General features: G+C 41.6%; 38 protein-coding genes and 1 other RNA gene (1 of these 39 running past the window's edge). 16 read left to right on the forward strand and 23 right to left on the reverse strand.

Going from position 1 to position 57671, the window contains the following annotated elements; all coding sequences use genetic code 11:
- Window positions 1-517: 517 nt before the first annotated feature.
- The 6 genes from G4D82_RS10545 to G4D82_RS10570 all read left to right on the forward strand — a co-directional run bounded on the left by G4D82_RS10545 (window position 518) and on the right by G4D82_RS10570 (window position 31216).
- Complete coding sequence (locus tag G4D82_RS10545; protein WP_166337251.1) at window positions 518-5218, forward strand: T9SS sorting signal type C domain-containing protein; 4701 nt, start codon at window positions 518-520, stop codon at window positions 5216-5218.
- Window positions 5219-5618: 400 nt separating this feature from the next.
- On the forward strand, window positions 5619-11339 hold the full coding sequence (locus G4D82_RS10550) for a T9SS type A sorting domain-containing protein (RefSeq protein ID WP_166337252.1): 5721 nt from the start codon (window positions 5619-5621) through the stop codon (window positions 11337-11339).
- 244 nt (window positions 11340-11583) lie between these two features.
- Entirely contained in the window at window positions 11584-11898 is a 315-nt protein-coding gene (locus G4D82_RS10555; protein ID WP_166337253.1) for a hypothetical protein, read from the forward strand.
- Between the two features lie 646 nt (window positions 11899-12544).
- A complete protein-coding gene (locus G4D82_RS10560; RefSeq protein ID WP_235924338.1) occupies window positions 12545-17761 on the forward strand; it encodes a GEVED domain-containing protein in 5217 nt (1738 codons plus the stop codon).
- A 177-nt stretch (window positions 17762-17938) separates the two neighbouring features.
- Window positions 17939-27946: a GEVED domain-containing protein gene (locus G4D82_RS10565; protein WP_166337255.1), complete on the forward strand. Its 10008-nt coding sequence runs from the start codon at window positions 17939-17941 to the stop codon at window positions 27944-27946.
- Window positions 27947-28054: 108 nt separating this feature from the next.
- Complete coding sequence (locus G4D82_RS10570) at window positions 28055-31216, forward strand: T9SS type A sorting domain-containing protein (RefSeq protein ID WP_166337256.1); 3162 nt, start codon at window positions 28055-28057, stop codon at window positions 31214-31216.
- 554 nt (window positions 31217-31770) lie between these two features.
- On the opposite strand, the gene ssrA is transcribed toward G4D82_RS10570, so the two are convergent.
- Both ssrA and G4D82_RS10580 read right to left on the reverse strand, forming a co-directional pair.
- Window positions 31771-32167, reverse strand: a transfer-messenger RNA (tmRNA) gene (ssrA, locus tag G4D82_RS10575).
- A 407-nt stretch (window positions 32168-32574) separates the two neighbouring features.
- On the reverse strand, window positions 32575-33777 hold the full coding sequence (locus G4D82_RS10580; protein ID WP_166337257.1) for a serine hydrolase domain-containing protein: 1203 nt from the start codon (window positions 33775-33777) through the stop codon (window positions 32575-32577).
- 195 nt (window positions 33778-33972) lie between these two features.
- On the opposite strand from G4D82_RS10580, the gene G4D82_RS10585 reads away from it, so the two are divergent.
- The 6 genes from G4D82_RS10585 to G4D82_RS10610 all read left to right on the forward strand — a co-directional run bounded on the left by G4D82_RS10585 (window position 33973) and on the right by G4D82_RS10610 (window position 41573).
- The gene (locus tag G4D82_RS10585; protein ID WP_166337258.1) at window positions 33973-35172 is read left to right on the forward strand and encodes an NAD(P)-dependent oxidoreductase; all 1200 of its coding nucleotides are present in this window, start codon (window positions 33973-33975) and stop codon (window positions 35170-35172) included.
- A 113-nt stretch (window positions 35173-35285) separates the two neighbouring features.
- On the forward strand, window positions 35286-36644 hold the full coding sequence (locus tag G4D82_RS10590) for an Omp28-related outer membrane protein (RefSeq protein ID WP_166337259.1): 1359 nt from the start codon (window positions 35286-35288) through the stop codon (window positions 36642-36644).
- A 125-nt stretch (window positions 36645-36769) separates the two neighbouring features.
- Window positions 36770-38869: a glycoside hydrolase family 97 protein gene (locus G4D82_RS10595; RefSeq protein WP_166337260.1), complete on the forward strand. Its 2100-nt coding sequence runs from the start codon at window positions 36770-36772 to the stop codon at window positions 38867-38869.
- 173 nt (window positions 38870-39042) lie between these two features.
- Window positions 39043-39597 carry a DUF2975 domain-containing protein gene (locus G4D82_RS10600; protein ID WP_166337261.1) on the forward strand — a complete coding sequence of 185 codons (555 nt, stop codon included), beginning with the start codon at window positions 39043-39045 and terminating at the stop codon, window positions 39595-39597.
- 3 nt (window positions 39598-39600) lie between these two features.
- Complete coding sequence (locus G4D82_RS10605; RefSeq protein ID WP_166337262.1) at window positions 39601-39807, forward strand: helix-turn-helix domain-containing protein; 207 nt, start codon at window positions 39601-39603, stop codon at window positions 39805-39807.
- Window positions 39808-39911: 104 nt separating this feature from the next.
- Window positions 39912-41573: a sugar MFS transporter gene (locus G4D82_RS10610; protein WP_166337263.1), complete on the forward strand. Its 1662-nt coding sequence runs from the start codon at window positions 39912-39914 to the stop codon at window positions 41571-41573.
- Between the two features lie 46 nt (window positions 41574-41619).
- Here G4D82_RS10610 and G4D82_RS10615 read toward each other — a convergent pair whose 3' ends face one another.
- The 4 genes from G4D82_RS10615 to G4D82_RS10630 form a co-directional block, all read right to left on the reverse strand.
- Window positions 41620-42009 carry a hypothetical protein gene (locus tag G4D82_RS10615; protein WP_166337264.1) on the reverse strand — a complete coding sequence of 130 codons (390 nt, stop codon included), beginning with the start codon at window positions 42007-42009 and terminating at the stop codon, window positions 41620-41622.
- A 39-nt stretch (window positions 42010-42048) separates the two neighbouring features.
- Window positions 42049-43395 carry a cell envelope integrity protein CreD gene (creD, locus tag G4D82_RS10620; RefSeq protein ID WP_166337265.1) on the reverse strand — a complete coding sequence of 449 codons (1347 nt, stop codon included), beginning with the start codon at window positions 43393-43395 and terminating at the stop codon, window positions 42049-42051.
- A gap of 69 nt (window positions 43396-43464) precedes the next feature.
- Window positions 43465-43761: a winged helix-turn-helix domain-containing protein gene (locus G4D82_RS10625; protein WP_166337266.1), complete on the reverse strand. Its 297-nt coding sequence runs from the start codon at window positions 43759-43761 to the stop codon at window positions 43465-43467.
- 4 nt (window positions 43762-43765) lie between these two features.
- The gene (locus tag G4D82_RS10630) at window positions 43766-44380 is read right to left on the reverse strand and encodes a hypothetical protein (RefSeq protein ID WP_166337267.1); all 615 of its coding nucleotides are present in this window, start codon (window positions 44378-44380) and stop codon (window positions 43766-43768) included.
- 108 nt (window positions 44381-44488) lie between these two features.
- On the opposite strand from G4D82_RS10630, the gene G4D82_RS10635 reads away from it, so the two are divergent.
- On the forward strand, window positions 44489-45847 hold the full coding sequence (locus tag G4D82_RS10635; protein ID WP_166337268.1) for a M20/M25/M40 family metallo-hydrolase: 1359 nt from the start codon (window positions 44489-44491) through the stop codon (window positions 45845-45847).
- A gap of 43 nt (window positions 45848-45890) precedes the next feature.
- Here G4D82_RS10635 and G4D82_RS10640 read toward each other — a convergent pair whose 3' ends face one another.
- The 5 genes from G4D82_RS10640 to G4D82_RS10660 all read right to left on the reverse strand — a co-directional run bounded on the left by G4D82_RS10640 (window position 45891) and on the right by G4D82_RS10660 (window position 49054).
- Window positions 45891-46157, reverse strand: coding sequence for a hypothetical protein (locus G4D82_RS10640; RefSeq protein WP_166337269.1), 267 nt, complete (start codon window positions 46155-46157; stop codon window positions 45891-45893).
- Between the two features lie 67 nt (window positions 46158-46224).
- Window positions 46225-47070: a hypothetical protein gene (locus tag G4D82_RS10645; RefSeq protein WP_394352291.1), complete on the reverse strand. Its 846-nt coding sequence runs from the start codon at window positions 47068-47070 to the stop codon at window positions 46225-46227.
- Between the two features lie 8 nt (window positions 47071-47078).
- A complete protein-coding gene (gene kdsA / locus G4D82_RS10650) occupies window positions 47079-47897 on the reverse strand; it encodes a 3-deoxy-8-phosphooctulonate synthase (protein WP_166337271.1) in 819 nt (272 codons plus the stop codon).
- A 222-nt stretch (window positions 47898-48119) separates the two neighbouring features.
- Window positions 48120-48569, reverse strand: a complete 450-nt coding sequence (locus G4D82_RS10655) for a 2-dehydro-3-deoxyphosphooctonate aldolase (RefSeq protein ID WP_166337272.1) — start codon at window positions 48567-48569, stop codon at window positions 48120-48122.
- Window positions 48570-48571: 2 nt separating this feature from the next.
- Window positions 48572-49054: a DUF4199 domain-containing protein gene (locus G4D82_RS10660; protein WP_166337273.1), complete on the reverse strand. Its 483-nt coding sequence runs from the start codon at window positions 49052-49054 to the stop codon at window positions 48572-48574.
- A 93-nt stretch (window positions 49055-49147) separates the two neighbouring features.
- On the opposite strand from G4D82_RS10660, the gene G4D82_RS10665 reads away from it, so the two are divergent.
- Together G4D82_RS10665 and G4D82_RS10670 are read left to right on the forward strand one after the other, a co-directional pair.
- Window positions 49148-49705, forward strand: coding sequence for a YeeE/YedE family protein (locus G4D82_RS10665; RefSeq protein ID WP_166337274.1), 558 nt, complete (start codon window positions 49148-49150; stop codon window positions 49703-49705).
- Between the two features lie 3 nt (window positions 49706-49708).
- Entirely contained in the window at window positions 49709-50122 is a 414-nt protein-coding gene (locus tag G4D82_RS10670) for a DUF6691 family protein (RefSeq protein WP_166337275.1), read from the forward strand.
- A 4-nt stretch (window positions 50123-50126) separates the two neighbouring features.
- Here G4D82_RS10670 and G4D82_RS10675 read toward each other — a convergent pair whose 3' ends face one another.
- From G4D82_RS10675 to G4D82_RS10705, 7 genes are read right to left on the reverse strand one after another with little or no spacing between them, the layout of a single operon-like run.
- Window positions 50127-50402 carry an ATP-dependent Clp protease adaptor ClpS gene (locus G4D82_RS10675; protein ID WP_166337276.1) on the reverse strand — a complete coding sequence of 92 codons (276 nt, stop codon included), beginning with the start codon at window positions 50400-50402 and terminating at the stop codon, window positions 50127-50129.
- A 7-nt stretch (window positions 50403-50409) separates the two neighbouring features.
- Entirely contained in the window at window positions 50410-51246 is an 837-nt protein-coding gene (gene prmA / locus G4D82_RS10680) for a 50S ribosomal protein L11 methyltransferase (RefSeq protein WP_166337364.1), read from the reverse strand.
- 2 nt (window positions 51247-51248) lie between these two features.
- On the reverse strand, window positions 51249-52001 hold the full coding sequence (gene tpiA, locus G4D82_RS10685; protein ID WP_166337277.1) for a triose-phosphate isomerase: 753 nt from the start codon (window positions 51999-52001) through the stop codon (window positions 51249-51251).
- Entirely contained in the window at window positions 52001-52495 is a 495-nt protein-coding gene (locus G4D82_RS10690) for a TlpA family protein disulfide reductase (protein WP_166337278.1), read from the reverse strand. The genes tpiA and G4D82_RS10690 overlap by 1 nt, the downstream gene beginning before the upstream one ends.
- A 60-nt stretch (window positions 52496-52555) precedes the next feature.
- The gene (locus G4D82_RS10695) at window positions 52556-52915 is read right to left on the reverse strand and encodes a hypothetical protein (protein WP_166337279.1); all 360 of its coding nucleotides are present in this window, start codon (window positions 52913-52915) and stop codon (window positions 52556-52558) included.
- Between the two features lie 9 nt (window positions 52916-52924).
- A complete protein-coding gene (locus G4D82_RS10700; RefSeq protein ID WP_166337280.1) occupies window positions 52925-54025 on the reverse strand; it encodes a BT_3928 family protein in 1101 nt (366 codons plus the stop codon).
- 35 nt (window positions 54026-54060) lie between these two features.
- Window positions 54061-54615: a DUF1599 domain-containing protein gene (locus G4D82_RS10705; RefSeq protein ID WP_166337281.1), complete on the reverse strand. Its 555-nt coding sequence runs from the start codon at window positions 54613-54615 to the stop codon at window positions 54061-54063.
- 99 nt (window positions 54616-54714) lie between these two features.
- Between G4D82_RS10705 and folP the strand changes: the two genes are divergently transcribed.
- On the forward strand, window positions 54715-55539 hold the full coding sequence (gene folP / locus G4D82_RS10710; protein WP_166337282.1) for a dihydropteroate synthase: 825 nt from the start codon (window positions 54715-54717) through the stop codon (window positions 55537-55539).
- A gap of 40 nt (window positions 55540-55579) precedes the next feature.
- Here folP and rlmH read toward each other — a convergent pair whose 3' ends face one another.
- The 5 genes from rlmH to G4D82_RS10735 all read right to left on the reverse strand — a co-directional run.
- Window positions 55580-56053: a 23S rRNA (pseudouridine(1915)-N(3))-methyltransferase RlmH gene (gene rlmH / locus G4D82_RS10715; protein ID WP_166337283.1), complete on the reverse strand. Its 474-nt coding sequence runs from the start codon at window positions 56051-56053 to the stop codon at window positions 55580-55582.
- On the reverse strand, window positions 56050-56232 hold the full coding sequence (locus G4D82_RS10720; protein WP_166337284.1) for a hypothetical protein: 183 nt from the start codon (window positions 56230-56232) through the stop codon (window positions 56050-56052). The genes rlmH and G4D82_RS10720 overlap by 4 nt, the downstream gene beginning before the upstream one ends.
- A gap of 1 nt (window position 56233) precedes the next feature.
- Window positions 56234-56416: a hypothetical protein gene (locus G4D82_RS10725; protein WP_166337285.1), complete on the reverse strand. Its 183-nt coding sequence runs from the start codon at window positions 56414-56416 to the stop codon at window positions 56234-56236.
- A 224-nt stretch (window positions 56417-56640) separates the two neighbouring features.
- Window positions 56641-57171, reverse strand: coding sequence for a hypothetical protein (locus G4D82_RS10730; RefSeq protein WP_166337286.1), 531 nt, complete (start codon window positions 57169-57171; stop codon window positions 56641-56643).
- 13 nt (window positions 57172-57184) lie between these two features.
- Window positions 57185-57671, reverse strand: the 3' portion of a protein-coding gene (locus G4D82_RS10735; RefSeq protein WP_166337287.1) for a hypothetical protein. It continues 32 nt past the right edge of the window; 487 of the gene's 519 nt are visible here — the last part of the coding sequence; the start codon falls outside the window, past its right edge — the gene reads right to left on this strand; it ends in the stop codon at window positions 57185-57187.

Genomic DNA, 57671 nt, shown 5'->3' on the forward strand with positions numbered 1-57671 from the left:
AGATTGCTTATCAAAACGTTTTTGAAAAAAGCGTCACAATACGCTTCAAACATCGCATAGTTTTATTTTAACATAGTTAGGTTAACTCAAGAGAAGCCTCCTTCGTCAAGGGAGGTTTTTCGTTTTTTATACCTATAATATATATACTCTTAGAAAGTTCTTAGGATAACTCAAATCTTCGGCATCTTGTAGCAATTTTGATAAAGGGGCGCATTTTGCTACAGATTTGTTGCAATTTTTAATGTGTTATTGATTTTGCAACATCTTATTCAATCCATAAGGATTCTGGGTGTTTTTTTAAAACATTTGATAGTTACCGACGAACGGCAACTGCTTTTGGCTAATAGGCAGCAAATCACTGTTTTTTTTCAAATAATGCCTCGACAAATTAAATTTGAATTAATAATTCACATTTTTTTAGGATGTGTTTTGAGGTGTCTATTATTTGTATAACTTTGTCAGTTCATATTGGGTAAGTCTGCTCGTGTGAATTTGCTGTATTTTAAATACTTAATTTATGAAAACATTATTACAAAAATCTTCAGTTGTTTGTTTGATTATGCTGATTTGTTTGGTTTCAAATCAACAAGTCTTAGGGCAAACCAATAATTATTTTGGTACTTCCGGAACTTTGTCTGGAAGTGTGTGGAGTACGAATCCTGCGGGGCCTTATACTTCTGCATTAGTCACTACAGGAGGCGCAATTATCAATTTTGAAAATGCGACTACTTCGATTACTGGAGGTGCGATTACTGTTGCGGGCATTAATGCAACTGCCAATGCGACAATAACTTCAATTGGAGGTACTATTTCAAACTTTAGTAATGGTAATGTTCCAGTCAATGTGTCTAGTGGTGTTACACTTGATTTTGCTGGAAATGCAATGACTACATCAGCAACTGCAAGTTATACGAAGAATGGTTCGGGTGCATGGGCTCTAGGAGGGGCAACTTGGGGAGGCGGTTTCACTCTAAATGGTGGGACTATTGTTGCAAGAGGTGTAAACTGCATGGGATCAGGAGGCGTTCTAACAATTAATGGAGGAACTATTGGAGCAAATGCCAACAGGGATTTATCTGGAAAATATTCTAACATAGTTGTGGGTGGTGATTTCACTTTAGGTTCTCCTACTTCACCTGCAGTTACAACGGCAAATCTTACCTTTTCAAATACCATGGCTCTTGGAACTAGTACTTCAAGAACCATCACCATTGGTGGTACAGGAACCTATACACTAGGAGGTGTTATTAGTGGTTCAGGTTCTAATCTTACAGTTGCCAGTACTGCAGCAGGAACCATTGTTTTAACCGGAGCCAATACATATAATGGCACTACTACTGTTTCAGGCGGAACACTTCGTTTGAATAGAACTGGTGGTACAACTTTACCAACAGGAAACAGTGTGGTGGTCAATAGTGGTGCAACACTTACGATTTCTACCGCACAACAATTGAACAATCTTACCGTTGATGCCGGGGGTACTGTAATTCTAAATGCTACATTGACGATTTCAGGTACTGCCACCATCAACGGAACTTTACAAATTGGTCAAGGAGGTTTTGCTACAACAACCGGGGGCGGATCATATACATATGGTTCTAACGGAACTTTAGCTTATAATCTAACTTCTGGATCTTATGGGCCTATTGATGCAGGACACGTTTACTGGCCAGCAAGTAACGGACCGGCAAATGTTAGAGTAACTTGTACTGGTACAGCAGCTATTAATTTAGGTGTTGCTCGCACGGTACCTTCATCAGGAACCACCGGAACTTTCTTATTGGTTTCAGGGACCAATGCAATTCAAGGAACGGCTTTAACCCTGAACGGTGATGTGCAAATCAACGGAGGAAACTTTCAAACTACTCCAACTTACGGAGCATCTTCTACCTTAATATATAATACTACATACGGAACTTCCAACGAATGGACGGGTGGAGCTTCTAGTTCGGTTAGTGCTGGATCGGGTGTTCCTGCCAATGTTCAAGTGCTTACCGGTACGGTTACTTTAGCAGGAGGGCGCGGTGTTCCAGGCAATGTCACTATCACTGGTGGCGGAATGACACTCAATGCTACTTCCGGTGATTTGTACATAGGAGGAAATTTAACTAATAATGGAACTTGGACCAACAATAGCCGTGCGGTTCGTTTTGTAGGAACAGGAACTTCTGTTGTTACTGCCTCGAGTGGAACTCAATTCTTTGATTATTTACTGATAGAGAAAACTTCGGGTTCAGTTCAAATTGCAAGTGCTACCAACGTAACAATTAATACAACTGCTGGAAGCGTTTTACAATTCTTGAATGCTGGAACTCTTGACCTCAATGGAAGAACACTTACGTTAAATAATAGTGGAGGAAATATTCTTGCCGACGGAACTACTGGAGGCACGACCAAGTCAATCGTGTCTACTTCAGGAACAGGAACCATCGCCATCACCAATAATAAAACAGCTAGTGGGTCGGCTTCAGGTACGCTCTCGACATCTTCATCTGTAAACTGGGTTTTAACCAGCGGTATGAATTTCGGAGGAGTAACCACAATCAATGGCGCGCTTCAACTTAATTCGGGTGGTTTTGTTTCTACAAATGCACCCACTTACGGAACAGGTTCTACCTTAATATATAATACAGGTGGAACTTATGGACGTAACCTAGAGTGGAGCACCACAGCCGGAAGCGGATATCCTTATAATGTTCAAGTACAAAATGGCACTACGGTAGACTTATCTGCAAATGGTTTTGCCGATCGCGCGATTGCCGGAAACTTGAACTTAGGTCTAGACGGAGCTGCAAGTGCCGGTTCTTTGTCGATGGGAGCATCCACTAACAAATTAACCGTTGGTGGAAATGTAGTTATTGGAGGCAATACTTCTGGTACCAGTGTTTTGACTTTGTCATCAGCTATTGGTGGCGATATCTATTTAACCGGTAACTGGGACACGAAAACCAATGGTTCTTATATTTCAAATACCAGAGCCGTTTTCTTCGAGGGCGCTGGAACGTCTACCGTGACCACGATCGGTGCCGCTACGTTTGATTATTTGTTTGTTAACAAAACCAGTGGCGGAACAGTGAGTTTGGCCAACGACATGACCGTAAACAATAACTTGACTTTGAATGCGCAGTTGGTGACCAATGCCTACAAAGTAATTATTCCGTCAGGAAACAATGTTACAGCCAATACAAACGGATGGGTAAGAGGTAACTTGCAAAAAAATATTCCAACTGGAACCAACTCTAGAACTTTTGAAGTGGGTGATGCCACAGTATATGCTCCGGTAACTACGGCTTATTCAGGTGTTACAGGTGCTGGAGATATTACGGTGTCTACCACAGATAACGATCATCCACAGGTTTCAGGTTCTACTATTGATGCAGCCAAATCGGTGAATCGCTTTTACACCATTGCCAATAGCGGTGTTACTGGTGGTAGCTATGATGCTACTTTTACCTTTGATGCAGCAGATGTTGATGGCGGAGCCAATACCAATAATTTTATCATCAGCAGTTATGTGAATCCTACTTGGACACCCGTTACGGTAGGTACTAAAACCAGTACGAGTACACAAGCAACTGGCTTAACCGGTTACGGAGATTTTCAAATTGGTGAACTCGGAAGTGTTACTACAACCTGGACAGCTGGTGCTTCAACCACTACATGGACTACTTCAGGGAACTGGTCTAATGGTGTTCCTACATCATCAACCGATGTTGTGATTTCAACAGCCAGTTTTTATCCTGAGATTTCGACCACAGAAACCGTTAAATCGCTTACTTTGGATTCGGGTACATCATTGACGATTTTGTCTGGGAACAATCTTACAGTAGATAATCTTATTGATAACGATGGTACTTTGACCGTCGAGAACAATGCGAACTTAAAGCAAAACAATACCGGAACAAATACCGGAAGCGGAACTGCAGTTGTAAAAAGAAATACTGCCACTTTGATGCGTCAAGATTACGTGATGTGGTCTTCGCCAGTAGATGGCCAGCAGTTGCAGGCTTTCTCGCCACAAACGCTTTCTACTCGTTTTTATACCTTTGATGGATCGGCTGGATCGGCTGGACAATATGTAGCCACTAGTGCGACGGGTAATTTCAGCACTGGTGTCGGATATCTGATTCGTTTGCCCAATAACCACCCTGCAACGCCAACCATCTGGAACGGCACTTTCACAGGAACGGGTATCCACAATGGTACATACACGCAAAGCAGTTTGACCAGCGGTTTGTACTACGCTATCGGTAACCCTTATCCATCAACTATTGATGCCGATTTGTTTATTGCCGGAAATAGCCTGACCGATGCGCTTTATTTCTGGAGAAAAACCAATAACAGCGCCAATCCATCTTACGCCACATATACCTTAGCCGGTGGAACGGGAACTCCTAACGGATCGGATCCGCTAGGGTTAACTCCGAATGGAGTCATCAATGTAGGCCAAGGATTTATCGTGAAAACCGCTTCTACCTCGTTGCAATTTACCAATGGAATGCGAATCACTAATAACGGAAACTTGTTCTTCAGAAGAAACGAAGTGGAGCGTCATAGAATTTGGTTAGACATGTCAAACTCTGCCGGAATTTTCTGCCAGACTTTAGTGGCATACATGGAAAATGCAACAGGCGGTTACGACAACATGATTGATGGCCGTTTCTTGAACGACAGCGATAACGCCTTGACATCCTTAATCAATAACGAAGAGTTTGCTATTCAAGGTAAAGGCTTGCCGTTTGATGCGACTGATGTTGTTCCACTAGGATTCAAAGTAAGCACGGCAGGTGATTATAGTATTGCTATTAATCATGTCGATGGTCTTTTTGAAGACGCTGCCGAAGGTATTTACCTCAAAGACAATTTGACCAATACATTCCACGATTTGAGAACCGCTCCTTACACTTTTGCGTCTGAAGCAGGTGTGTTTAATGACCGTTTCGAATTGCGTTACCAGAACCTTCTGTCAGTTGACAATCCTGCTTTCAGCAATGGTAGTGTTGTGGTCTACAAACAAAATCGGGAGTTGGTAATTAGTGCAGCAAAACAACTGATTTCAAAAGTTGAAATATTTGATATTAGCGGCAGATTATTGGCCGAGAAATCGGGTATCAAGGCTACTGAGGTTCGCATGAATCCGGGTGTGGCCAGCCAAGTTTTGCTCGTGAAGGTTACCGCTACAAACAACGAAGTTATTACCAAAAAAGTAATGAATTAAATTTGAATTGCTCCCCTTGATATAGTACCGAGCAGTATACAATAATACTAGTGAAACCCTTTCAAACGAGAGGGTTTTTTTTGTGCTCTCTTTTAACGTGTTTTATCGATTAAATCTATTCACGGAATTTGTTTGTTGTTTTCTAACGTACTTCAATTTTTTGTTTTCGTAGGAACCAGATTGTTAATAACATAGAAGATAACTAATGTTTTGCGAGAAAAGTAAGTATAGGACTATCAATTAATTTTGAAGGCAGAATACACACATACTTTAACACACTTCATCGGAAATCATGCAAGAAATCATTCTTAAGCGTAAGCATCGCTTGGTGTCATCGAGTTTTCATCGCTTATCGGCTCCCACTGCAACAAGTCAAATACAAAGCATAAAAAAAGCATTGATGATTGTAATGCTTTTGTTTGCATATGCTAATGATCTCCATTCGCAATGCGCTTATACAGGAACCCCGCTCACTCAAGTGGGAAGTACTTATACTTTTTGTGTTGATAATCTTACTACCATTACAACTGGAACGGTAAATGCAGGTCAATATGTAGTTGTTGATGTTGTCAAAGGATTTGATTATACTTTTTCGGTAGGAAATGTTTTTAATGGAGGGAGAAATGAAAACCTTACTGTTCTCAACGCCACAACTAATGCTAGTGTGACTCCAGTAGCTACAGCATCAGGCACTAGTGGCGCTACCTTAAACTGGACAGCGAGTATTTCGGGTCAGATCAAATTGCTTTTGTCTCACAGTGCTTGTACCAACGATAACCGAACTGGAGGTGCTCTCACGCTCACTTTAACCGGCATAGGTAATACTCAAGATTCAGAAACCGCTTACGGTACCGACCAATGGATAGGTCATGTATACAATTGGGCCGGAGCACCAGCGCCAGGAGGGGCATCGCCTTCCTCACCAACAGCTTCCTATCCTTTTACAACAGATAATTATGTAGGTTATTATCCGGTCACCACTGAGACTCTCTCTGAAGGTTTTGGCGGAAATAATAGTTGTCTTCCTATTTATTCCAACGGAGCAATACGCACTAATATGTATACGGAAACTTTTGCTATTCGTTACCGCATGCGTTCTACCAAAGTAGGCTGTTATGAAGCGGCATTCTCTGGTGATGATGGTATTCGAATCTATGTGGATGGAGTGAAGGTTTTCGATGAATGGAAAGAACAAGTTCCTACTAATTATGATAACGTCTTGCTGTACCTCAATGGGAATAGTGAGATTATTTTCGACTTTTATGAAAATGGAGGTCAAAATGTGGCGGGTTTCAGTTTAACGCCATTCGATCCTGCTTCCAATGCGGTGACCCCGTCGCTGACTACGGTGTGTAGTGGCGCTGCGCCTACTTTGGATGGATCGGTCTATGCCTATAACGGCACTACGGTCAACCCATCACTTTCATTTCAATGGCAATCCTCCTCAGACAATATTACCTTTACCAATATTAGTGGTGCGACAACCGAAGACTACACACCACCAGCTATTACGACTACAACAGGAAATATCACTCGATATTATCGACGGATTGTAACGGCCTCTGCGGCCACAGCATCCGGATGCACTTTTACTAGTAATACCGCAACTGTAGTGACCAGTCAGGGTATTGCAGCTGTTCCCGGAGCTATTACCGGGACAGTAACCCAATGTGCGGCACTAACTGGACAAACCTATAGTGTAGCACCAGTAAATAACGCAACTTCTTACAATTGGACCGTTCCGACAGGATGGACCATTACCGCTGGAGCTGGAACCAATGCAATCACGGTAACTACTGGCGCTGTTGGTCAGAACGGGAACATTACTGTGGTATCTGTAAATGGCTGTGGGTCTAGTGCGGCCAGAAGCCTAGCGGTTACTGTGAATACTTCAGTGGCAGGCACAGTGTCGGCGAATCAAACAATTTGTTCAGGAACTTCACCAGGGAATATCATCCTAACAGGCAATACAGGAACCATCCAATGGCAATCTTCACCAGATAATATTACTTTCACGAATATCGCCGGAGCGACAGGAGCTACTTTGACGAGTGTACAGATGGGAGCAATCAACGCGACTACTTATTATAGAGCAGTAGTGACTAATGGCGGATGTGCTTCGGTAAACACTGCTTCGGTTACCGTAACCACCAATGCGGTTTCAGTAGCAGGCACAGTTTCGGCCAATCAATCGATTTGCACGGGTACACAACCTGGGAATATTACCTTGACAGGCAACACCGGAACGATTCAATGGCAGTCATCAACAAACAATACTACTTTCACGAATATCGCCGGAGCTACGGCAGCCACTTTGACTAGCGGACAAATGGGTACTTTAACAGCCACGCGTTATTATCGTGCGGTAGTAACCAGTGGAGTATGTGCCTCGGCTGTATCTTCATCGGTTACAGTAACCGTAAGTACTGCTTCAGTAGCAGGTACAGTGTCGGCTAATCAAACGATTTGTTCAGGAACCCAACCTGGGAATATTGCTTTAACAGGTAATACAGGAACCATTCAATGGCAATCATCGACCAATAATACTACTTTCACGAATATTGCCGGAGCTACAGGAGCTACTTTGACCAGTGCGCAGATGGGAACTATCAGCGCGACGACTTATTATAGGGCAGTGGTGACTAATGGCGGATGTGCTTCGGTAAACACGGCTTCGGTTACCGTAACCACCAATGCTGTTTCAGTAGCAGGCACAGTTTCGGCCAATCAAACGATTTGTTCAGGAACTTCACCTGGAAATATTACCTTGACAGGCAACACCGGAACGATTCAATGGCAGTCTTCAACAAACAATACTACTTTCACGAATATCGCTGGAGCTACAGCAGCCACTTTGACTAGCGGACAAATGGGTACTTTAACAGCCACGCGTTATTATCGTGCGGTAGTAACCAGTGGAGTATGTGCCTCGGTTACATCGTCGTCGGTAACGGTAACAGTGAGTACTACTTCGGTGGCAGGCACTGTGTCGGCTAATCAAACGATTTGTTCTGGAACCCAACCGGGGAATATTTCCTTAACGGGTAATACAGGAACCATCCAATGGCAATCATCGACCAATAATACTACTTTCACGAATATTGCCGGAGCTACAGGAGCTACTTTGACTAGTGCGCAGATGGGTACTTTAACAGCCACACGCTATTATCGTGCGGTAGTAACTAACAGCCCATGTGCTGCGGTGAATTCAGCTTCGGTTACAGTAACCGTAAGTACGGCTTCAGTAGCAGGCACAGTATCGGCGAACCAAACGATTTGTTCAGGAACTTCACCTGGAAATATTACCTTGACAGGCAATACAGGAACCATCCAATGGCAATCTTCATCAGATAATATTACTTTCACGAATATTACAGGAGCTACAGCGGCTACTTTGACTAGTGCACAGATGGGAACTTTAACCACCACGCGTTATTATCGTGCGGTAGTAACCAGTGGAGTATGTGCCTCGGTTACTTCATCTTCGGTGACGGTTAATGTGGTTACTTCAGTAGCAGGTACTGTTTCGGCGAATCAAATAATTTGTACAGGGACACAGCCTGGGAATATTACCCTGACAGGTAATACGGGAAACATCCAATGGCAATCTTCAACTAATAATACTACTTTCACAAATATTGCTGGAGCTACTTCAGCTACTTTGACTAGCGCACAGATGGGAACTTTAACCGCTACGCGCTATTATCGTGCGGTAGTAACTAACAGCCCATGTGCTGCGGTGAATTCAGCTTCAGTTACAGTAACCGTAAGTACGGCTTCGATAGCAGGCACAGTGTCGGCCAATCAAACGATTTGTTCAGGAACTTCACCAGGGAATATCACCCTAACAGGCAATACAGGAACCATCCATTGGCAATCTTCACCAGATAATATTACTTTCACGAATATCGCCGGAGCGACAGGAGCTACTTTGACGAGTGTACAGATGGGAGCAATCAACGCGACTACTTATTATAGAGCAGTAGTGACTAATGGCGGATGTGCTTCGGTAAACACTGCTTCGGTTACCGTAACCACCAATGCGGTTTCAGTAGCAGGCACAGTTTCGGCCAATCAATCGATTTGCACGGGTACACAACCTGGGAATATTACCTTGACAGGCAACACCGGAACGATTCAATGGCAGTCATCAACAAACAATACTACTTTCACGAATATCGCCGGAGCTACGGCAGCCACTTTGACTAGCGGACAAATGGGTACTTTAACAGCCACGCGTTATTATCGTGCGGTAGTAACCAGTGGAGTATGTGCCTCGGCTGTATCTTCATCGGTTACAGTAACCGTAAGTACTGCTTCAGTAGCAGGTACAGTGTCGGCTAATCAAACGATTTGTTCAGGAACCCAACCTGGGAATATTGCTTTAACAGGTAATACAGGAACCATTCAATGGCAATCATCGACCAATAATACTACTTTCACGAATATTGCCGGAGCTACAGGAGCTACTTTGACCAGTGCGCAGATGGGAACTATCAGCGCGACGACTTATTATAGAGCAGTGGTGACTAATGGCGGATGTGCCTCTGTGAATACATCAGTAGTAACTATCTCTACCGGTGCCACCACCACTTGGAATGGTAGCGCATGGAGCAACGGAACGCCTAGTTCAACCTCGGCGGTTGTTTTTACTGCAAATTATACCACAACCACTAATTTGGAGGCTTGTACCATTAATGTGACCAATAATGCATCAGTGATTATATCTAGTGGCAATAATGTAACGATTAATGGAGTCTTGACTGTTGATGCGGGAAGTAATTTTACCCTGAAAAGTAATGCTAATTTGTTGCAGAATACAAATGTGGTTAATTCTGGGAATATTATTGTAGAGCGCACTTCGGCTCCATTGATGCGCCAAGATTATGTTATGTGGTCTTCACCGGTTGACAATCAATTTTTACAGCCTTTCTCGCCAGAAACTCTGCCTAATCGTTTCTACACTTATGACCCAAATACAAATTTATATGTTGCTGTAGCAACTCCTTCCGCTGCAACCTTTGAAACCGCAAAAGGCTATCTTATCCGAATGCCTAACAATCACCCAGCAACACCCACTAATTGGACGGGTGCTTTCATAGGGAATCCTCACAACGGCGATGTCAATGTAGCTGTTACTAACGGAGGTTACAATGCGATTGGTAATCCGTATCCATCTGCTATTGATGCCGATACATTTATTGCCGCCAATGGATTAACTGAGGCATTGTATTTTTGGAGAAAAACCAATAACACTGTAACTACTTCTTATGCTACTTATACTTTGGCTGGTGGAACTTCTAATTCAGGAAGTGATCCGTTGTCTTTAGTGCCCAATGGGATTATTCAGCCTTGTCAGGGTTTTATTGCCAAAGCAACTTCCTCTACTATTTCTTTTACCAATTCAATGCGTATAGGGAACTCTAATGCCCCGTTTCTAAGAATGACCAATGAACGAAGCAGGATATGGCTGAATTTAACCTCTACGGAAGGTTTCTTTGGACAAACACTCGTGGCTTACATGCCCAATGCAACAGCAGGGATTGATCCAGCTATAGATGGCCGTTTTTTTAATGATAGCCCTACGGCGCTGACTTCGCTTATTGATAATCAAGAGTATGCTATTCAAGGTCGGGGAACTTTCACGTCAAACGACATTGTTCCGTTAGGATTCAAATCACAATTAGGAGGAACTTACACGATTGCTATTAATAATATTGACGGATTGTTTGCGAGTGCTGGGCAAAATATATATCTGAATGATAACTTTACCAATACCCTTCATGATTTGACCGCTGCACCATATGTTTTTGCGTCAGAAGCTGGAGTTTTTAATTCTCGTTTCGAATTGCGCTATGAAAATCTGCTCACGGTAAAAGAAGGTTCATTCACCAATAATTCGGTTGTCGTATACAAGCAAGATAATGAAGCAGTTGTTCATTCAAGCAATGTCTTGATTGATAAGATAGAAATTTACGATGTTAATGGAAGGCTTTTGTTAGTGAAAGAAGCAGTCAATGCAGGAGAAGTTCGTTTTAGTTTGCCAACGGTTAAAGGAGTATTGATGGTAAAAGTAACTTCTGAGCAGAATCAAGTTGTTGTCAAGAAGATTGTCAACTAATCTTTGAACTATACCTTAATATTTAGTAAGCCTATTTTAATTAGCAAGGTTTTGTGTCTAAAAGGTTCATTCGCCGCCTAGCAGCAGCAAAATGCTCCACGAAATGCACTTTTTTTAGCCGAAATACTTCAGATTTGAAAAAAGTGTAAGTTCAACGAGTTTTGGTGTTAGTTACCGAAGCAATTTCAGTAGGCGTGGGTGTTGCCCTAGATTTGTCATGTACAAACAAAGTAACACACACGATATGAACACAACAGCAAACACTACTTCAAACGCAATCAAAATGATGGTTGTTTTGGTAATGATGATGTTGTCTTCGGTGAGCTTTGCCCAAACAGCGATTGAAACTCCAGTAGCAGCTACATCAACTACAGTAGAGTCAAATGCTTCAATCAACACGATTTCTTGGTTCATGGGTACAAAACAAACTACCAACGAGAACATCACCAAAGAAACTTCTTCAAAAAAGCAAATGATGACTTCTGGTATCGCACCGAACAGATTGCTTATCAAAACGTTTTTGAAAAAAGCGTCACAATACGCTTCAAACATCGCATAGTTTTATTTTAACATAGTTAGGTTAACTCAAGAGAAGCCTCCTTCGTCAAGGGAGGTTTTTCGTTTTTATAAAAGTATAATTAGGTAGCATTTTTAAAGTGTATATATATTAAGGTATAAAATGTAGTAAAGTTGCTAAGGGAAATTATTTGCTCATAAGAATAATGATTTCTTATTTATCTGAATGACTTGGTTTTATATATTCCTTTAATGTTGCAGAAGCATGAATAATCTATGTTGAATTTTGTAAGTATTTTTGATTATATTTTTTAAGAAAAGCGCACTTTGTCGGTGTTAAAATGTATTTCAACGGAGCTTAATGAATTTTAAGACGATTAATTTTGTAGTACAATTGATTTCTTCTAAATTTATTTCCAAAAATTTAACCTAAAATTTAGATTTACCCTTATTTAATTGCTAAGAAAAAACCAAACAGCCTCATTTCATTAAATTATAACATTATGACAAAAAAATTACTTCTTAACTCAAGCGCCTACTTCTCAGTCGGCAAAGCAAAAGTGAATTCATTTTTTTATTCCTTCTTGTTTATCTCGGCTTTGTTCTTATTGAGTGGATCAATTCATGCTCAAGGTAATTTTGCTAATGACTATACTTTTGCTCAATCAACGGGTCCTGCTTATGTGGACATGGTTGGTGGAACTTCGGTGTCTGGAGCAGCAGGAGTAAGTTTTGGAGGTGCTGCACAGATTAATGCAACTGGTATTTCGATTGGATTTAACTTTGCATTCAACAATGCGCTATATAGCACGGTAACAATTTCAGACAATGGTTACATCACTTTTGGTTCAACCTCGCCAGCAGGAGCAACTACTCCTATAAGTAGTGGTACCGCATATAGTGGAGCCATTTCAGGTTTTGGTGCTAACTTAGCTGGAAATATTCAACTCGGAGCAAGTACTGCTTATTTAAATGACGGAGCAGATATCAAATATTTGACAACTGGCTCGGCAGGAAGTCAGGTTTTTACTGTCGAGTACAAAAACATGAAGCGTCGAAACCTTACCACAAACTTGGATGGGTTTGTTAATTTTCAAATTCGTTTGTATGAGGCGGATATGAGGATTGAGATTCAATATAAGTCGTGGACCACTGCTTCAGCAACTTCTACAACCGGTCAAGTAGGGTTGAGGGGTTTGACTAATACAAGTTTTAGTAATAGAATTGGCCCTTGGTCAGCGACAGCTCCGGGTGTTGCTAATAACAATACCATTGCCTTGAATAATACTGTTGGTGGAGGACCGGCTGCAAATACCATGTTTACTTGGACACCTTCTTGTTTCAATACGACTAACTTGGTCACTAATTTACAAGTTGATAATACCACGGTAAATTTCAGTTGGACGGCCCCAGCTTTTGAAACAGCCTCTTTTGTAGATTATATTTGGGAAGTGCGCGAAACTGTATCGGGAACAACAATTGGTGGGCCAACCAATACCTCTTTAACTAGTGCCTCGATAACTGGTTTGGTTGCTGGTACATCTTATACTTTTTTCGTTCGATCAAGTTGTAAACCTTTTGCTCAATGCATAACGGGATCATTAACGCCTTTATGTTCAACGCCAGTTTATCCTTATTCTGAAAATTTTGAAGGGGTTACGGTTCCAGCCATCCCCAATTGTACTAGTACAGTCGTTACAACAGGTGCTGCTATGATTACGGTAAACAATGTAGTGCCTTATTATGGTTTTACAAATAAAAATCTTAAAACGGCTAGTGTCGCTGCTACTGACACTTGGTTCTTTACCAGATTGATTTCATTAACAGCTGGTAATACCTATAGAGTGTCATATAAGTATGGAGGCTCGCGCGAGTTGGCTCAGTTCAACCAGAGAATGCAGGTTAAAATAGGCACTGTTAATACAGCTGCTGGTATGACTACTTTGCTAGCCAACCATGATGCGATTAAATCCTCTCCAAATACATTTACATTCCACTTTGTTGCTCCGGGCACCGGGAATTATTATCTAGGCTTCAATGGATATGCGGCATTTAACCAAGGGTATTTGCAGATTGATGAAATTTCACTTGGAGATCCAACCTGTTCTCCGCCAACATCATTAACACCAGCTTCGGTTACTTATAACTCTGCCATTGTAGGTTGGACTGCTCCATCACCAGCTCCATCTGCAGGTTATGAGTATTATGTATCTACTTCTGCAACTGCACCTATAGCTACTAGTTCAATATCTGGGGTAATCGCTGGAACGGTAACGACCTTAACTGGTTTAACATCTTCTACTACCTATTATATTTGGGTTAGATCTAATTGCGCTGGAGTATATAGTGCTTGGTCAACATTGGCATCATTTACTACTTTGGCTCCTCCTCCCTCACCTTGTACTCCAGGACCAACGAGTGTTGACAGTCAAGGAATTATTAATGTGACTATTGGTTCTATTAATAATACTACTGGTGCTGAGACTGGTAATTATGGAAATTATACCAACTTGTCAACAAATATTTCTCAGAACACAACAGTAAATATGTCAATCAGGTTCTCAATTGCAGGCTTTGTTGGGTCAGGATATTATACAAGAATCTGGATTGATTACAACGACGATGGCGATTTTTTTGATGCTGGCGAAACTGTATTTGATAATGGCGGTGCTGAATTGCCTAATGGATTAAATAATATCAGTTTTAATGTTCCTCTCACTGCTGCTCTAGGTCCTCATAGAATGCGTATTGGAGCTTCAGATGCCAATAATTTGTCTCAGGTTGTGGCACCTGCAACTACCAATGGTCCATGTTATACAGGTACATGGGGCACATTTGAAGATTATTCAGTTTTTGTAACTTCACCGCCACCCCCTTTAACTATCTCGGGTTCATTCACTTCTTATTGTAATGGAGGATCGTCTCCTTTAATTACTTTAACCGCAGGAGCCGGTAGCTATGATAATTTTGTTTGGAATCCTAGTGTTGGTGTAACTGGCGATGCAATCTCAGGGTGGGTTTTCAATCCGACTAACTCAGGAGTAAATACCTATACGCTTACAGCTACACAAGCTAGTGGATTGTTTTTGTCAAATACGGTTACTTATACTGTAACTGTATACGATGTTCCTACTCCAATTGTTTTCACTCCGTCAACGATTCCAGTATGCGCTGGTATTACGACTCCTATAGTAGCTACAGGAGGTATTGTTAATGGTGCTGTCGTGATTGAGGAAGACTTCAATAGTCCAACCAATTCTTTTGTGTCGTTCAATACATCAACTGGTGGAACTAGACTTGGGCCAGCAGGTTCTACATGGACTTTGAGACCAAGCCCATATTTAGAGCCTTTCAATAGTTTTACTTTTTCAAGTAACGATTCTAGTCAGTTTTTTATGACCAATAGTGATGCTCAAGGTTCAGGAGGTAACACTAATACTGAAATTGTGTCTCCTGATTTTGACTTGTCTACTTTTACTAATGTTTCGATGAGTTTTTGGCATCATTATGATGATTTAGGAGGTACAGCAGAAGTTCAGATTATGATTGATACTAATGGTACACTTGATTTAAACGCTTCTGAGGTATGGACAACTTTACGGGTTTACAATTCTGATCAGGGAGGAAGAACTTCATTTGTAAATGAAATTATTGATTTGTCTGCTTATGCAATTCCTGCAAACACTCATGTTCGTATCAAATTCAAATACATTGATGCTCCATATGCTTGGTGGTGGTGTATTGATAATTTTAAAATCACAGGAAGTACACCTGCTCTTTTAACATGGGCGCCAACAACTGGTTTGTGGCTTGATGCTGGGGCTACAGTACCATATGCGGGTACTGCTACAGGTGTAGTTTATGCTAAGTTAAACGCTGATCAAACCTACGTTGCTACTGCAGCAGCATTAACGCCTCCTTTCTGTGATACTAGTACGCCAGTAACTGTCACAGTAACTCAAGCTGGTGCTGCAACGGGTAATCAAACTTTATCATGTGGCGATACTGCTATTTCTTCTAATATTACGCTAACAGGTTATGTTCCTAGTGTTCCTGCAACTATTGTAGGTTGGCAAATGGCTGATAATCCCGGATTTACCGGAGCTACCACAATTCCGGGTTCTGCTGGTAAAGACATCTTAACTCCGGCAGATGTAACGGGTCTTTCTAGTACCACCTACATTAGAGCAATGATTCAAGGTTGTCCGACACTTTTTTCGAACACTATTACAATTACTTATCCAACTGTTACTTGGAATGGTGCGTGGAATCCTGGTCCTCCAACTCCAACGGATAATGTAACGGTTACTTCAGGTACTTTAACACTATCGGCAGATTTGTCAATTTGTTCACTAAAAGTTAACAACGGCGCGACGGTGAATGTAAACCCGGGAGTAACGCTTACCGTCAATGGAATAGTTAATGTTGCTGCAACCGGAGCCTTGAATTTCTTGGATGATACGACATATCCTTTCTCCGGAGCGGCTAGTTTAATGCAGAATCCTTTAGCAACGACGAACACCAATATTTCTTCTGCTACCAATGTTAGTTATCAAAGAACCATTTATACTCGAAAATTTGACTATACTTATTGGTCTTCTCCGCTATCGAATACCGTATTGAATGTGTTTGCTCCAGGAACTTTAGCTGATAAGTATATTAGGTTTGATTCAAATGCCTATGTATGGACATACCCTTCTATTATTTCTACAATGACCCCTGGGGTGGGTTATGGTATTCGTGGACCTCAAGGGCATCCAGTTAATACTTACCAAGAATCTATTCATATTTTTAAGGGTACACCTAACAATGGGAATTATAGTGTAACAGTATACAACAACTCTGCGGGCAACGATCTTAATTTTATTGGTAATCCTTACCCAAGCCCATTAAGTGCCGATCTTTTAATGGATGGAAACCCAGGAGTTTTAGGTACCCTAGGTACAGGTACAACATTTTATTTCTGGACCCACAACACTTTGTTTAATGGAAGTAATTATGTGTCTAGTGATTTCGCAACCTATAATAGAACAGGAGGAACTTTAGGGGCAATCCCTACCGCAGGTGCGCCAGGTCTGAACAACGCTGTTCCAACAGGGATTATATCTTCAGGTCAAGGTTTTATGGCCAGAGTTGTAACTGCTGGAACTAGTACAGTTACGTTCAGAAATTCGATGCGTGTAGCTGGTTCGAATACACAGTTTTTCCGTATGTCTGCAACACAAGAGAAGCATAGGTTGTGGCTAGATTTAACGGACTCCGCTGGAGATAAGTTCAAACAATTGTTGGTTGGTTATGTAGAAAATGCTACCAATGAATATGAAAACGGTTTTGATGGAGAAGTTCTTGAGGCAGGTAATCCAATTAGTTTTTATTCGGTAGTCGATTCTAAAAATCTTACTATTCAAGGAAGATCCTTGCCTTTTGATTCAAATGATCAAGTGCCTCTGGGTTATAGAACTGATGCTGCTGGCAGCTTTACTATTGCGCTTTCTAATACAGATGGATTGCTTTCGGAAGTTACTACTCCTATATATATTGAAGACACAGTATTAAATACTTATCACGATCTTAAATCAGGCTCATACACTTTTGTTACCGAAGCGGGGACTTTCAATAATCGCTTTGTGCTTCGCTACACTAATTTGCTTAATGTTAGTCCGGTTGACTTTCAAGAAAATGACGTGATTGTATTCAAACAACTAGACGATATTCGCATTGAAACTTCAAAAATTAATATACAATCAGTTAAGGTGTATGACGTTCAAGGACGTTTAATTATTTCAAGAAATAATGTGAATAGCAAGTCAATATTGTTGCCTAATCTTGGTTTGGCAAGTCAAGTTTTGATGGTTCAAATTGCCACTGTCAATGGTGATGTTGTCAATAAAAAAATAATTTTCTAATAGATTTATTAAGGAATTAACAGAAAAGTAGTAAGTTTTAATTTTTTAAGGCTTACTTCTTTTTTGTATTTAATCGGTATTTCAGTGCTTTTCGTCGATTATAGTGTGATTTGCATTAACCTTTTATTAACTCTTTATATATTAACAGCTTTATTTATTTAACCCAATTTTTTAATTATGAATGTAAACTACAATTCTTTAAGTTCAGGTAGGGATACTTGGCTTAGAAGCGGAATTGGGGATACGGTCGGTTCTCCGCCTACATCCAGTTCCAAAAACACGAGAAAATCGTGGTTGGTTTTACTTCTGATGTTTTTGTTTTTGGCCACAGGCCAATGGGCAAATGCGCAGAACATAACCAATTACGTTTATTCAACCGGTACTAACGGCACGCTTGAAGACTTGTCTTCTGGTAGTACAACTATCATGACAGGGGTCAATGATGACACCGCAGGTACTATTACCGCAATCGGGTTTGACTTCTACTTTATGGGTGGAAAGTACACGCATTTCAGTGCAAACTCGAACGGCCAGATGGTGCTCCATGCATCTGCTTCTGCTACAGCTGCTGCTTCGCAAGAATCTTCGCTGACGGCAAACAGAGCTATTTTGGCGCCGATGACTGGGGATAACGAGGTTGGAAATGGAATTCGTATCAAGGTGATTGGTACTGCTCCAAACAGAAAATTGGTTGTTGAATGGAATCAATTTTATGTCAACTTCGTAAACATTACCAACGCTGGTAATATGCAAGTTTGGATAGAAGAAACAACAGGTATTGTGACTTACATGTATGGTGAGCTATACAATTCGGCTTCTACTTCTCAAACAAGATCAATATTTATTGCATCGAGCAATACTGCTACAACTGCTGGCTCCATCACTATCAGTGCTACGCCAACTTTCGCTGCATCTGCTACATTAGCATCTAACACAATTGCGGCTGGGTCGGGAGCTACAACTGGTTCTCCTCTTGTTGCCAACATGGGGTCATCTTCTCAAGGATCGAGAAGATTTTTTCAATTTACACCGGGTCAAACGGCGCCAACAGGCGACGCAAGTAGTTTGACGTTTACGGCTGTTACTTTGTCAACAATTACACCTAACTGGGTTGATAATGCAGTTGGGGAGAGCTTCTTTGTAGTAACTAGAGCGTTAGACGCTGGTTTTACTACTGGTGTTGTTACATCGGTAGTTGCTTCGACTACTTCGGCTGGAACAGGTACGGCTTATTCCTTGGCACAAACTGGTCTTAGTCCGGGTACAACTTATTACTATAAGATACAAGCTGGTACTGAAGCATTATTTACAACCGGAATCACAGGTTCTCAAGCTACTACAGCAGGTACAACCTATTATTGGGTAGGAGCTTCTGGGTCTACATGGGGGCTTGCTTCTAACTGGAACACCAACCCTGCTGGTGGTGGAAGCAATAGAACTACGCCAGCAAGTAGTGACATTTTAATTGTTGATGGTGCTGGTACAACTTCTGGCGGTTCGTTAATCATTAGTCATGATGTAGCTGCTCAAACGATTGGTCAGTTCAAAGTAACTAGCAACACGAACTTAACTCTTCAATCAAGTATTACAACTACCAGAACAACCACAATTAGTGGTGGTGGTGGTGATGATTTAGTAGTTGAAGCTGGTAGTACTTTAAATTTAAGTAATGCTGCGAATGCTGCTGCATTTGCTTTTTCAGGAACTGGAAATACAGGTCTCATTGCGGGTACTTACAATGCTGCTGGAAGTACTTCCAACTTAATTAACACAACAGGAGGTACAGGTACTTTAGTAACTGTTACTGGTTCTGTTAACAATAACATTGCTGGATCTTCTGGTTGTATGACTGGTTCTACAGCCACTTTAGCTTTTGCTTCAGGATCTAACTACTCACACGGTTCATTTACAACAACCAATGGTTTTATCCCATTGGCAACTTGGGATACCACATCTACAGTTACTATTACAGGGGGTACTACTTCAACAGGTATTACTAACCCAACACAAAGTTTTGGAAATTTTGTATACAACTCAACTACTTCTACAGGTACTCAGAGTGTATGGACTTCTGGTACAACAGCTGTTATTAAAGGAAACCTTACAGTTACTGCTACCGGAACAGGTATTTTCAGAGCAGTTACTTCAGGTACTGTAACAGTGAATGGAAACGTGAATATCAATGGCGGTACTTTCCAATCAGGAAATGGTACAACTTCAACTAACGGTGTTGTTGTATTAGGTAACACTAACATTGGTGCTGCAGGTACTTTGAATATTAACTCTGCTTTCTATTCGCAAAGAGGTACTACATTTACAAATGATGGAACACTTACCGGTACGGCTAGTCCTTCAACATTACAGTTCTTCTCACCTACAAACGTCGCGCAAACTTTTGCTGGTTCAGGAACAGTACTAACTAATATTGGTACTATGTCTGTCCAAAACACAAGTGGTTTGACTATTACCCATACCAACCAGATTCCTTTGTTAAGAGTGAACTTGTTCAATGGTGCTGTAACCAATAGTAACAAAATTACTTTTGGTACTGGTGCTGCTTTGAACACAACAGTTCAAATTGGTTATGCAGGTAACGTTTTAGCAGGAGGTTCATTTGATGCTGCTCCTACCTTTAATTTAGGTACAGGAACACATGGTGTAATTTATGCTCAGGAATTAGCTGCTAGAACAACTGGCTTTGAAATTCCTACCTCACGTGCTTTAGGCTTCTTAACTCAGACAAACTCTAATGGTTTAACAATTGCAGGTGGTAATCTTTCTGCAACAACTTTGACTTTCAATGCTTTGTCTGGAGGAAACATTAATACAGATAGTTCAAACGTTTTAACGGTTACAGGTACAACTACAGGTAGCATTGTTAGAACTTTAGCTACTGCATATGTTAACGGTCCTTTGGCTCTTACCTTGCCAGCTAGTTTAGTAACTGGTTCAACTTACACTTTTCCAATTGGTAAGAGTGCGTTGAATACTTTCTCATTGGTGAATCCAACAACCAATGCAGGAGGAACGGTTACGGTTCAAGCTGAAGCATTTGATGGAAACGCTGGAGGTACTCCAGGTTTGAATATTAGTGCCATTAGTTCTACTAAATACTGGGCGGCTAGCATCACAAACGGATCTGCAAACTTCACTGATACTTTAATCAGATTGAATGATGATCCAACAGGAAGAGATGCAATTGCTGCAAGTACTACTGTAAACGGAGCCTATGACATTCAAGGTGGTGTTACAGTAACTACTACTTCAAACACCATGGAAACTACTGCACCTAAAAATACTACCTTGCCAGGTTTCTTCTTGATGGGTAATAAAGCGGCGGCTAGTTTAGCTAACTTGACAATTTCTCCATCAGGTAATCAGTGTGCAAATGCTGCTAGAACAGTAACTGTTGAAGTAACTCCTGGAGGAGCTGCTGTAACAGGTGTAGTAATTAACTACTCTGTTAATGGTACTGCACAAACTGCAATTACTATGACTAACACTACTGGTAATGGTTTCCCATCGATGGATGTTTGGTCTGGAGTTATCCCAACTGTTAGCCCAGTGAACGCAACCGTTGCTTGGTCTGTCACTGCTACAGATGGAAATGGCTTGGTTAAAACACAATCAGGAGTTACTTATAAAGATGAGCCATTATTTGGTATGGCTTCAGCTACAGCGAGTTCAACAACCGTTTGTGCTAGTAATACAGCTACCACTTTGACTGCTACGCTTAGCGCTCCGGGTTCTGCAACCATAGGTACACAAACTACTACTGAGTTCTCAGGAAGTGTTTACAGACATGGTTTTGGTAGTGGTGATTTTAGACACCAACTTATTTACACTGCCGCAGAATTAACTGCTGCTGGTGTTACAGCTGGTAACTTGACATCTATTGGTTTCAATGTTACTAGTGTTGGTAGCGGTGCTTACACCAACTATACTATTAGTTTAGGAGCCGCAACTTCAACAACTGCTGTTGCTGCTTTCCAAACACCTTCGTTAACTCAAGTATATACTCAAGCATCATTTACCCCGGTATCTGGTGTGAATACACATACATTCCAAACACCTTATGCTTGGGATGGAGTTTCAGACGTCTTAGTGAATATCTGTTATACAGTCGCTTCTGCTAGCGGATCTTCTACTGTGGCAGCTACTACGCCTGCAACTGTAAGAAATTCACAATTGTTAGCTACGGCTGGCGCATGTACTGCTGCCTCTGGAACTACATTTACCAACAGACCATTAGCAACTTTTGGTTATAATGCCGCTCCAGCGATTACTTCGGTTTCTTGGAATGACGGAACCAATACTTTCTCAGGTAACAATGTTGTAGTTAACCCAACAACAACTACAACGTATACTCCTACTATTACTGCGGCCGGATGTACTATTACACCAAGCGGTGTGACAGTTACAGTTAACCCTGTTCCATCAGCTCCAGTTCAAGGTGTTACAGATGCAACTTGTGGGACTGCTGTTCCATTAGTTTCTGTTACAGATCCTAATGCATTTACCACTCCTACATTTAAGTGGTATGCAGACAACGTTACTACAACAGCTTTACAAAGCAGTACTTCTGCAACTTATACTACAGCTATTAGTGCTACTACTAATTTCTACGTATCAGTTGTTGATCCTGCTACAGGTTGTGAAAGTGCAAGAACTTTAATTACAGCTACTGTAAATGCTCCTGACAGCATCGATACTATTGCTAATCAGAGTGTTTGTATTGGAAGTGGTTTTACAGTAACAGCTTCTAGCTTAAATGCTAGCTACACTTATACATGGACTTCTACAACAGGAAGTGGTATCACTACGCCATTAACAGGTGCTAGCCAAACCATCACTCCAACTGCTGCAGGAACATACACTTACACGGTAACTGCTACTGATGGTTTCTGTACTACTTCAACAACATTCACAGCTACAGTAACGGCTTACCCAGTTTTAACATCGACTACAGCTACACCAGCTGCAGTTTGTGCTAACGGAATAAGTACTTTGACTGCTACAGTTCCTAGTGTATTGTCGTTCTCTACAAGTACAGGCGCATCACTTGATCCTATGACGGGTGCTACTACTGTTCTTACCACTAGTAATGATGATGATGTGACTGTTTCACCATTGAACATCGGTTTCAACTTTGTATTTAACGGAGTAACATATTCTCAGTACTCAGTATCTCCTGACGGATGGATTAAGTTAGGATCAACTGCAGCAACTAATGAATTCACTAATAGTGTTACAAGTACGTCTAATATTCCTAGATTATATCCTTACTGGGATGACTTGGCTACTGGTTCTGATGGAAGTGTGAAAACTTTAGTTACAGGTACTGCGCCTAACAGAATTTTCATTGTTCAGTGGAATGTAACTATTCCACGTGCTGTGTCAGGTGCTGCGAATTCTACATTCCAAGCTTGGTTGTATGAAACTACCAATGTAATTGAATACCGTTATGGAACTTTTGGTGCTCAAACTGCAGGTTCAGCCTCTGTTGGTTATTCGATCAATGGAACTAACTTCAGTAGTGTAACTTTAACTTCTAATACGACTAGTACTACTACTGCGAATAATTCGAATGCTGGTGTTCCAGCTTCAGGCAGAATGTTTACTTTCACTCCGCCTTCACCAGTGATTACTTGGGCTCCAACGACTGATTTGTATACAGATGCTGCCGCTACTATTCCTTACACAGGAGGCAGTGCTGCTACAGTTTACTCTAAACCAACAGCAAACAGAACTTACAACGCTACATTAGAAGGTACTAATGGTTGTAATACAGTTTCTGCTGCAGTTACCGTAACTCAAAACAATGAAGCAGTGGACGCTATTACAGGTGGAGCTACTTCAGTTTGTTTAGGTACGCCTTCTATTCCTTCTCCAATTCAATTTGTGAGCTCAGTAGGAGTAGAATGGATTTCATCTAACCCAGCAGTTGCTACTATTGATGTTGATGGTATCTTGACACCATTAACAGTTGGTTCGACTACTATTAGTGCTAGAATTGTAAACACCACTACTGGTTGTACTTCTTATGCACCGAATACAGTTACTGTAAATGTTTATGCTCCAATAGCTATTACTACTCAGCCTTTGGCTCAGAGTGTATTGGAGTATGATGGTGTGAATCCTACTGATACAACATTTAGCGTAGTGGCTTCAGGTTCAGTTTCTGGTTATCAATGGCAAGTTTCTCCTTCTGGAGCAACCGGTACTTGGTCTGATATCTTAGTTACTGATCCACTTTACACAGGTCAAACTTCAGCTACATTGCATATTCCTAACGCTACTATCGTTCCTTTCAACGGATTATACTATCGTGCTGTTGTTTCTTCAACTAGCCCATGTACTGGTCCGGTTGAATCAAACGGTGCTTTGTTGACAGTTTCTGATTTGACTACTTCAGACCCTGCGCCTCAAACCATTTGTGGTTCAGGAAGTGTTAGTTTCTCAACTGTTTCTACACCTACATCTGGGGTAACTTACCAATGGTTCTATGCTGTTGATAATAATTTTGATTATCAAGAGATTACAGGAGACTTTGGCTCTCTTACTTTCCCATCAGGTGTAACGGGTTCTACTTTAGATATTAACGGAGTTTCGGCTACTGAAAACGGATGGTACTTCATCGTAGTAGCTACTTACAATTCTTCTCAAGTAGTTTCAAACCCTGCATTACTTACCGTAAATACAGCTCAGACAGTTGAAACTACTGGTCCTGGTGCGGTTCAAAATGTTACTATTTGTGGTAATGCTGCTGCTACTTCGACGTTTTTAGTTTCTGGAACTGGCGCAACTGGTTTCCAATGGCAGTATTCATCTAATGGTGCTGATTGGGATAATGTAGCTGCAGGTCTACCAACAGGAGCTAGTTATACGGGTGCTAACGGTACTTTGTTGACCGTAAACACAACCGCTGCATTAGGAGCTGGTCCTCACTACTACAGATGTAGAGTAAGCGGTCCTTCGCCTTGTCCGGCAATTGACTCTAACACTGCTGAGTTGATTGTTACTACTCCAACCATTGTAGCTTCACCTTCAACTTCACTTATCTGTTCTCCAAGCGGTGCTGCGGTTACGCTTACTGCTAGCGGTGCTGGTGTAGGAGGTACTTATGTATGGTCTCCAACCACTGGTTTAACAGGTACAGGTGATACAGTTTCTGCTAACCCTACTGTTACAACTACTTATACAGTAACAGGTACTACTGCTGCTGGTTGTATCAGCACTGCTACTGCTACAGTAACAGTCGCTCCTGATATGGTTGCTACATCAACAATTTCTGCTACTCCTTCAACAGTATGTTCAGGAACAGATTCTCAGTTAGTAGCTAGCTCTGGTTTAGATGGGTCATCTTCATACTGTATTCCAACAGTAACCTCTAGCGATGGGACTGACTTTATCAATAACTTCTCTTTTGGAGGTATTGTAAATAATGCTACAGGTCAATCTGCTGCTCAATACGGAGACTTTACTTCATTAACAGCTAATGTTACTGCTGGTGTTGTGATTCCACTGAGTATTCAAGCAGGTTCTGGTTCAAGCCAACAATTTGGTGTTTGGATTGACTACGATCAAGATGGCACTTTTGAAGCTAACGAATTCAAAGCTTTAACTACATCAGGTACTACTGCTGTTGTTAACAACAGTGTTACTGTTCCAACTACAGCTTACAATGGTGTTACTCGCATGAGAGTTGCTTCAAGATTCAGCACTGCTGTTGCAAGTACTATTTCTTGTGCTAATCCTGGTTTTGGTGAGTACGAAGATTACAGTGTAAATATTACGGGTGCTACTACTAAGCCAACTTACACTTACTCTTGGTCACCAACCACGTTCTTATCTAATCCTAATATTGCTAATCCAATCGCAACTGGTGTTACTGCAACTACTGAGTACACTGTTACTATTTCTAGCTCTACAGGATGTTCTACAACGAAAACAGTTACCGTAAGCGTAGCTGCAGGTATTGCGATTACCACTCAGCCAACTAACGTTTCTGCTTGTCAGGGAACTACTGCTACATTTACTGTGGCTGCTACAGGTGCTAACTTGACTTACCAATGGCGTAAAGGTGGTGTAGATTTGTTTGGTGAAATCAATCCAACGTTGAATTTATTGAACGTTACTTCAGCTAACGATGGTACTTATGATGTAGTGATCAACTCATCATGTGGTGATCCAGCAGTTACTAGCGATGCTGTAACCTTGGTTGTTAACCCTATTCCAACTGCTACGGCTCCATCAGCGCAAACTGCTTGTGCCGGTGTAACCACTACTGCGATTCCATTGACTGGTACGCCTTCTGGTGTTACTTTCAACATCACTGGTGGTGCCGCTATTGGTTTGGCTAACGTAACTGGTGTAACTGAAATTCCTTCATTTACAACAGTAGCGGGAACTGCAACTATTTCGGTTACTCCGGTAGCCAATGGTTGTACAGGAACTGCTGTAACTTTTGTTTACACGGTTAATCCGCTTCCTGCAACTCCAACTGCTGGTTCAAACTCACCAGTTTGTTCTACAGGAAACATCAACTTGTCAGCTTCTACAGTAACGATCAGTGGTTACTCAATGAATTCTAATAGTGGTGTGTCATTTATTGATATCAACACTACAGGAACTTCTGTTGGTACTGTTTCTGATGATAGCGAACACAACATTACTATGCCTGCGTTTACTTTCAATGGTATTTCGTATACTGCTGCAAGAGTTGGTATGAATGGTGCGATAGCTTTAGGTTCTACAACAGGAGATATTTCAACAGCTAATGCTGCTTTGCCAAGTACTGCAAATGGTGCAGGAAATATTTTCTTGGCTCCTTTGTGGGACGATTTAGATATTCAATCTGGTGCTTCGGTAAAGACTCAGACTGTAGGAAACCTTTTCATTATTCAGTACACCACTGCTACTCATGATGATTTGGCGTCAACAACAGATTCTGTTACTTTCCAAGTACAATTGAATACTGTTACCGGAACAATCACTTATGTTTATCCAGATGTTACTTTTGGAGATACACTACTTGATTTTGGAGCTGGTGCCACTGTAGGTATCCAATGGAGTTCTACTGGTGCAGTTCAGTATTCTAATAATACTGCTAGTTTAGCTGCTAACCAAAGTATTACTTTCACTCCGAATACTGCTGCTTACACTTGGTCTGGTCCTGATGGATTTACTTCTTCATTGCAAAACCCATCGCTTCCTGCCACTGCGTTGGCTGCGGGTACATACACTGTTTATGTAACCAACCCAGCAACCGGATGTTCTTCAGCTTCATCTACTACTACTGTTGTAGTTGATACAGCTACCACTTGGTATGCTGATGCTGATACAGACGGATTTGGTAATGCTGCAGTTTCACAATTGGCTTGTACACAACCAGTAGGTTATGTAGCTAACAACACTGATTGCGACGATACTAACGTAAACATTTACCAATTCGCTACGTTCTATGTAGATGCAGATGGTGATACTTACGGAAGTACAGCTACTGCTTCAGTTTGTTCAGGTTTGACTACACCGGCAGGTTATTCAACTACAAACGATGACTGTGATGACACTAACCCAGCACTTAACCCAACGAACCCATGTTCAGCAGGTTCAGTAGTAAACTTGACTTTGTTTATTGAAGGCTACTACATTGGAGGCAGCACGATGAACTCAGTGAAGTTGAACCAAGATTATGTATCACCAGCAGACGAAGTAGAAGATTTGACTATCGAGTTGCACGATGCTACAACTTATGCTTTGGTTGATACGGCGATTGGTACTTTGAAAACCGATGGTAGTTTAACTTGTACGTTCAATACTGCAGCAGCAGGTTCTTACTACATTGTAGTGAAAGGTTCGAACATCATCGAGACATGGTCAGCTACTGCTCAGGCAGTGGGCACTACGCCACTTTCTTATGACTTCTCATCAGGTGCTTCACAAGCTTATGGTGATAATATGAGAGAGATTGAAACTGGAGTGTTTGCTATGTATACAGGAGATTTGAACCTAGATCAGGTAATCGATAACGCTGATTTGGATTCGATTTTCCCAGATATCGAGAATTCAAACTTCGGGGTTTTAGCTACGGATTTGAACGGAGATGGTGTTGTGGATAACGCGGATCTTGATAATATTTTTATCAATATCGAGAATTCCATTTTCGCGAACTATCCATTCTAATGATAGAAAAGATTTGAAAGAAGATGTTGCTATGGCCATCCGTAGCAACATCGGATTTCAATCAAAAGCATTATCCACTTTAATTAGTAACCAATTAATTTTAAATACATGAGAATAATCATTAACATGCTTAGCAAAAAGTCCTTACTTTTTTGCTTACTGCTGTTCTCCTTGATGGGGAATGCGCAATCATTCACGCTGACCTTAGCGAATCAAACCTCGACCTCTAATACGTTTGAGTTTGATTTGATGCTAACTGTGCCAACGGGAGGAAAAAGAGTAGCTTCAGTTTCGTGCGGAGTTAACTTCAATGCTGCCATTCTAAACGGAGGTACTCCGGCTACCACTGCCAACACCTCTTTTATTCTGGTTCCAGGTTCAGCAGACCCTATCTTCTCAACCAACGGAGGATTGAATCCTGTGAATACTACTTTCAGAGGTGTTTCAACTCCACACTTGAGAATTGTACAGGTAACCAAAAACCCTAACCAGATGGATCTTCCAGCCGGGGTTTACCGATTTGGTACATTCAGATTTACCAACACAGTGAACTGGGCTGCTGATAGCAATGCCAATTTGTGGATTTCACCAACTGCAGCGATTCCTTCACCAGGAGGTACTAACGCGATTGTTGCTAGCGCCCCATTTGGTTCTACTGCATCGCCGACATCTCAGTCCACTACTACTTCACCAGCACTTATTTTGACACACACTTCAACCAGCACATTCTCAGTGCCTTTGAATGCTGCGCCACCATGTCCTACTGCAGCTGCAGCTAGCAACTTGGTAGCAGAGTCTCCATGTGCTGGAGCTGCTAACGGTAGTGCTACGATTACTTTAACAGGTGCGCCAAGCCCAACAGCTACAGTTTCTTATACTGTTGATGGTGGTGGTGCTCAAAATGCTACAATGAGTGCTAGTGCATTTACTGTTTCAGGTTTATCAGCCGGTAACCATACCGTTACTGTGACTTACCCAGGTTGTACTGCGGTGAGTACTTCATCATTCACTATCGATGCTGGTGCTCCACTTACTACTAACGGAAGTGTGACCACTTCTATTTGTGATGGAGATACTTACGTATGGGCAGCTAATGGTCAGTCATACACTACTGCTCAGTCAGGAACTACTTTCGTAAGCGGATGTAACACTGCTACATTGAACTTGTCAATCACTCCAGCTACTACTGATGGAAGTGTGACTACTTCAATCTGTGAAGGTGCTACTTACGTATGGCCAGCAAACGGTCAGTCTTACACTACTGCTCAGTCAGGAACTACTTTCGTAGACGGATGTAACACCGCTACTTTAAACTTGTCAATCACTCCAGCTACAACAACTGGAAGTGAGACTGTTTCAATTTGTGGTGATTCTTATACTTGGGCTTTGAACGGACAGACTTACAACGCTAGTGGTTCTTATGACCATGTTGTAGGATGTAACACCGCTACTTTGACTTTGACTTTGACTCCAAACACTACCAACGGAAGTGTAACCACTTCTATTTGTGATGGAGCTACTTACGTATGGCCAGCTAACGGTCAGTCTTACACTACTGCTCAAACAGGAACTACTTTCGTAGACGGATGTAACACAGCTACCTTGAACTTGTCAATCACTCCTAACACTACAACAGGAAGCGAGTCAGTAACGGCTTGTGGTTCTTCTTACACTTGGGCTTTGAACGGTCAGTCATACAATGCTAGTGGTACTTACACTCACGTTGTAGGATGTAACACAGCTACTTTGACCTTGACTTTGAACACAGAAGCTCAGATTTACTATGCTGATACAGATGGTGACGGATTCGGAGCAGGTGCTGCTATTGAGTCTTGTACAGGTCAACCAGCAAACACTTCTACCAACAACACAGACTGTGATCCAAACGATGCTACGAAATGGAGAACAGGAAGCTTCTTTGTAGATGCTGACGGTGATGGTTACAACAACGGATTCCCAGCTACTACTGTTTGCTACGGAGCTGCTACTCCAGCAGGATATGTTGCGGTTAACAACGGAACAGACTGTGACGATAACTCAGCTTCAGTAAACTCTAATGCTTCTGAAATCTTAGGTAACGATATCGATGACAACTGTGATGGTACAACAGATGAAGTTACACCAACTTCTTACTTGATTGCCACTAGCTGTGGTGTTACTTTGACCAACTTGTCAAATACTTTGTTCGCTTACCCATTGAGCAACTTCGTGTCTCAAACAGGTCCAATCCAAGGATACCGTTTCAGAGTAACTAACGGAGCTCAAGTAAGAACATTTGATTCAGCTACTAACAGTTTTGCACTTTCTAGCTTGCCAGGTGGTGCTGCTTATGGTACTACTTACACTGTTGAAGTTTCAGTTAAACACGGAGGTTACTACAGAGCTTATGGTTCACCATGTAGTGTAACTACTCCTCTTGTACCGAACTCTACTAGCATCGCTAGCCCATCTTGTGGTTCTGTTTTGACTGATATCAACAACACCATCTTCGCTACTCAGGTTCCAAGTGCTTCTGGTTACAGATTCAGAGTAAGCAACGGATCTACTATCGTAGGTACAGTTGATACTTCAGTAAGCCGTTTCAGCTTGGCTAGTATTGCAGGTATCCAGTTCGGAACTACTTATACAGTAGAGGTATTGTTGGCCTTTGGTGGTGTTTACCGTCCAGATACAGAGTACGGACCAGCTTGTTCAATCAGCACTCCAGCTACTCCAGGAACTTCAAGAGTAATCCAGCCAACTTGTGGTGGTACAATCAGCACATTCTGGACAACGATCTTTGCTCAGCAAGTTAGTGGAGCTCAAGGTTACAAATTCGTAGTAACTAACGGAGCTCAAACTAGAGAGTACGCTACAGCAAACCCAAGATTTGCATTGGCTAATCTTCCAGGTGGAGCTGCAGCCAATACTGCTTACACTATCCGTGTAGATGTATTGTACAACTCTAGCTATGTTCAAGGAACTCAGTTGTGTACACTTACAACAACTCCGGGAGCTTCTAGACAAACAGATTCAGCTATCTCTATCTATGACGTAGATGCTTATCCAAACCCATCTGCTGATACTTTCAAATTGAACGTAAACACTTCAAGCGAAAACACTATCAGCGTTAAAGTTTACGATATGTTAGGCCGTGAGGTTGAATCACGTCAAGACAGCGTTGAGGCAATCACTAACCTAGAAATCGGTTCTCGTTACCCATCAGGAGTTTACAACATCATTGTAACTCAAGGTGAAAATGTGAAAACGCTTCGCGTAATCAAAAGATAATTAACTGTCTTTTAAAATAGAAAGCCCTTTCGGAAACGGAAGGGCTTTTTTTTGATTGCTGTTGAGCGGGTTACCTAAAGGTTTGTGTTGCAATTTTTGGTTTGAGTTTGGAATTACAACAAATATAGATTTGAGCTAAACAGATGCATTGAAAACAAGCACAAAACGAAAATTAATTGCACAATCGATGGTTTAAGTCTTGTGAATGTGGTGTATTGTAAAAATCGTTTTACTCTTTACTGAGGTATTCGTAAAGCCGAACTTATCGAAAAATATTTGCTGACTATCAAATAATGGAAAGAACCCTATTTTGTTACATTAAGTGTTTTGGCAACTAAATTGACAACTAAAAATACAAAAGCCTGTAAATATTTATACTTACAGGCTTTTTTGTGGAGTCGGGGAGAGTAGCTCCGCTCATCTCCTGAACGCCACTCCTGCAAATGCAATTTGCTGCCTTTTGCAAAGGCAGACAGCTATAATTAAAAAAAGACACCTTTCAAGCGAGCTTGAGGTATCTTTTTTTAATTATAGCTGCACACAAATTGCGCTTGATGTGGAGTCGGGGAGAGTCGAACTCCCGTCCAAACAAGCAACCAAAGGGCTTTCTACACGCTTATTCCCTGTTTGGGTTTTCGACGCCGGGCTAGGACAGGAACAACCACCAGGCGCTTAGTTTCTGTAGGTTTTCGTCATCGCTTAGAAACATCGTGATGCTTAGGTTCAATTTTACGATTTACCTGAACCGACCGCCAAGAACCAGGGCTTTCGAGGTAAATCCTGCTTTCCTACCTTGTAGGACGAGGCCCATCTTACTATAATTCAGATTAAGCAGCAAGAGCGTAGTTTCCTTCGCCGTATAAAAGTTCGAGACTAAGATTTACGAGATTTGTCTCCGCGCTCGGCGTGCTTACCGCTCAATTGATCTTGCTGTCAAAACCAGTCGACCCCGTTGGTCAATTAATAATTAATGGTGAATAATTAATAATTGGGTGGCAAAGATAAGTTCATTATTCATTATTAACTATTAATTATTCATTAAAATTTGGGCGTGCCGGCGCATTGAAATTTCCGCTGACTAACAATCTCCCGCGCGCCGTCGGGCTGTCCGCTGTAGTCCTCGCGGCTGCGCTGGCGCTGCGCCGCTGTGGGCTGCCGCTGCCATCCCTCACGCAGATTAGTTGAAGGTCAGTAGTTTACGGTTAACAGTTGACAGTTCGTTTACGGAAAGTTGATCTTTTAGATGCACTTCATGTAGACCGCTGCGCTGGAAGAAAAAAAACAAAAACTTCCAGAATCACCCAGCAAGTTTTGGCTACACACCAATTATTAATTATTCCTTATTAATTATTAATTGTCTAATCCTCCTCACCAAATTCAAACGGATAATCCCCAAAAACCGGAGCCAATTTCCTAACCGAATAAACATTCTTATTAAACTTATTCGACAACGCGATAATGGTCACATTGTCTTTAATCAAGCTGATGAACGACGAAGTATTGCCGTGCCACCAACCATTGTGGAAGTAAAATTTCTGTCCGGTTTCCCATTCAATCATACGCATTCCCAAGCCGTAGTTTTTCTGGCCTTTGTGTTCGTTGCTGTAGCCTTTGTAGATTTGATTACAAAGTTTACGGTTCAGAAAAGTTGGGGCTACACGCGCCATATCGAACTTGAGCAAATCGCGCGGTGTAGAGTAAATATTCTTATCGCCATAAACGGCATCCAGATAATCATAAGCCAATCGCATTCCGCTGCCTTTGTAGGATGGAATTGCACTTTGCAAGTCGCGGTCGTATTCAAAAACGTAAGTGTGGTTCATGCCGAGTGGCTTGAAAATCATTTCTTCCATCGCTTGCGGATAGCTGATTCCGGCAATTTTTTCAATAATTAAAGCCAGAATCGCATAATTGGTATTGCAATAAGCAAAACGCGTATCAGTCGGAAAATCTAATTTCAGGTTTTTCTCTGCCAATAAATTCGCTACATCTTGGTTTGTCAAAGTTTGGTGCCTGTCCCAAACGCCCTTGTCTTCGGTAAAGTAAGCATAATTCCTGAGCCCGCTGCGGTGATTGAGCAAAGTTCGAATCGTAATCTCCGGATAAGGAAAATTCTCAATAATCGTGTTTACTTTTTGGTCAAGCTCGATTTTGTTGTTGTTTACCAAAAGCAAAATAGCGGTTGCCGTTAGCACTTTACTCACCGAGGCTATATGTAAAGGAGTGTCGCTAGTAAGCGGAATATCTTGCTCGCGGTTGGCCACACCTTGATAGCGCTCATAAACAATTTGGCCGTTTTTGGCTACCAAGAAACTAAAGTTGTTATTCGGATTACTCCAATATTTGTTGCAATAATTTTCAACTGAGGCCTTTTTTTCCTTCAAATATCCGGTTTCGGGTTGGGTATAATCGACTTTGGAGGGCTGCATAGTGGGCAATCCGTGTGCGCTCAATACTGGTTCGGTGGTGCTTTGATCGGCCTTATCTTGGCGCGAACAAGTGGCGAACAAAACACCAATACAAAAAAGAGGAATATATATAAAGTACGATTTTCTCGTCATGGGGATTCGGTTTTTGACAAATATAGCCAAAGAACGCTCTGGCATGAATTGGCCGAAAAATGGGTTATAAACATTTTATTAACGATGTAAAACGCCATAAAATACCGATTATTTTGAACCATTTTTTTTAAGAAAAAAGTTTTGAAATCGTTGTAGTTATAGTTTACATTTGCCACCGAAAAAATACGCAGCCCCATGAAATTCGGCCTCATCAAAGAAAGAAAAAACCCGCCAGACCGCAGAGTGGTCTTCACCCCAGAAGAAGTCGCCCGCCTTAAAGAACAATACCCTGAAGCCGAGGTCAAAGTTGAAAGTTCTGATATTAGGGTTTTTCCCGATGAGCAATACCGAGCATTGGGTATCGAAGTGACTCAAGACGTTTCCGATTGCGAGGTTTTGTTTGGTGTAAAGGAAGTTCCTGTTGACGCACTGATTCCAAATAAAAAATATTTCTTTTTCTCGCATACCATCAAAAAGCAGGCGCACAACCGCAAACTACTCAAAGCCATTCTAGAGAAAAACATTGATTTGTACGACCATGAAACCATTGTCGATGCGAACCATAAACGATTGATTGGTTTTGGACGGTACGCCGGAATTGTCGGTGCTTATAACGGAATGCGCGCGTTTGGTTTGAAATTCGAGTTGTATTCAATTCCGAAAGCAGAAACCTTACACGGCAAAGATGAACTTATTGCCAAGTTGCGTCGTCAGGTTTTGCCGCCCATCAAAATCGTTTTGACCGGTCATGGCAAAGTGGGCATGGGCGCGAAAGAAATTCTCGATGGAATGAAAATCAAGGAAGTATCTCCGGAACATTTTCTTTCTAAAATTTACGCAGAACCGGTTTACACCCAAATTGATGTGACCGATTACTACAAACGCAATGACGGTCAAGAAGCTACAAAGGCCGACTTTTATGCCAATCCAACTGAATATACTTCAAACTTTGAGCGTTTTTCTAAAGTGTCCGATATTTTCATGGCCGGCCATTTCTATGGTAATGACGGACCGGAAATTCTATCGCGCGAAATGCTTAATGCACCTGATAACAAAATCAAGGTTGTTGCCGATATTTCCTGCGATGTGGATGGCCCAATTGCTTGCACTATAAAAGCTTCTACCATAGCCGATCCGTTGTTCGGATATCTTCCGAGCGAAAACAAAGAAGTGCCTTATATGCATCCTGGTGCTGTTGTAGTGATGTCGGTCGATAATTTACCTTGCGAACTTCCGAAAGATGCCAGCGAAGGTTTCGGTGAAATGTTCATGAAACACGTCATTCCGGCTTTCTTCAATGGTGATAAAGATGGTATTCTAGCCAGAGCCAAAGTCACTGAAAAGGGGCAACTTACTCCCAAGTTTGCTTATTTGCAGGATTATGTGAATTCCTAGGGCTCCTGAAATTTTTATCCGTAGTTACATTTATTTTTTGAATTAAAATGTTAATCACATTGGAATTCAATGCTAAAACTATATTTTAGCCTCTCAATACTAAACTCACGGGCATGACCAAAATTACTTTCAGAAAAGCCTCGATGTTTTTCGCTTTATTGCTTTTTTCTTTTCACATTTATGCCGGCGATGCTACCATTACAGGTTTTACTCTTGGCAACTACCTTAAGGTCAATGTCAACACTTCAATCAGTGGCAAGGTTATCAATTTATCGGGTTCCAATATTACTTCGTACCGCACAGGTTGGCGATTAGACAATGGAACGGTCAACAATGATGCAACTACCAATATCGGCGGAAGCGGAATTTCTACCGGAGGTGCGTATGTGCCTTTTACAAGCCTGAGTTTCTTACGTCCGACCACACAAGGGTTGCATGTACTCAAGTTATGGGTAAAAGCTACTGGGGATACCAATGCGACCAATGATACGATTACTTTCAACTTCACGGCATTATCAGTGAATAACTATGTGACCAAAGTGAATCTTTTCGAAGAATCTACCGGTACTTGGTGCCAGTATTGTCCGGAAGGTGCTACGGTTATTGCATCAATCAAACCCTTGCCCAACACTGCTGTAGCTGTTTTTCATCACGGGGATATTTATTCTACCCCGGAAGGCGAAACTTATTTCAATGCTTATTTTCCGGTTGATATTTTTACTCCAGGTGCCATGATTAATATGGGCGAGGATGGTAATTATATCATCAATACCCAGCGGTCTGCTTGGCTTGGAGAAATGAATGCCCGGGCCAATAGGATTACCCCAGTACAGTTTGTGATCAATCCTACCTATAACGCAACTTCCAGGCAGTTGACTGTTAATCTAACGGCCAACTTCAAATATGTTGAAAATGGAGAATATTACACCAATGCCTATATCGTTGAGGATAATGTAGTAGGAACCCAGGTCAATGCTACTAATCCATACACTCATAACAATATCGTTAGGAAAATGCTAGGTGGTTCAGAGGGTACTTCTGGGGTGATTCCTACAGTTCCGGTTTTGAATACCGATTATACCAACACCTACAATTTTACCATTCCTGCCAACTGGAATGTAGATAACTTGAGCATCATCGCCATGGTGTATAAAAATAATGGAGCTATGAAAAACACCGTCAATGCGGCTAAATTCCCATTCAGCCAATTGCTGTCCAATAACCAGTTTACCCAACAAGCAGAACTCTCTCTGACACCAAACCCAGCCCATGATTTTATTACCATCAATGATATTGCAATCAATAACGGTGATCAAGTATCAGTGTATAATCTTAACGGCCAGTTACTCATGACCGAGGAGCTTTTTCCCGAGACGACTCAAATTAATATTGCCACTTTGCCTACGGGGCTATATATGGTTAAAGTGAACTCAGGAAACGCAACATTTACCAAAAAAATTATCAAACAATAGCGATTGCTTTTTTGGGGCAGGCCGCTTGTTTTTACGACAGCCAAACTACAACGTTATCGTAGTTTGGCTGTGGTTTTTTATAGATGTAGCGGGGTAATTTTTATCTTAGCGAAAAATCCGACCGCATGAAAAAAGTACTTTCGCTCGTCTTACTTTCCTTTAGCTTTTTATGTTTTTCACAATCGTTGCAATCGCCATCGAAAACCATTCAACTCGATTTCAAAATTGGCGAATCGGGCATGCCAACCTACAACGTTTCTTATAAAAACCAGCCGGTCATTTTGCAAAGTAACCTTGGCGTGCTGCTCAAAGGCACAACTGATTTGGCTTCTAACTTTTCGATCGACAGCATCAGTAACCAAAGCGTGAACGAAAACTGGCAACCCGTACTTGGCGAGCAATCTAACATCAACAACCATTACAACCAAATCAAAGTGGCGCTCACCCAAAGCAGAACTGGGCGCAAACTCAATATTGTATTTCGGGCTTTTGATGAAGGCGTGGCTTTCCGCTACGAATTTCCCAAACAGAAAGATTTGAACTATTTCATTATTTCAGACGAATCGACTGAGTTCAACCTTTCGGGCAACCATAAAGTGTTTTGGCTTCCTGGCGATTTCGACAGCAACGAATACGAATACAACCAGACGAGTTTTTCTAATATCGACACCAAGAAAATCAATCTCGATAATGGCATCGGTGTCAAAAGCATTTCAGGGCAATATACAGTACAATCGCCGCTGATGATGAAAACGGCCTCGAACCTTTACTTGAATATTTTTGAAGCAGCCGTAGTGAATTATCCGGTGATGCATTTGGAAGCTGATACTAAAAATTTCAAACTCAAATCGCAGTTGGTTCCGAATGCCATTGGCGACAAAGCTTATTTGCAGACGCCTTGTGTGTCACCTTGGAGAACGATTATGATGAGCGATGATGCTCGCGATATTGTGGGTTCTAAAATGATTTTGAACTTGAACGAACCGTCTAAAATCGATGACACTTCGTGGATCAAACCCATGAAATATATCGGGGTTTGGTGGGAAATGCACGTCGGGAAATCGACTTGGGATTACGCCGGTTCGCAAAATGCCCAAAACCAGAAAACCCAAGATTTGATTCCATCGGGAAAACATGGCGCCAATACGGCCAACGTGAAGCGCTATATTGATTTTGCTGCCCAACACGGTTTCGACGGAGTATTGGTCGAAGGTTGGAATGCTGGCTGGGAAGACTGGTACGGCAACTGGAAAGAAGAAGTTTTTGATTTTACGACACCTTATCCTGATTTCAATTTGCAGGAAGTGAACGATTACGCCAAATCTAAAGGTGTTCAGATGATTATGCATAACGAAACGTCGGGTTCCGTCGGCAATTATGAGCGCCATCTTGACCGCGCTTTCGAGCTTACCCAACGTTACGGTTATCCGAGCATTAAAACGGGTTATGTCGGAAAGATTATTCCTCGCGGTGAATTTCACGATGGTCAATCGATGGTAAATCACTACAATTTCGTAGCCCGACGCGCTGCCGATTTTAAACTCATGATCAATTCGCACGAAAGTTCCCGACCAACAGGTTACAGCCGGACTTATCCAAATTATATCGCTGCTGAAGCTGCACGCGGCAACGAGTTCAACGCTTGGAGCAACGGAAATTCGCCGATGCACGAAACCATCTTGCCTTTCACCAGATTACTCGGCGGCCCGATGGATTACACGCCCGGCATCTTCGAAATTAAAATGAACGTCTACGACAAAACCAAAACAGCACAAGTGCATACTACTTTGGCCAAGCAACTCGCGCTTTATGTCACGATGTATTCTCCTTTACAAATGGCTGCCGATTTGCCTGAGAATTACGAAAAATATCCCGATGCCTTCCAATTCATCAAAGACGTCGCGGTCGATTGGAGCCAGAGCAAATACCTCGAAGCCGAACCTGGCTATTACTTGACGGTAGCCCGCAAAGCCAAAGGTTCAGAAAATTGGTTTTTGGGTGCTATCACCGACGAGAATCAGCGCAAGACCGACATCAAACTAGACTTTCTCACGCCGGGTCAAAAGTACAAAGCGATTGTTTATCAAGACAGCAAAACCGCGCATTGGCAAAAGAACCCGATCAGTTACGAAATCAAAACTCTGGAAGTCGATTCCAAATCTAAAATTAAACTCATTTTGGCTGCCGGTGGTGGAACGGCCATTAGTTTCATGCCGATTAAATAATTTTTTTAGAAGCCGGGAACCTGCTTTCGTCTCTATCTCTACACTTCGTTCCGAGGATGCCGACTCAATCAGGGCTAGGGCAGTAGTCTTGATTAGAAATTTATTTTAAAAAATTAAAAATTTATTGTTTTTCAATAAATATTTATTATGTTTGCTCCATAATTCAACTTATTATGGAAATCAAAATCACTACCCAACAAATCCTGAATGTGCTGCAAGTACTTTCTTGGATCATCTTCATCGGCCTTTGTATCGAAGCTGGCGGAGTTATCTTCAATGCATGTTATGTGCTGTTTTACAATCCTGCAGGTGTTTATCATTATGCTGATGGCAGTACGCTTGCGGCGCTACTGAATTACAGCCAAAGTCAATACATCGTTCAGGTGACTTTGATGGCCATTGTTGGCGTGTTGCGTGCCTTAATGTTTTATTTGATTGTCAAAGTGCTTTACGAGAAAAAGCTCGACATGGCCAAACCATTCAATACGAGCATGAATAGATTTATGTCTAATATGGCTTATCTGTGTTTGGGAATTGCGTTATTCTCTGCTTGGGGTGCCGGTTGCGTCACAGAACTGGTGGCAAAAGGCGTCCTGATGCCTACGGTAGAGGTTTTAAATTTGGGCGGTGCCGATGTTTGGCTGTTCATGTCCATCACGTTGTTTATCATCGTTCAGATATTCAAACGCGGTATGGAACTGCAACAAGAAAACGACTTAACCATTTAAGCCATGCCAATTATAGTCAACCTCGATGTGATGATGGCGCGCCGCAAAATGTCACTCAACGAACTCTCAGAAAAAGTCGACCTGACCTTGTCAAACCTTTCGATTCTCAAAACCGGAAAAGCCAAAGCCATTCGTTTCAGTACGCTCGAAGCCATTTGCAAAGTACTCGATTGCCAGCCCGGCGATATCCTCGAATACCAGAAAGAATAGAAAAGCAAACTTAAAATGGTTGATAAGTGCGTTAAATATTTTTTGAAGCACTTTAATAGCTAGCTAAAATTGCTTTATTTTTAGCCAAACTAACAACCATAACTATGAACTCAAACCAAATCAAAACCAATTATCCGGCGCTGTATACCTTAATTAGCGTGTTTTTTTTCTGGGGTTTCATTGCCGCAAGCAACGGGGTTTTCATTCCGTTCTGCAAAAGTTATTTCCACCTCGATCAATTCCAGTCGCAGTTGATTGACTTTGCTTTCTATGGTGCTTATTACCTCGGTGCGCTTGGGTTGTATGTCTTTAGTTCCTTTTCCGGGAAAGACATTGTTGGCCTTTGGGGCTATAAAAAAAGTATCGCTTATGGTTTGCTGTTTTCGCTCATTGGCGCGGTGTTGATGATACTTGCCGTGAACTTCGGTGGCTTTACCGCTATCTTATTTGCGTTGTTCATCGTGGCTTTAGGTTTTTCGTTACAACAAACTGCTGCACAGCCTTTTGCGATTTTACTTGGCGATCCGAAAACCGGCATCACACGCGTAAATTTAGGCGGCGGAATCAATAGCTTCGGCACCATGATTGGCCCAATTGTCGTGACCTTTGCGCTATTCGGCGTGGCCAGTGTAAGCGATGAAGACATCCAGCATTTAGGCTTGAATACCGTAAGCTATCTTTACGCTACTGTCGGCGGATTGTTCCTGATTTGTGCCTTAATTATCGGTTTGTCGAGGAGCGTTCCGGCAGGCATCAATTCAGAAAAAGTCGAGAAGAGCAACAAAGCCATGATCACTTTGGCCATCATCACCTTATTGTTGTTGGTTTGTTTTGCCCCGATTTTCGCAAGCTATTCCAATTTAAATCCTGATATGTCAACACAGGAACTCGCCGATCTGGAGCATTATCGAATGTATTGGCTCATCGGTGCTTTGCTAGTCGTGGTCGTCGGTTTGTTATTTGCCAACCAAAGGGCACAGCAATCCAACGAAGGCTGGGGTGCGATGCAATATCCGCAATTGGTTTTGGGCATGTTGGCGATTTTTACCTATGTGGGTGTTGAAGTTGCTATCGGCAGTAATCTTGGTGAATTACTCAAAGCTCCTGAATTCGGGAGTATGCAAGCTTCAGATATCGGCCCATACATTTCTATGTATTGGGGCAGTTTGATGATTGGTCGTTGGGCCGGTGCGATTAGTGCTTTTAATTTCAAGAGCGACACTAAGAAAATGTTGCTGGTTTTGATTCCGATTGTGGCTTTCGGGATTATTCTCGTGGTGAATTTCATCACCGGAAAAGATATTACGCCTTTGTATTATTACCTGATTTGTGTGTTCATCCAGATTGGAGCTACTTTTTTATCCAAAGACAAGCCAGCCAGAACTTTATTGGTTTTCTCGGTTTTTGGAATTGTGGCCATGATTGTTGGTTTGTTTTCCAGCGGAATGGTAGCGATTTATGCTTTCCTTGCCGGAGGTTTGGCTTGTAGTATTATGTGGCCTGCCATTTTCAGTTTAGCTATCATTGGTTTGGGCAAACACACTACACAAGGTTCGGCGTTTTTGATTATGATGATTCTCGGTGGCGGGATTATTCCACCGCTACAAGGGAAATTGTCTGACATCATCGGTATTCACCAGTCGTATTTTATTCCGGTGCTTTGTTTTGTTTATTTGGCTTTGTTCGCCATTCTCGTCAAAGGCATTCTCAAAAAACAAGGAATCGATGTTGATGCAATCGAGCTCGACCCCGAAGCCGCACATTAAAATAAAGAACCCCGATTGGACGTCGGGGTTTTTCTTTGCAAATTGGTTAGCCATTAGGTTCAATTCCGTTGGGTTTTTTCCTGACCATTTTCAAAACAAAGTAAATCATCAGAAAATAGACAAAACTGTAGATGATTCCTATAAACGGAGCCAAGGTTCGGCCGGTATCCGCAGTAAGGTTATTGAGCGCTAGCTTTTGCTCGGTTGTAATTTCTTTTCCGGAAAATATTCCATCGTGATTCAAGTCAAACGAGTCCAGTTTGTTTTGCAATATAATATTGGTTATGATGACTGTAACAACAATCGACAGGTAGAAGAAAATCGAACCATAGGAAGCCATACTACTAGCAGACAATCTGTTTCTGTTTTTATAAAATTTGACCATCCAAATAAGAAATGTCAATTGCAATAGAAGGAAGATGATTGGTTTTTCCATATACTTAGATTGAGATGTTGTGCTAACATCACACTCTCATTATTTACTCCAGTCTACCGTTCTTGAAAAGTACATGATGGCGCCCAAAATGGCAAACAAACCAATGCTTCCCACGAGCAAAGCATAGTTTTCCAGTTGGATGATGATGTAGATAAAACCATATAAAGCGGTCAGCGAAAGCCCGATGAACGCTGGGAATTTTCGGTTATTCAAAATGGCTATCGAATACAAACTAATCATCAGAATCACTGCAATGGCGGCAATCAGGTAAGCCCAGGCAAAACTGCTGTGTTCGGTAATCGAGACCAGCAAAGTGTAGAACATAATTAGCGCGAGGCCAATCATCGTATACTGAAAAATATGGATACGGATTTTGCTCATCGATTGGATCAGGAAGAAAATCAGAAACGTCAACCCAATCACCAAAAATCCGTATTTCGCCGCCCGCTCGTTTTGCTGGTATTGGTCAACCGGAACCACGAAATCGACCCCAAAAGCATAAGGTGCCAAATTGGGCAGTTTACCGAAAGCCTGTTGCGAGAAGGCGCGGTTGATGTGCAAGATTTTCCACTGCGCTTGAAAGCCGTCGGAGGTGATTTTCTTGGTTTTATCGTCGGGTAAAAAGTTTCCTGCAAAACTGGGTGCAGACCAGTTAGACTGCATTTGCAACGTCGTGGTTTTTCCTATGGGCACCATTCGAATTTGGCTGCTTCCGTTATAATTGATTTCGAAATGGAATGGTTTTCCGGCCACAGATTGGTTTTTCAAGTCAATAAAACCGGTTTCCAAAGATTCGATACTGTCAGTAGATTGGCTGTTATAAACCGGTTCGAAAGCATATTGCTGGTCGCCCAAACGGAATTTGATTTCGTTCTTGATGCTTTTCAAATTGGTGGTTTGCACTAAAATAGAAGCTTTGTCCCATTGGATATTTTCTGGGGCAATGCCGCGGTTATTGAAATCGGGCTGAACATACTTTCCGTCAAAAGCCATCGCATTGCTGAAAACCGCAGACTGGTAATTGTTTCGATGGAGCACTTTGGTATTGACCTCGGCCGTTGCGTTAAGTTCTTCGGGGAAGAAATAAGCATAACTGGTAAACACCTTTTTTTCCTTCACACTTTCTTTGGTTTTCTCATTAATAGATACAGTTTCCTCAAAATCGGTGTAAGGTATTTTCAAGATCGGGCCGTAACAATAAACAGATTGTCCCCATTTGCTGTTGATTTCGTGAATGACTTCGCCTTGCCGCTGCGCTCTTTCATTGATGAGGCTTTTGACAAATTCTAGCGGAATCAAAAGGGCTAAAGTAAGCATCCCGACCAGAATCATTCTGGCGGTACTCGATTGGAAGATGGAGGTGGTTTGATTTTTAGGTGTTTCCATTTTTGACTGGTTTTAGTGATTGATATTTAAAGTACTTTGTTTTTCAAAGTTTAAAATTAAAAAAATAGGCTATCCTTTTGGAATCAACTTTTCCAAGGCTTCAATGTGCTCTTGAAAAGCTTTTCGTCCTTTCGCGGTGATGCTGTACTGCGTATTGGGTTTTCTGGCTATGAATTGTTTTTCTACATGAATGTACTGCTCTAGCTCTAAGGCTTTGATGTGCGAGGCGAGATTGCCGTCGGTTGCACCCAGTAACTCTTTGAGTGTGTTGAAGTCAGCATTTTCATTGACCATTAAAACCGACATCATACCCAAGCGGATGCGATGGTCAAAAGCTTTATTGATATTTTTAAGAATGTCTTTCACGGTCTTATTTGCTGTCGTATTTAAAATGCATCACAGCGCCGTAAAGGATGTGGCAAAAACCGAAACCAATCGCCCAAAAGTACAACCCGTAACCCGGAAATGCAACCGAGATTAACCCCAAAACTACCATCGTTAAACCTAAATAACGCACGTCGCGCAGAGTATATTTGCTGGCATTCACGCAAGCCAAACCATAGAAAATTAGCGTTACTGGTGCTATTAACTTATAATCTGTCTGAAGTAATAACAGTAAGGAAAAAATTCCACCGGTAGCCAACGGAATGGCAAAATTCACTAACAAACGTTTCGCCGACTTATTCCAAATCGACTCGCCAATTCGTTTGGCTTTTCTAACGGTCATAATATACGCTGTTCCTATCGAAAGTACCATAAGGGCCATCGCGATCAAAATCAGGCTATTGACTGTTTCTTGTGTATTATGGGGTTCAAAATAGCGGTATTCCGGTTGCGGTAAAATCCGGCCGGCCATATAAGCCCCAATCAAAGCATAAATTCCGGCCAACACACCTGAAAGACCACTCAAGGAAATAAATTGTGTAGACTGCGACATCATGTTCTTAATTTCTCGGATGTCTTGTAGGTAATCTTTAGTTTCCATATAAAGTACTTTGAAAAACAAAGTAAATAAATGTATTTAAAATAAAAAAGTAAAAACTAAATTTTTTTTACTCAATCTGAAGTATTTTTAAGTGCTAATTCTCTAACCATGAAAAAAATTTTCACAACGATTTTTGCTTTACAAGCTTTATTGGTTTTCTCACAAGAGCAAGAAAAAATGATTCGTCAGATTTATGATAATGCGCTCTCGAAATCGAAATGTTACGGTTGGCTCGACCATCTGTCTAACAAAATAGGAGCAAGGCTTTCCGGTTCAGCCGGTGCAGAGAAAGCCATTCAATATACCAAAGCACAACTTGAAACATTGGGTTTGGATCGCGTTTATCTACAAGAAGTTATGGTGCCGCATTGGGTCAGAGGTGAGAAAGAAAGCGCCTATATACAAGTCGGTAAAGAGAAAACAAGCGTCTCAATTTGTGCTTTAGGCGGTTCAGTGGCCACACCAAAAAATGGAATTGCTGCCCAAGTAATCGAAGTAAAACACCTAGAGGAATTGGCCCAACTCGGAGCAGAAAAGCTTAAAGGTAAAATTGTTTTTTATAACCGACCATTTGAAACCGGCAACATTGAAGCGTTTGTCTCCTATGGTCATGCCGTAGACCAAAGATACTTGGGTGCGCGAGAAGCATCAAAATACGGTGCGGTCGGAACCATAGTGCGCTCTATGAATTTCAGATTGGATGATTTTCCGCATACCGGAGCGCAGAGTTATGGCGATATTCCGGTATCGCAATACATTCCAACGGCAGCCATTAGTACCAACGGTGCGGAGTTGCTTAGCAAAAAACTAAAGGAAAACCCGAAGTTGACTTTCTGGTTCAAACAATCCTGCGAGACGTTGCCCGAAGTTTTATCGTATAATGTAATCGGTGAAATTAAAGGCAGTGAGCATCCTGAAAATGTAATGATTGTAGGCGGTCATTTAGATTCTTGGGATTTGGCAGATGGCGCTCACGACGACGGAGCAGGTGTAGTGCAAAGTATGGAAGTGTTGCATTTACTCAAAAAAATCGGCTATCGACCTAAAAATACCATTCGAGTAGTGTTGTTTATGAACGAAGAAAATGGCGGTCGCGGTGGCGAAAAATACCAAGCGGCTGCTCAAGTCAATAACGAAAACCACATTTTTGCCATGGAAAGCGATTCAGGCGGATTTTCCCCACGCGGATTTAGTTTTGAAGGCGATGATGAAGCGATGAAAAAAGCAATGAATTTCAAATCGTTATTTGAACCTTACCAATTGCATATTTTTGAGAAAGGTCATACCGGTTCAGACATTGCACCGCTCACCGGAAAACAATTGCTCAAAGCCGGATTGCGCCCGGATTCGCAACGCTACTTTGACTACCATCACGCAGCTACCGATACTTTCGATGCCATCAACAAACGCGAACTCGAATTGGGTGCCGCAGCCATGGCGAGCTTAATCTACCTGATGGACTTGTAAAATGTATAAAATAAAAAGCCACCTTAATCGGGTGGCTTCTTTTTTATTTGTTCGCTTTGTATCTTTTATCCGGTGTGCCGTCTTTTTTCAAAACAACCTCTTTGGCTTGTTTGTATCGTTTGTCTGGCGTTCCGTCTTTTTTCAAAACTACTTTAGCTTCTGTAGCTTTCGCATCTGCTTTTTTAACTTCTTTTTTGACTTCTTTAGCGGCTTTTTCTGTTTTTTGAGCAGCTTTCTTAGCGGCATCTTGAGCCGATGCTGTCAATGCAAATCCAAGAACTGCAACCACAGCTAATAATACTTTTCTCATCGTCTTTAATTTTTATGTTTGTTGAGCTAATGTAGCAAACAATTTCAAACCTTAATTTAAAAAAATCTTAAACTTTGAAAATGCCGCCGACAGAAATAATTCTCTGGAAAAAGAAAAATTCTTGAGAAGCATGGTCCGACGGATTGTGAGTAGTACGAATATCAGGCATGTTGATATAACCGCCTTTAAGCTCGCCCTGCAAATAAAAATGTTTCAGGAAAGTTACGTTGATTCCCGCTTTGAGCGAAACCCCATAACCAGCAACATGAAAGTCATCATGACGCTCTCGGCCTAACAATTTGGTATTGGTTTTCGGATAGAGAAAGCCGCCGCCAACGCCTTCGGTCAAATTTACTTGAATCTTGTCGGTATCGTTGATGTATAGATATTTCGAAACATCGTCATAACGCGATACTTCGGCAGTAACGTAATTTAAACCGTCTGTATGCTCAAAAGTCAGGAACTCCTCTGTTAGTAGCACCTGATTGTTGGGCAAGGTTTCGCCGTATGTTCCTGCATTTGGGTAATAACCATTGATGTCAACTGCGCGGTCTTGATACATCACGTATTTCATATGATCTACTCCGATTGATATGGCATAATGGTCACTTATAAAATAACCCAATTTCAAATTAGTTTCAGGAATTGTCATTCTAGCAGGATTGATATAATCAATGTGCCAGCCTTTGGGTTTGTCGTGTGCGCTAACATCATAAATAGTAAAATCATAACCGTCGCCCCAGAAGCGAATATCTGATTTTGAATAGCTTTCACGGTTGCCACCCCAGGAAACAAAGAATTTTCCTTTATTGTGTGCGGTGTATTTTTCTTGAATTTTAATGTCTTGCTGCGCAAAGCCCGGGGCCGAAATCAGCGCAAGTACCAGTAGTAGGGTTTGTTTCAAAGTGCGTATAAAAAAAATTAAAATGTATTGATTATTTTTCTGATGGCTACCAATCGGGTCATCAAACCTTCAAAAAGGTCAAGGTGTAACATATTTGCGCCGTCGCTTTTTGCATTGGCCGGGTCAAAATGGGTTTCAATGAAAATCCCGTCAACGCCAACCGCGATTCCGGCTTTGGCAATGGTTTCAATCATCTCCGGACGACCACCGGTAACGCCTGCCATCTGATTGGGTTGCTGTAAGGAATGGGTTACATCTAAAACCGTGGTGGCAAATTGCTGCATGGTCGGAATCCCGCGAAAATCTACAATCATATCCTGATAACCAAACATCGACCCGCGATCGGTTACCATCACATTTTCGTTCTGGCAATCGAGTACTTTTTGCACCGCATGCTTCATGCTTTCAGGGCTCATGAACTGACCTTTTTTGAGGTTTACGGTTCTTCCGGTTTTTGCCGCAGCGACCACCAAATCAGTTTGACGCACCAAAAAAGCAGGAATTTGCAACACGTCTACATATTGCGCCGCCTTGTCTGCATCTTCGTTGGTGTGAATGTCTGTTACGGTAGGCACTTGAAAAGTCTCTGATACTTTGCGCAGAATTTTCAACGCTTTTTCATCGCCAATTCCAGAAAAACTGTCAATTCTAGAGCGGTTGGCTTTCTTAAAAGAGCCTTTAAACACATAAGGAATTTCTAGTTTGTCGGTAACTGCTACAAGTTTTTCGGCAATGCGCATCGCCATTTCTTCGCCTTCAATTGCACAAGGCCCGGCCAACACGAAAAAATTACCACTGTCGGTGTGTTTGATTTGCGGAATTTGTTGTAAGTTCATAACAAGCTTTTAGCGCGGCAAAGATATTACAACACGTATCATTTTCGCATGAAGTTTGGCTTTTTTTTAGCAAGTTTTTCCTCGATTTTTATTTTTTTTCTAGAAGCTGTTCCGGCTGTTCATTATAGTTTTTGCGGCATTCCAAAAGCTGCAAGTTGGGCTACTCTCTGTAGCCGCAAAAAGCTGCCATTGCCATCCGGGCTAGGGTTTTATTGCCCGGAATTATTTTTTCAACGTAAAACCTACCGGAATTAGTAGCGCGCCTTTTTCGAAATAATTCAAATACAATTGCACAGGTGCCTTTTGTCCGGCCCAACTGATTTCATATATATCGAGCAGCCCAACGCCCATTTCAGTATTTTTGGTCGGAAAAGGGCAGCAGGTTTCGACTTTTTTATAAGTAATCGTTTCGCCGTTCGGCCCGGCCAAAGCATTCAAAAAACGTTGCTGGTTGATGTTCTCGTCTTTAGTGTTCTTATAAAAAACATTAATCGGAAAATCTTTGTCGTATCCGTATTTTGGGTCTTTGCTCGACTCGGTCAGTACAAATGTATTATTGGCGCTTAGTTTAGGAATCAAGGCATGCTCATCCACATTTTTTAAAGTAGATTTGGTGCTCACACACGAAGCCATCAAGGTCAAAAGCAACAACAGCAAAAATGTATTTTTCATGGCTATTTTTTTTTGGTTTTGAGTAATAACGCCATCAGTGCCGCAGTTATTACGCCCATCGACAGCGCTCCGAAAATCCCTTGAATGATATAGCTTTTCAAATTGAAAAAGGTATCGGCTTGCTCCGGAGTTTGAATTTTATGCGCCACTGCATAGGTTTTAACGGTTTCAAAAAAATGTGGTGTGATGTAAGTAAAAGTCACGTATTGCACTAACGGGCTCAGCATGGCGATGATAAACGACAAGACCATGCCGCTAATAAAACCTTGTTTGAAATCCATTTGGCCAGTGAAATAATTTTTCTTTTTATCGCGCAACGCCAGAAAATAAACTAAAATAGCAACAATACCGAACAGATTGGTATAAATAGCTTGTTTGGCGATGTGCTCGTCGTGCAGGCCGGTGCTTTTTTCAATAATCATCCAGACCAAGCTCAACAAGCTAAATTGAACGGCCCATTTGATTTCGATGGCAAATTTCTTCATGTTTTCAAATAAATTGGAACCCAAAAATAGCAGTTTATTTAGATTTAATTTTAAAAATGATTTGAATTCTTACATTTGTAAAAAACAAAACTTATGGAAATTTTATTTCTCACATGGCATTGGGCCATCACCGGTTTTTTAATAGGAATCATCATGCTGACGCTCAATTATTTTGGGAAAGTTTTCGGGATGTCTTCTAATTTGAGAAGCTTGTGCACGATGGCCGGAGCAGGAAAATGTGCTGAGTTTTTTCGTTTCGATGTCAAGTCGCAGTACTGGAATTTGATGGTGTTGCTCGGTGCCATGCTTGGCGGTTTTGTTGCAGTAAATTTCATGAGCGATCCATCAAACGTAGATTTGAATCCGCAAACTATTGCCCAATTGCAGCAGCTTCACATCGATGCTCCTAATGGTAAATTATTGCCCGATACGTTATTCGCTACAGTAGCTTTTGCTTCTCCAAAAGCCGTTCTTATTTTGGTAATTGGCGGTTTGCTTATTGGCTTTGGTTCCCGATATGCCGGCGGTTGTACTTCGGGCCACGCGATTGCCGGAATGAGCAATTTGCAGCGCCAGTCTTTAAAGGCAGTGATTGGTTTTTTCGTTGGTGGGCTGGTGATGTCGCACTTCATTTTTCCTTTAATTTTCTAAGCCATGAAATCACTCAAATTTGTCCTAGTCGGTTTTATTTTCGGGATTGTACTTACCAAATCAGAAGCAGTTTCGTGGTACCGTATTTACGAAATGTTCCAATTCCAGTCGTTTCACATGTACGGAATCATTATGGTGGCGATTGCTACCGGCGTAATCGGAATACAAATTATTAAGAAAAACCAACTCAAAAACTCCGAAGGCGAAATCATCACTATAGCAGATAAAGAGAAAGGCTCTTTCCGCTACTGGATTGGCGGATTGTTGTTTGGTTTAGGTTGGGCTTTGGTCGGCGCTTGTCCGGGACCAATTTTTATTTTAATTGGTGCAGGATTTTGGCCGGCTTTGTTGATTTTGTTCGGAGCGCTTTTGGGAACTTTCCTCTACGGCTTAATCAAAGACCATTTACCGCACTAAAGATTTATACAATTTCCGCGCTCAAACCCGCTTCGAGTAATTGGGTGCATTGGGGTTTCAGCTCATCATAGGCGCCCGTTTTTACGGTACATTTTCCTTTGTAATGAACCAAAATTGCGCACTGTTCCGCTTGCTCAGCAGTATGGTCGCAAACCCGAATTAAAGTATCGATTACGTGATCAAAAGTATTCACGTCGTCGTTGTAAAGCACGATTTCGTTATTGACTTGGTTCTGCTGAGAAACCGAAACTTTTTCCTTTATTTTTTCAATCGTTGCCATAGCAAAATTATTGTAGCTGGTATTTCAACGAAACCCAATTATTTCTTTCGAACTTTTTGAGATATTGCAATCCTTTTTCGGTGCAGCAGTCATCAATAGCCGGAATATCTTCTTGGTAAAATCCGCTGAGCAAAAGAATGCCTTTCGGATTTAGGCAGTTTACATAAGCCTGCATGTCGTTCAATAAAATATTGCGGTTGATATTGGCGATAATTAAATCGTATTTTTTACCGTTGAGTAAAGCAGCATCACCTTCATAAACGCTGATGTGTTTACAATTATTTCGTTCGGCATTTTCAATGGAGTTCAGATAACACCAATTATCAATGTCAATGGCATCAATCGGTTGGGCACCTTTCATTTCTGCTAAAATGGCAAGTATGGCTGTACCGCAGCCCATATCAAGGGTTTTCAAACCGGCGACTTCCATTTCTAGTAAATGTTGGATCATCATGTGCGTGGTTTCGTGATGACCGGTACCGAAACTCATTTTCGGTTCAATAACGATATCAAATTCGGCATCAGTTACTGGATGAAACGGCGCACGAACATGGCACTTTCCGTCTACATCGATGGGCTCGAAATTCTTTTCCCATTCTTGGTTCCAATTGACTTGCTCGATTTCTTCGATGGTATAGGAAACCGTAAATTCAGGCGAATGCAGCAAGTACAAATCATCCAGAATGTGCTCGTGCCACAATTGCTTTTGAATGTAAGCCGTGACACCGCGATCGCTTTCAACGAAACTTTCGAAGGGCAATTCGCCTAGTTCTGCTACGAGAATTTCAGAACCTAACTCTTTCGGTTCAATCGTGAAATGGTAACCTAAATAAATATTCGACATCATTAAATAGCGTTTACGATGGCTGCGAAATCTTCAGCTTTGAGCGCTGCTCCGCCAATCAATCCGCCATCTACATCGGGTTTTGAGAAAATCTCGGCGGCGTTATCCGGTTTTACGCTTCCGCCATACAGAATTGAAACGGCTTCGGCGATATCGCTACCGTATGCTTTGCGAATGGTTTCGCGAATAAACTGGTGCATTTCCTGCGCTTGTTCCGGGCTGGCTGTTTCTCCGGTGCCGATGGCCCAAACCGGCTCGTAAGCCAATACGATACTTTCCCAAGCTGTTTTATCCAGGTGGAACAAACCGTCTCGCAATTGGTTTTCCACTACGTTGAAATGTTGGTCGTCTTTTCTGTCTTTTAATTCTTCGCCAAAACAGAAAATCACACGCATTTGATGTTGCAAGGCTTTATCGACTTTAGCGGCAATAATGGCGTCGGTTTCATGGAAAATCGTCCGGCGTTCAGAATGCCCTAGAATTACTGTGTTCACACCAATACTTTTAAGCATATCTGCTGAAATTTCTCCGGTAAATGCACCGCTTTCGGCTTCATGCATATTTTGCGCCGCGACACTAATATTGGTATATTCCAAATGGTCGACCGCCGAGGCCAAATTGATGAAAGTGGGCGCCACGATAATTTCGACAGCTTTGTCTTGTGGCAATTGGTCGATTAACGCATTGAGTAAGTCTTCGGTTTGCTCGGCGTTTTTGTTCATTTTCCAGTTTCCGGCAACGATGTGGTGTCTCATTATTCTAGGGAATTTAAAGTAGTGTTGATTTTGTCGAAGTCAGTTTCGATGGCGCGGTATAAAACAATTTTGCCTTTTTTGTCTACCACGATATAACGCGGAATCCAATCAAGGTTGATAGCAGAACCGAAAGTACCTTTCATGCCGTCTATTGCCATATAATGATCGCCTTTTAGTTCATGTTTCTCAATACCGGCTTTCCATTTCTCGGCCGTTTTATCCATCGATATAAACAAATAGTCAACTTCCGGATGTTCCGCTTGTAACGCTTTTACTTTAGGCATGGCTTTTACACAATCACTACACCATGATGCCCAACATTCAATCACTAAGGTTTTTCCGGTATGTTTGGCTAAGATTTCTTCAAATGTAATCGATTGGTCATTAGTGTTCAGTAGCTTCTCATTCAAAGCAGTTTCAGAAAACTTCGACTGAGCATTGATGCATGAGAAAGTCGCTATAAGCACACAAACTAGGGCAAGTATTTTTTTCATAAAATGGATTTTTAAGCCACAAATGTAAACATCAGTATTAGAATGAATCCCAAAATAATGTTAGGATTTCGGATTGTTCTCGTCTACTTCTCGTGTTTCTGGTTCGTACAAATCATTCAGAAAAACGTGGCGGGTTCTTTTCCGACTTTTTCTGAAGTATTGTCTTTTAATGGTATAGAGCAAAATTAGTCCTGAAACGGCAATAATGGTACAACCCAAAACAATATTGAAGGTAGCGCCAATCGGTGGTTCCTCTAAAGCGGCTACATAATTTAAAATATAATAACCAAGGGCAATAGCTGCAGCACAAGAAAGCATAATTCTGTAGCTTCTCTTTTTGCGTTCTCTTCGCGCGCGCTCAATGCTGGCCTTGCTTTGACTTCTTCTTCGGCTTTCTGTGTTTCTAGTTTGTTGGCTCATGATAGGAAGTTATAATTGGAGATCGGCGCTGTCGTTGTAGTGCAATTTCTGTTTGATCGTTCCCTGATTCAAAATTACCAAGCTTGGGTTCGCGCGTTCAATGGTTTTCAGGGTAGTTCCGTCGCAGAAATAAAAATCAAAAGTATAACCGAAGTCTTTCTTGGCTTTTTCAATTTCTGCTTGGCCCGATGCGGTCATCGCAATTACTTTGTATCCTTTGGCTTTGGCTTTCTGGTTCAAACCTTCCAGAATTTGCATTCCTTTTTTGTCAGATTTGGCTAAATCATAGGCTACGAACACTAACAGTTTGGGCTCTTTTAAAAGTTCGTCTTTGTAGTCTGAGCCATCAAGTTCCATCGTGAAATCATGAACTGGTGGTTTGTAGCCTTCAGAGATTACTTTATCAATACGTTCGACGAAAGTAGCGGTCGGCGGGATATTCATTAAATCTTTCTCGGTGAAATTCTTGTTGACTCCATTGACCTTGTAAACGAAAATCATTTCGACTTCGGTTTTGGGCGCACCTTCGGGAATTTCCATGGCTTTCGGAATGTTGGTGCCCACTTTATAGGCGCGGAAATCTTTTAGCGGCAAATGGTACAATACCCAATAGCCCATGAAACAACAAAGTACAACGCACAGACTGACCAGCGCATTGCGGAAATTGGTATTGAACAACGGCTTTAGTTTTTTCATATTGACAAACAAAATCAGAATGAAAAACAACAGCACTACATCTTTGGTGAACGATTGCCACGGCGTGAGTTTCAGTGCGTCGCCGAAGCAGCCACAATCGGTTACTTTATTGAAATAGGCAGAATAAAAAGTCAGGAAAGTGAAGAACACAATCATCAACAACAAGCTCCAAATCGTGAGTTTTGGCTTGAAGCCAATGAGCAAGGTGAAACCTAACACAGTTTCAAAAATGACTACAAATAGGGCAATGGCCAGCGAATAAGGAATAAAAAACGGCAGGTTCAGTACTGTTTCGCCAAAGTACTCTGCCAATTTATAGGAAAAACCTACCGGGTCGTTGAGTTTGATAAGCCCGGAAATGATGAACAGCAATCCTACAAAAATTCTTGAAAATTGAACTAAGATGTTTTTCATAATGGTTGTTGGTTTAGCTAAAAAGATAGGGTTGGTTAATTGGTTACAGGTTCTGCGTGGCCCATCAGAATCAAGGCAAACACAGCATAGTTAATCATGTCTTGATAATTGGCATCGATGCCTTCTGATACTATAGTTTTGCCTTTGTTGTCTTCGATTTGTTTGACTCGAAGTAATTTCTGTAAAATCAAATCAGTTAGTGAACTCACGCGCATTTCTCGCCAAGCTTCACCATAATCGTGGTTTTTGGCTTCCATTAGCGTTTTAGTCATCAGGATTTTGGCATCGTACAAGGCGGTTGCTTTCTCTGTATTTAAATCGGGTTGGTCTACTACGCCCAGTTCGAGTTGTATGAGCGCCATGACCGAGTAGTTGATGATTCCAATAAATTCGCCGCGTTCGTCTTCATCTATTTTTCGGGTTTCGTTCTCCTGTAAACTTCGGATACGCTGGGCTTTGATGAATATTTGGTCGGTCAGTGAAGGTAGTCTTAAAATGCGCCACGCACTTCCGTAATCTTTCATTTTATTGACAAAAAGCTTCCGACAAACCGCGATGATACTGTCATACTGCTGAGCGGTATTCTTCATTATTAATGCTGTATATTTGTGCTGAATTTTTAACTTGCTTCCGCTGGGCAAATCGCCTCGGGTCAAAAATAGTTTTTTTTGTTGACTAAAACCAATAGCATGACAATTAATTGCCTCGGAAATTTAATCGATTTGAACACGCCAAAAGTAATGGGGATCCTGAACTTAACGCCCAATTCTTTTTACGATGGCGGATATTACTCGACCGAGAAAGCCATGTTGCGACAGGTTGAAAAAATGCTTGATGAAGGTGCAGATTTTATCGATATTGGCGCGTATTCCAGTAAACCTAGTGCAGATTTTGTTGGTACTGCGGAGGAAATAAATCGGTTGTTACCCATGCTGAAATCAGTGCGGCAACATTTTCCCGATGCGCTCATTTCTGTAGATACTTTCCGGAGCGAAGTCGCCCAAGCCGCTTTGGATGCAGGTGCTGCGATGATCAACGATATTGCTGCCGGCCATTTGGATGAGAAAATGCTCGATACCGTAGCGAAATACCAAGTGCCTTATATTATGATGCACATGAAAGGCACGCCGCAAAGCATGGTTTCGCTCGCGCAGTATGAAGATGTAGTAAAAGAAATACTCTTTTATTTTTCGGAGCGGGTTGCCCAAGCAAAAAAGCTGAAAATTAACGACATCATCATCGATCCGGGCTTCGGTTTTGCGAAAACGCTCGAGCAGAATTATGAAGTACTTCAGAAGTTGGAGCTGTTCCAAATACTCGAATTGCCAATATTGGCAGGGCTTTCCAGAAAATCGATGATATACAAAACGCTCGGAATCTCAGCCCAAGAAGCACTCAACGGAACCACCGTACTAAATACGATTGCACTAAGTAAAGGAGCCAAAATCCTAAGAGTACACGACGTCAAAGAAGCCGTCGAAACCATCAAACTAACGCACCACCTCAATTATTAATTATCAATTATTCATTATTAATTATTAATTATTAATTGATTTACCGGTGGTGGTAAGGCTCATTCCGCAAAATAGTAAACCCTCGGTAAAGTTGCTCAATAAAAAACAACCGAACCATTTGGTGCGAAAAAGTCATGGCCGACAACGCGATTTTACCGTGCGCTTTCTCGTAAACTTGTGGAGAGAATCCGTAAGGACCGCCAATGACAAACACCAGAGTTTTGACACCGCTGTTCATTTTTTTCTGAAGTTCCTCAGCAAAGGTTAGGCTGGTAAAAGTTTTTCCGTTTTCATCGAGCAAAATGAGTTGGTCGGTAGGCGAAAGCTTGCCCAAGATAAGTTCACCTTCTTTTTCTTTTTGCTGGGTTTCGGATAAGTTTTTGGCATTTTTGATATCGGGAATAATTTCTAAATCAAACTTGATATAGAACGATAATCTTTTTTGGTACTCGTCTATTAGCGATTGCAATTGTTGGTGATCGGTTTTTCCGACGGCCAGCAGTTTGATATTCATGGCTGGAATTTTTTCTTGATCAGTTTATAAACTAAAATCAGTACGGTCGCGCCTTGAAAGGTCATCCCGACAATGAGCAGCAAACTGGCAAGTGGCCAATCCATGAATTTGAATACCGAGCCGAAAAGGATTAGGATCAGCCCAATTAGAAACAAAATAAAAATCTGTGATTCTCTCATATCAATCTTCGTTGTTGTCTTTGGCGAAAATCTCGCGAATGAGTAAAGCAGCCAAAGCTCCGATGGCAAAGATAGAAAGGAATTCAACAGTTCGGATGTCTTCGGTGCCGTGCATGCGTGCATAATTTCCCAAGGCCAAAAGCAGCAAGACCGTCAGCAAAATTTTGGTTCGTTTGGTGTTCATCAGTTTATGATTTTTCCAAATGTAGTAAAGAATTTCCCGTGATGGGTTAGCGCAAAGTTAAACGTTGACAGATTTTTGTTCAAGCAACTGCAGCCCTAGCCCGGATGGCAGCGGCATCCTTTTCGGTTTTTAGTTTTTTTTTAAAGCTGAAAACCGAAAAGATATAGCGTACAGCCGGATCAGCTTCTAAAAAAAATCAATATTAGGGCTACTATTTCTAGTATTTATAGGGGCCAAAGCGCCTGAATTGCCGAAGTCGTATCGAAACTTTTTGGGGCAGAATTATATATTGTAGAGAAATACGACTTTTTATTGATAGCGGTAAAATAACCGGTTTGGCTGGTGAATTTTTGCTTTTTGCCTTGGATTGAGAATCGAATCGAGCGGATTTCAATCTTTTTTAAACGATTCATTTCTGGGGTTGAGAAAACATAATACGATACCAATTGGGTGGTAGTGTTGGCGCGGAAATTCTTATCGGTACAAACAATCACGCTCATGTCGGCAAGTTCCACATAGACGTTTCCCGATATAGCAAAAGTTGGCTCGGTGGTGGTGATGCTCAGCTGAAGCAATCCGCCTTTTTCGGTTTTGGCAATTTGCACTTGGGCACTTCCGGTGAGCGCGTAATTTTCACAAACAAAATCCCATTGAGGTGTGGCGGGATAAGTTTTTCCTTTAAAAGAGATATTTTGCTGGGCAAATGCTACAGTTGAAACTAGAAGAATCAGAGGAACAATTTTTCTTAAGTTCATAGGTGGCTCGGGCTTATTTAGAAGGTTTGGTTTTGTTGGCAGTGTTGGTTTTTGAATTGGTTTTCACTTCGGGTTTCACGAATTCGTCTTTCCAATCTTTGGAGTTCACCGCAGCAATTTGGTTGTTTTCGTTTACCGTGATGCGCAGTTCTTTGTTGGCGATTTTTTTCTGGTAATGGGCTTTATAACGGTAAATGATTTGCTTTTCGGGCTTGTTTTTATAGGCCTCAACAAACGTTAGGTTTTTGAAATGGCCGTATTTGAGCTTGAATTTCAAACAGGTTTTGGTGAGCCGGTCGATGGTCATGTTTTTGCGCACTTCTGCCGTAGCTTCTTTTTCTGTGAACGGTTTAAATTTAGAAGTATTACAAGTCATCAGGATTTGTTCGCCCAAAGCTTCGATTCTGTTGCGTTGTGTCATATCGATTTGACTTTCAGGTATTTTTTCTATTTTTCTGGAGGAAGCCGAATCTTTTTTTGATCTGCAACCCATGAGAAAA

This window comes from Flavobacterium lotistagni (assembly GCF_011392125.1).
GTDB lineage: Bacteria > Bacteroidota > Bacteroidia > Flavobacteriales > Flavobacteriaceae > Flavobacterium > Flavobacterium lotistagni.

Bases quoted from the DNA above. Each gene is read 5' to 3' on its own strand.
- G4D82_RS10730 (WP_166337286.1), bottom strand. From the start codon at position 57,171: ATGAACTTAAGAAAAATTGTTCCTCTGATTCTTCTAGTTTCAACTGTA.
- G4D82_RS10725 (WP_166337285.1), bottom strand. From the start codon at position 56,416: ATGAACACCAAACGAACCAAAATTTTGCTGACGGTCTTGCTGCTTTTG.
- G4D82_RS10595 (WP_166337260.1), top strand. From the start codon at position 36,770: ATGAAAAAAGTACTTTCGCTCGTCTTACTTTCCTTTAGCTTTTTATGT.
- G4D82_RS10695 (WP_166337279.1), bottom strand. From the start codon at position 52,915: ATGAGCCAACAAACTAGAAACACAGAAAGCCGAAGAAGAAGTCAAAGC.
- G4D82_RS10565 (WP_166337255.1), top strand. From the start codon at position 17,939: ATGAATGTAAACTACAATTCTTTAAGTTCAGGTAGGGATACTTGGCTT.
- G4D82_RS10545 (WP_166337251.1), top strand. From the start codon at position 518: ATGAAAACATTATTACAAAAATCTTCAGTTGTTTGTTTGATTATGCTG.
- G4D82_RS10655 (WP_166337272.1), bottom strand. From the start codon at position 48,569: ATGAAAAATACATTTTTGCTGTTGTTGCTTTTGACCTTGATGGCTTCG.
- G4D82_RS10665 (WP_166337274.1), top strand. From the start codon at position 49,148: ATGGAAATTTTATTTCTCACATGGCATTGGGCCATCACCGGTTTTTTA.
- G4D82_RS10705 (WP_166337281.1), bottom strand. From the start codon at position 54,615: ATGAAGAATACCGCTCAGCAGTATGACAGTATCATCGCGGTTTGTCGG.
- G4D82_RS10555 (WP_166337253.1), top strand. From the start codon at position 11,584: ATGAACACAACAGCAAACACTACTTCAAACGCAATCAAAATGATGGTT.
- G4D82_RS10550 (WP_166337252.1), top strand. From the start codon at position 5,619: ATGATTGTAATGCTTTTGTTTGCATATGCTAATGATCTCCATTCGCAA.
- G4D82_RS10720 (WP_166337284.1), bottom strand. From the start codon at position 56,232: ATGAGAGAATCACAGATTTTTATTTTGTTTCTAATTGGGCTGATCCTA.
- G4D82_RS10610 (WP_166337263.1), top strand. From the start codon at position 39,912: ATGAACTCAAACCAAATCAAAACCAATTATCCGGCGCTGTATACCTTA.
- G4D82_RS10635 (WP_166337268.1), top strand. From the start codon at position 44,489: ATGAAAAAAATTTTCACAACGATTTTTGCTTTACAAGCTTTATTGGTT.
- G4D82_RS10675 (WP_166337276.1), bottom strand. From the start codon at position 50,402: ATGGCAACGATTGAAAAAATAAAGGAAAAAGTTTCGGTTTCTCAGCAG.
- folP (WP_166337282.1), top strand. From the start codon at position 54,715: ATGACAATTAATTGCCTCGGAAATTTAATCGATTTGAACACGCCAAAA.
- G4D82_RS10630 (WP_166337267.1), bottom strand. From the start codon at position 44,380: ATGGAAACTAAAGATTACCTACAAGACATCCGAGAAATTAAGAACATG.
- G4D82_RS10590 (WP_166337259.1), top strand. From the start codon at position 35,286: ATGACCAAAATTACTTTCAGAAAAGCCTCGATGTTTTTCGCTTTATTG.
- G4D82_RS10615 (WP_166337264.1), bottom strand. From the start codon at position 42,009: ATGGAAAAACCAATCATCTTCCTTCTATTGCAATTGACATTTCTTATT.
- G4D82_RS10560 (WP_235924338.1), top strand. From the start codon at position 12,545: ATGGTTGGTGGAACTTCGGTGTCTGGAGCAGCAGGAGTAAGTTTTGGA.
- tpiA (WP_166337277.1), bottom strand. From the start codon at position 52,001: ATGAGACACCACATCGTTGCCGGAAACTGGAAAATGAACAAAAACGCC.
- rlmH (WP_166337283.1), bottom strand. From the start codon at position 56,053: ATGAATATCAAACTGCTGGCCGTCGGAAAAACCGATCACCAACAATTG.
- G4D82_RS10690 (WP_166337278.1), bottom strand. From the start codon at position 52,495: ATGAAAAAAATACTTGCCCTAGTTTGTGTGCTTATAGCGACTTTCTCA.
- G4D82_RS10670 (WP_166337275.1), top strand. From the start codon at position 49,709: ATGAAATCACTCAAATTTGTCCTAGTCGGTTTTATTTTCGGGATTGTA.
- G4D82_RS10640 (WP_166337269.1), bottom strand. From the start codon at position 46,157: ATGAGAAAAGTATTATTAGCTGTGGTTGCAGTTCTTGGATTTGCATTG.
- G4D82_RS10660 (WP_166337273.1), bottom strand. From the start codon at position 49,054: ATGAAGAAATTTGCCATCGAAATCAAATGGGCCGTTCAATTTAGCTTG.
- G4D82_RS10570 (WP_166337256.1), top strand. From the start codon at position 28,055: ATGAGAATAATCATTAACATGCTTAGCAAAAAGTCCTTACTTTTTTGC.
- kdsA (WP_166337271.1), bottom strand. From the start codon at position 47,897: ATGAACTTACAACAAATTCCGCAAATCAAACACACCGACAGTGGTAAT.
- G4D82_RS10580 (WP_166337257.1), bottom strand. From the start codon at position 33,777: ATGACGAGAAAATCGTACTTTATATATATTCCTCTTTTTTGTATTGGT.
- prmA (WP_166337364.1), bottom strand. From the start codon at position 51,246: ATGTCGAATATTTATTTAGGTTACCATTTCACGATTGAACCGAAAGAG.
- G4D82_RS10700 (WP_166337280.1), bottom strand. From the start codon at position 54,025: ATGAAAAACATCTTAGTTCAATTTTCAAGAATTTTTGTAGGATTGCTG.
- G4D82_RS10605 (WP_166337262.1), top strand. From the start codon at position 39,601: ATGCCAATTATAGTCAACCTCGATGTGATGATGGCGCGCCGCAAAATG.
- G4D82_RS10600 (WP_166337261.1), top strand. From the start codon at position 39,043: ATGGAAATCAAAATCACTACCCAACAAATCCTGAATGTGCTGCAAGTA.
- creD (WP_166337265.1), bottom strand. From the start codon at position 43,395: ATGGAAACACCTAAAAATCAAACCACCTCCATCTTCCAATCGAGTACC.
- G4D82_RS10585 (WP_166337258.1), top strand. From the start codon at position 33,973: ATGAAATTCGGCCTCATCAAAGAAAGAAAAAACCCGCCAGACCGCAGA.